At 38.0% G+C, this 57,671-nt stretch carries 49 protein-coding genes, 2 pseudogenes and 1 riboswitch (2 of these 52 cut by a window edge); of the genes and pseudogenes, 33 read left to right on the top strand and 18 right to left on the bottom strand.

The window, feature by feature from the left end:
* Together ArsFIN_RS15095 and ArsFIN_RS15090 are read right to left on the bottom strand one after the other, a co-directional pair.
* Positions 1–1,092 (bottom strand): annotated as a pseudogene (locus ArsFIN_RS15095) (IS91 family transposase); it reaches 110 nt to the left of the window's first position.
* 9 nt (positions 1,093–1,101) lie between these two features.
* Positions 1,102–1,560 carry a hypothetical protein gene (locus tag ArsFIN_RS15090; RefSeq protein ID WP_210409078.1) on the bottom strand — a complete coding sequence of 153 codons (459 nt, stop codon included), beginning with the start codon at positions 1,558–1,560 and terminating at the stop codon, positions 1,102–1,104.
* Positions 1,561–1,699: 139 nt separating this feature from the next.
* Here ArsFIN_RS15090 and ArsFIN_RS15085 point away from each other — a divergent pair, with 139 nt between their 5' ends.
* From ArsFIN_RS15085 to ArsFIN_RS15075, 3 genes are all read left to right on the top strand, one after another.
* The gene (locus tag ArsFIN_RS15085) at positions 1,700–2,278 is read left to right on the top strand and encodes a YceI family protein (RefSeq protein WP_034250096.1); all 579 of its coding nucleotides are present in this window, start codon (positions 1,700–1,702) and stop codon (positions 2,276–2,278) included.
* Between the two features lie 297 nt (positions 2,279–2,575).
* A complete protein-coding gene (locus tag ArsFIN_RS15080; protein ID WP_026823696.1) occupies positions 2,576–2,923 on the top strand; it encodes a DUF6694 family lipoprotein in 348 nt (115 codons plus the stop codon).
* A gap of 171 nt (positions 2,924–3,094) precedes the next feature.
* Positions 3,095–3,267, top strand: a riboswitch (M-box (ykoK) riboswitch).
* A 72-nt stretch (positions 3,268–3,339) separates the two neighbouring features.
* A complete protein-coding gene (locus ArsFIN_RS15075; RefSeq protein WP_026823697.1) occupies positions 3,340–4,404 on the top strand; it encodes a magnesium transporter in 1,065 nt (354 codons plus the stop codon).
* A 26-nt stretch (positions 4,405–4,430) separates the two neighbouring features.
* Here ArsFIN_RS15075 and ArsFIN_RS15070 read toward each other — a convergent pair whose 3' ends face one another.
* Both ArsFIN_RS15070 and metK read right to left on the bottom strand, forming a co-directional pair.
* Complete coding sequence (locus tag ArsFIN_RS15070) at positions 4,431–4,937, bottom strand: SprT family zinc-dependent metalloprotease (protein WP_026823698.1); 507 nt, start codon at positions 4,935–4,937, stop codon at positions 4,431–4,433.
* Positions 4,938–5,120: 183 nt separating this feature from the next.
* Positions 5,121–6,281 (bottom strand): methionine adenosyltransferase, encoded by a 1,161-nt coding sequence (metK, locus tag ArsFIN_RS15065; RefSeq protein ID WP_026823699.1) that lies wholly within the window; start codon positions 6,279–6,281, stop codon positions 5,121–5,123.
* 649 nt (positions 6,282–6,930) lie between these two features.
* Here metK and speA point away from each other — a divergent pair.
* The 3 genes from speA to ArsFIN_RS15050 all read left to right on the top strand — a co-directional run bounded on the left by speA (position 6,931) and on the right by ArsFIN_RS15050 (position 10,927).
* The gene (gene speA, locus ArsFIN_RS15060; RefSeq protein WP_026823700.1) at positions 6,931–8,838 is read left to right on the top strand and encodes a biosynthetic arginine decarboxylase; all 1,908 of its coding nucleotides are present in this window, start codon (positions 6,931–6,933) and stop codon (positions 8,836–8,838) included.
* Positions 8,839–8,986: 148 nt separating this feature from the next.
* Complete coding sequence (gene speB / locus ArsFIN_RS15055; RefSeq protein WP_026823701.1) at positions 8,987–9,910, top strand: agmatinase; 924 nt, start codon at positions 8,987–8,989, stop codon at positions 9,908–9,910.
* Positions 9,911–10,126: 216 nt separating this feature from the next.
* Positions 10,127–10,927, top strand: a complete 801-nt coding sequence (locus tag ArsFIN_RS15050) for an anthrax toxin-like adenylyl cyclase domain-containing protein (protein ID WP_051297131.1) — start codon at positions 10,127–10,129, stop codon at positions 10,925–10,927.
* A gap of 94 nt (positions 10,928–11,021) precedes the next feature.
* Here ArsFIN_RS15050 and ArsFIN_RS15045 read toward each other — a convergent pair whose 3' ends face one another.
* Both ArsFIN_RS15045 and ArsFIN_RS15040 read right to left on the bottom strand, forming a co-directional pair.
* Entirely contained in the window at positions 11,022–11,513 is a 492-nt protein-coding gene (locus ArsFIN_RS15045; protein ID WP_026821750.1) for an IS630 family transposase, read from the bottom strand.
* 5 nt (positions 11,514–11,518) lie between these two features.
* The gene (locus ArsFIN_RS15040) at positions 11,519–11,938 is read right to left on the bottom strand and encodes a helix-turn-helix domain-containing protein (protein ID WP_051296922.1); all 420 of its coding nucleotides are present in this window, start codon (positions 11,936–11,938) and stop codon (positions 11,519–11,521) included.
* A gap of 29 nt (positions 11,939–11,967) precedes the next feature.
* Between ArsFIN_RS15040 and ArsFIN_RS26490 the strand changes: the two genes are divergently transcribed.
* The gene (locus ArsFIN_RS26490) at positions 11,968–12,135 is read left to right on the top strand and encodes a hypothetical protein (protein WP_155846967.1); all 168 of its coding nucleotides are present in this window, start codon (positions 11,968–11,970) and stop codon (positions 12,133–12,135) included.
* Positions 12,136–12,167: 32 nt separating this feature from the next.
* On the opposite strand, the gene mutH is transcribed toward ArsFIN_RS26490, so the two are convergent.
* The 5 genes from mutH to leuA form a co-directional block, all read right to left on the bottom strand.
* Entirely contained in the window at positions 12,168–12,857 is a 690-nt protein-coding gene (gene mutH, locus ArsFIN_RS15035) for a DNA mismatch repair endonuclease MutH (RefSeq protein WP_026821752.1), read from the bottom strand.
* A gap of 719 nt (positions 12,858–13,576) precedes the next feature.
* Positions 13,577–14,179, bottom strand: coding sequence for a 3-isopropylmalate dehydratase small subunit (gene leuD, locus ArsFIN_RS15030; RefSeq protein WP_026821753.1), 603 nt, complete (start codon positions 14,177–14,179; stop codon positions 13,577–13,579).
* A gap of 10 nt (positions 14,180–14,189) precedes the next feature.
* Positions 14,190–15,605: a 3-isopropylmalate dehydratase large subunit gene (leuC, locus tag ArsFIN_RS15025; protein ID WP_026821754.1), complete on the bottom strand. Its 1,416-nt coding sequence runs from the start codon at positions 15,603–15,605 to the stop codon at positions 14,190–14,192.
* Between the two features lie 3 nt (positions 15,606–15,608).
* Positions 15,609–16,700 carry a 3-isopropylmalate dehydrogenase gene (gene leuB / locus ArsFIN_RS15020; protein WP_026821755.1) on the bottom strand — a complete coding sequence of 364 codons (1,092 nt, stop codon included), beginning with the start codon at positions 16,698–16,700 and terminating at the stop codon, positions 15,609–15,611.
* Between the two features lies 1 nt (position 16,701).
* Positions 16,702–18,258: a 2-isopropylmalate synthase gene (leuA, locus tag ArsFIN_RS15015; RefSeq protein ID WP_026821756.1), complete on the bottom strand. Its 1,557-nt coding sequence runs from the start codon at positions 18,256–18,258 to the stop codon at positions 16,702–16,704.
* A gap of 919 nt (positions 18,259–19,177) precedes the next feature.
* Here leuA and leuO point away from each other — a divergent pair.
* The 19 genes and pseudogenes from leuO (at position 19,178) to lpxC (ending at position 41,918) form a co-directional block, all read left to right on the top strand.
* Positions 19,178–20,131 (top strand): annotated as a pseudogene (gene leuO, locus ArsFIN_RS15005) (transcriptional regulator LeuO).
* 349 nt (positions 20,132–20,480) lie between these two features.
* Positions 20,481–22,292, top strand: coding sequence for an AMP-dependent synthetase/ligase (locus ArsFIN_RS15000; RefSeq protein WP_026821757.1), 1,812 nt, complete (start codon positions 20,481–20,483; stop codon positions 22,290–22,292).
* A gap of 132 nt (positions 22,293–22,424) precedes the next feature.
* A complete protein-coding gene (gene cra / locus ArsFIN_RS14995; RefSeq protein ID WP_026821758.1) occupies positions 22,425–23,432 on the top strand; it encodes a catabolite repressor/activator in 1,008 nt (335 codons plus the stop codon).
* Positions 23,433–24,080: 648 nt separating this feature from the next.
* On the top strand, positions 24,081–24,539 hold the full coding sequence (gene mraZ / locus ArsFIN_RS14990) for a division/cell wall cluster transcriptional repressor MraZ (RefSeq protein ID WP_026821759.1): 459 nt from the start codon (positions 24,081–24,083) through the stop codon (positions 24,537–24,539).
* A 1-nt stretch (position 24,540) separates the two neighbouring features.
* Entirely contained in the window at positions 24,541–25,494 is a 954-nt protein-coding gene (rsmH, locus tag ArsFIN_RS14985) for a 16S rRNA (cytosine(1402)-N(4))-methyltransferase RsmH (RefSeq protein ID WP_026821760.1), read from the top strand.
* 2 nt (positions 25,495–25,496) lie between these two features.
* Positions 25,497–25,814: a cell division protein FtsL gene (ftsL, locus tag ArsFIN_RS14980; RefSeq protein WP_081700608.1), complete on the top strand. Its 318-nt coding sequence runs from the start codon at positions 25,497–25,499 to the stop codon at positions 25,812–25,814.
* A 21-nt stretch (positions 25,815–25,835) separates the two neighbouring features.
* The gene (ftsI, locus tag ArsFIN_RS14975) at positions 25,836–27,605 is read left to right on the top strand and encodes a peptidoglycan glycosyltransferase FtsI (RefSeq protein WP_026821762.1); all 1,770 of its coding nucleotides are present in this window, start codon (positions 25,836–25,838) and stop codon (positions 27,603–27,605) included.
* The gene (gene murE / locus ArsFIN_RS14970; protein ID WP_026821763.1) at positions 27,592–29,079 is read left to right on the top strand and encodes a UDP-N-acetylmuramoyl-L-alanyl-D-glutamate--2,6-diaminopimelate ligase; all 1,488 of its coding nucleotides are present in this window, start codon (positions 27,592–27,594) and stop codon (positions 29,077–29,079) included. Before ftsI ends, murE begins: the two co-directional genes overlap by 14 nt.
* Entirely contained in the window at positions 29,076–30,458 is a 1,383-nt protein-coding gene (gene murF / locus ArsFIN_RS14965; protein ID WP_026821764.1) for a UDP-N-acetylmuramoyl-tripeptide--D-alanyl-D-alanine ligase, read from the top strand. The genes murE and murF overlap by 4 nt, the downstream gene beginning before the upstream one ends.
* Positions 30,452–31,534, top strand: a complete 1,083-nt coding sequence (gene mraY, locus ArsFIN_RS14960; protein ID WP_026821765.1) for a phospho-N-acetylmuramoyl-pentapeptide-transferase — start codon at positions 30,452–30,454, stop codon at positions 31,532–31,534. The genes murF and mraY overlap by 7 nt, the downstream gene beginning before the upstream one ends.
* A 2-nt stretch (positions 31,535–31,536) precedes the next feature.
* Positions 31,537–32,847 (top strand): UDP-N-acetylmuramoyl-L-alanine--D-glutamate ligase, encoded by a 1,311-nt coding sequence (gene murD, locus ArsFIN_RS14955; RefSeq protein WP_026821766.1) that lies wholly within the window; start codon positions 31,537–31,539, stop codon positions 32,845–32,847.
* Entirely contained in the window at positions 32,844–34,037 is a 1,194-nt protein-coding gene (gene ftsW, locus ArsFIN_RS14950) for a cell division protein FtsW (protein ID WP_026821767.1), read from the top strand. The genes murD and ftsW overlap by 4 nt, the downstream gene beginning before the upstream one ends.
* Positions 34,034–35,101: an undecaprenyldiphospho-muramoylpentapeptide beta-N-acetylglucosaminyltransferase gene (gene murG / locus ArsFIN_RS14945; RefSeq protein ID WP_026821768.1), complete on the top strand. Its 1,068-nt coding sequence runs from the start codon at positions 34,034–34,036 to the stop codon at positions 35,099–35,101. Before ftsW ends, murG begins: the two co-directional genes overlap by 4 nt.
* A gap of 28 nt (positions 35,102–35,129) precedes the next feature.
* Complete coding sequence (murC, locus tag ArsFIN_RS14940) at positions 35,130–36,638, top strand: UDP-N-acetylmuramate--L-alanine ligase (RefSeq protein ID WP_026821769.1); 1,509 nt, start codon at positions 35,130–35,132, stop codon at positions 36,636–36,638.
* Positions 36,631–37,551 carry a D-alanine--D-alanine ligase gene (locus ArsFIN_RS14935; RefSeq protein WP_026821770.1) on the top strand — a complete coding sequence of 307 codons (921 nt, stop codon included), beginning with the start codon at positions 36,631–36,633 and terminating at the stop codon, positions 37,549–37,551. The genes murC and ArsFIN_RS14935 overlap by 8 nt, the downstream gene beginning before the upstream one ends.
* A gap of 1 nt (position 37,552) precedes the next feature.
* Positions 37,553–38,350 (top strand): cell division protein FtsQ, encoded by a 798-nt coding sequence (gene ftsQ, locus ArsFIN_RS14930; RefSeq protein ID WP_026821771.1) that lies wholly within the window; start codon positions 37,553–37,555, stop codon positions 38,348–38,350.
* 49 nt (positions 38,351–38,399) lie between these two features.
* Entirely contained in the window at positions 38,400–39,656 is a 1,257-nt protein-coding gene (gene ftsA, locus ArsFIN_RS14925) for a cell division protein FtsA (RefSeq protein WP_026821772.1), read from the top strand.
* A gap of 54 nt (positions 39,657–39,710) precedes the next feature.
* Positions 39,711–40,877, top strand: coding sequence for a cell division protein FtsZ (gene ftsZ, locus ArsFIN_RS14920; RefSeq protein WP_026821773.1), 1,167 nt, complete (start codon positions 39,711–39,713; stop codon positions 40,875–40,877).
* Positions 40,878–41,000: 123 nt separating this feature from the next.
* On the top strand, positions 41,001–41,918 hold the full coding sequence (gene lpxC / locus ArsFIN_RS14915) for a UDP-3-O-acyl-N-acetylglucosamine deacetylase (protein ID WP_026821774.1): 918 nt from the start codon (positions 41,001–41,003) through the stop codon (positions 41,916–41,918).
* Between the two features lie 93 nt (positions 41,919–42,011).
* Here the strand turns inward: lpxC and ArsFIN_RS14910 are convergent, their stop codons facing one another.
* A complete protein-coding gene (locus ArsFIN_RS14910) occupies positions 42,012–42,530 on the bottom strand; it encodes a DUF721 domain-containing protein (protein WP_026821775.1) in 519 nt (172 codons plus the stop codon).
* Positions 42,531–42,565: 35 nt separating this feature from the next.
* On the opposite strand from ArsFIN_RS14910, the gene secM reads away from it, so the two are divergent.
* From secM to mutT, 3 genes are all read left to right on the top strand, one after another.
* A complete protein-coding gene (secM, locus tag ArsFIN_RS14905) occupies positions 42,566–43,069 on the top strand; it encodes a secA translation cis-regulator SecM (protein WP_026821776.1) in 504 nt (167 codons plus the stop codon).
* Between the two features lie 134 nt (positions 43,070–43,203).
* Entirely contained in the window at positions 43,204–45,915 is a 2,712-nt protein-coding gene (gene secA / locus ArsFIN_RS14900) for a preprotein translocase subunit SecA (RefSeq protein WP_026821777.1), read from the top strand.
* An 86-nt stretch (positions 45,916–46,001) separates the two neighbouring features.
* Positions 46,002–46,403: an 8-oxo-dGTP diphosphatase MutT gene (gene mutT, locus ArsFIN_RS14895; protein WP_026821778.1), complete on the top strand. Its 402-nt coding sequence runs from the start codon at positions 46,002–46,004 to the stop codon at positions 46,401–46,403.
* 104 nt (positions 46,404–46,507) lie between these two features.
* Here mutT and yacG read toward each other — a convergent pair whose 3' ends face one another.
* From yacG to ppdD, 6 genes are all read right to left on the bottom strand, one after another.
* The gene (yacG, locus tag ArsFIN_RS14890; protein WP_026821779.1) at positions 46,508–46,720 is read right to left on the bottom strand and encodes a DNA gyrase inhibitor YacG; all 213 of its coding nucleotides are present in this window, start codon (positions 46,718–46,720) and stop codon (positions 46,508–46,510) included.
* 8 nt (positions 46,721–46,728) lie between these two features.
* A complete protein-coding gene (gene zapD / locus ArsFIN_RS14885) occupies positions 46,729–47,481 on the bottom strand; it encodes a cell division protein ZapD (protein ID WP_026821780.1) in 753 nt (250 codons plus the stop codon).
* A complete protein-coding gene (coaE, locus tag ArsFIN_RS14880) occupies positions 47,474–48,097 on the bottom strand; it encodes a dephospho-CoA kinase (RefSeq protein ID WP_026821781.1) in 624 nt (207 codons plus the stop codon). Before coaE ends, zapD begins: the two co-directional genes overlap by 8 nt.
* A gap of 120 nt (positions 48,098–48,217) precedes the next feature.
* Positions 48,218–49,411 (bottom strand): type II secretion system F family protein, encoded by a 1,194-nt coding sequence (locus ArsFIN_RS14875; protein WP_026821782.1) that lies wholly within the window; start codon positions 49,409–49,411, stop codon positions 48,218–48,220.
* Positions 49,411–50,847, bottom strand: coding sequence for an ATPase, T2SS/T4P/T4SS family (locus ArsFIN_RS14870; protein ID WP_034249220.1), 1,437 nt, complete (start codon positions 50,845–50,847; stop codon positions 49,411–49,413). The genes ArsFIN_RS14875 and ArsFIN_RS14870 overlap by 1 nt, the downstream gene beginning before the upstream one ends.
* A 16-nt stretch (positions 50,848–50,863) precedes the next feature.
* Positions 50,864–51,289 carry a prepilin peptidase-dependent pilin gene (gene ppdD / locus ArsFIN_RS14865; RefSeq protein ID WP_026821784.1) on the bottom strand — a complete coding sequence of 142 codons (426 nt, stop codon included), beginning with the start codon at positions 51,287–51,289 and terminating at the stop codon, positions 50,864–50,866.
* 490 nt (positions 51,290–51,779) lie between these two features.
* Here ppdD and nadC point away from each other — a divergent pair, with 490 nt between their 5' ends.
* From nadC to aceF, 4 genes are all read left to right on the top strand, one after another.
* Positions 51,780–52,700, top strand: a complete 921-nt coding sequence (gene nadC, locus ArsFIN_RS14860) for a carboxylating nicotinate-nucleotide diphosphorylase (RefSeq protein WP_026821785.1) — start codon at positions 51,780–51,782, stop codon at positions 52,698–52,700.
* Between the two features lie 551 nt (positions 52,701–53,251).
* Complete coding sequence (gene pdhR / locus ArsFIN_RS14855) at positions 53,252–54,022, top strand: pyruvate dehydrogenase complex transcriptional repressor PdhR (RefSeq protein WP_026821786.1); 771 nt, start codon at positions 53,252–53,254, stop codon at positions 54,020–54,022.
* A gap of 165 nt (positions 54,023–54,187) precedes the next feature.
* Complete coding sequence (aceE, locus tag ArsFIN_RS14850; RefSeq protein ID WP_026821787.1) at positions 54,188–56,851, top strand: pyruvate dehydrogenase (acetyl-transferring), homodimeric type; 2,664 nt, start codon at positions 54,188–54,190, stop codon at positions 56,849–56,851.
* A 12-nt stretch (positions 56,852–56,863) separates the two neighbouring features.
* Positions 56,864–57,671, top strand: partial view of a pyruvate dehydrogenase complex dihydrolipoyllysine-residue acetyltransferase gene (aceF, locus tag ArsFIN_RS14845; RefSeq protein ID WP_026821788.1) — the 5' portion only. 812 nt of this gene lie beyond the right edge of the window; the window shows 808 of its 1,620 coding nt (coding positions 1–808); it begins with the start codon at positions 56,864–56,866; the stop codon falls past the right edge of the window.

Raw genomic sequence — 57,671 nt, 5'->3', positions numbered from 1 at the left:
GAATACATTTGTACGGATCGGTACGCAGAAATCCTTTCATCAGCACAGAAAAACCTGGGTTCTCCGGTTTTTTACGTGCCGTCATCTCAAGTGCCTTATACACTTTCGGCAATAGTTTTCCCCGTTTACGATTCGACAAAAAACCAGAGTAACGCACCATTTTAAAATGCCTGGCCGGAATATGGCTTATATAGCGTCTAATCATCTCTTCCTGCGGCAGAGTCTGCTGCCGATGCTGGCCAGTTCGGTGGTCATGGTAGTGATGAACAACGGCACCCCTCGGTAATGCCGCAGTTTTGACGCAGATACCGGTGGGCGTTTAAGGTAGCGACCGAGGTACTTAACACTATGCCATGCCCCTTTCGTTTTTTTAGCAAAGTGCACTTTCCAATAACGTCCGTACTGCGCCCTCAAGTAACGCCGCCAATGTTTTTTGTCACGGATATGGCCAAGACCGGGAAGAAGGCCAGGGTTAATTAAATCATAACTGTGACGCAGTAGTCGGATAACAGCCCCTCGCCAGATTTCTTCGACATCCTTTTTTTTGAAAAACAGCTTTCGCCATACACTATGTTTACTATCCAAACCCCCTCGAGTGACGGAAACATGAACATGCGGATGTTGATTGAGTTGCCGGCCATAAGTATGCAAGGCACAGAAAATACCAATTTCGATACCCTGTTTGCGAGCCAACTGCAGCATAGCTCGAGTGGCTGCCCGAAACAGAGCATTAAGTAGCGGCCAGTTATTGTTAAAAAAAGGCCAAAGGAGATGTGGCATGGTGAAAGTAATGTGTTGCCAGTCGCAGTCGGGTAAAATATGAACCTGCTGTGCTAACCACTGCTCGGTGGCTTTAAAGCCACATGAACTGCAGGCTTTTGACTTACAGCTTTGGCAGAAAAAACGGCTGTGAGAACAATCAGACGAAGCGCAACAATAGCGCCGGACACCCATGGCACAAGTGCCGCAGGCAAGCATGCGCTCCACAGATAAACTCGTCCACGAACTAACGCTATCGCCGTATTTTTCGAGGAATTTATTCCAACCGTCATCAATGGTGAAAAGTAGTTTAGCAGGACGAGGGATATACATCTGACTCAATTACCTTATGGGCATCTTGCCAAAGAAACAGAAATTGTCAGATTCGTCAGCCCAGTTATCGGTGTGTTTATCCCAGGGTTCAAAGGAAACAGGGATTATTCCTAGCTCCGTATAGGTGATGAATTCATCGGCAGGCAGACTTTCAGTTATTCCCCCCTCAGTGTAGTCGTATCCAGCGTCATCAGCTTGGTCTTGGCGTTGTTCAAAACCCCTGATAATCGTGACTAGCGGCGGGTAATACTGCGTGTCGAGAAAAAATTGGGGGCCGAGTCGGACGCAGTGGCGTATGGCTTCTTTTAGGGTGTCATAAAAAAATTCAGGCGGTCTGTCATCATCATTTTCGGGTGGGAGAGAGATCATAAAACGTTTCGGATAAACAGGCGCTGTGGCACGTGAAGTGACGGGCAGCCTGCCTGATTTAACCGGTTTACGCTTTCTGGGAGATTTATTGCGAGCCATCGAGATGAATCCCTGAAAAAAATTAACCTACTGCAGAGTATAAAACAGTACTCAACTCATTAACATCCCCGAAGCAGCACCGCTGCGCCGCTCACGCGTAGCGTGCTACGTTCAAGAAACTAACTTATTGGAGATAGTTATGTTGAAAAAAATTTTTTTAACGCTAGTCACCACAATTTTGCTATTGAGCATTAATTCAGCAATAGCCGCAAATTATAAAATTGATAATGAAGGTCAACATGCTTTTATTCAGTTTCGCATCCAACATTTAGGTTACAGTTGGGTTTATGGTAGTTTTAAGAATTTTACCGGTAGTTTCACCTTTGATGAAAAAAATCCACAAAATGATCAAGTCAAGGTGGTGATCAATACTGCAAGCATTGATACTAATCATGCAGAACGCGATAAACATTTGCGTAGTGCCGATTTTTTTAATGTAAAAAAATATCCTGAGGCAACTTTTATTTCCACTAAGGTCAGTCAAGTCAAGGGTGCTTATCATATAGAGGGGCAATTGACGTTAAATGGGGTAACAAAACCATTAGTACTTAATGCTATCTTAATCGGAAAAGGTGACGATCCATGGGGGGGCTATCGTGTAGGTTTTGAGGCAACTGGAAAAATTAAATTGAAAGATTTTAATTTTCAAAAAGATCTCGGGCCTAAATCGCAAGAAGCTGAACTTATTATTTCTCTTGAAGGTGTTAAATTACCATAAAATAAAAGTAATATCGAAAGAGCCTGTATTGGCTCTTTCAATTATTTTGAAAAAATAACAGTATATTAAATAAACTATTTTAATTTATGGCTATTTAATGAATAGTAACTTGATTGTATTTAAATTTTATTTTTACTCTGTAACAACTAATAAGCAATAAGGTATTGCTGTTAATTTTCACCAGCAATATGAAAATTTTTTTTACAATTATTCTCTTTAAATTTTCATTATACTCAAGTTTATTGGTTTTAATTTTGCTATGCTGATAATTAAAAACAGAGAGAAGGGCGTTATATAATGAGATTTAATCTATTAATTTTCTTCATCAGTTTTTTGTTGCTGGGTTGTGAACAACAATTAAAACTAAATGGCAAAAATAAGCAATTATTACGTTCTTCTATTGCTGAAGTACGAGATTCTCTCTCTTTTGAAAAACAGCAGCAATTTGATGAAGCTATTGATATTACTATGTTTAATAGTATTAATTTTGATGAATATCGTCAACTTGGTGAAAGAGCTGCTTCAAGAGCATTGGAAAAACGGATTTGCCGCACCTTAGATGGTAAAACAGCAGAACAAGTTATTAATGAAGCAAAAAAGATAAAAATAGATCGTCTGGCGTTTGATGAACATTTGCTTTTTTAATTAAATAACTTACGATTTTAAATATATTTTCGTTTATTAATTTAGCTGATCGATTCTATTATTTATCAACTTAAACAAAAACTAAACCATAAGTAACACTATAATTGGAAAAGTTATTTAGCTTCATTATAATCTGCCCGAGTTAATATTAATTTTAATATTAAGCACGGTGCAGTATCTCGTTAGGCGAGGCTCCTATACAAACATAGGTTGCTGATCTGACGACGTCGAGAGACGCCCAAGATCAGGACAGGATATATCGAGTCAAGGTGTATCCCCATGTAACTTCCTGCTGGTTGCAGGATACGTTGTATAGTGCTAAAACTGAGACGTTGAGATAGCTTAATATTCTCGCATCTGGTTTTGCCCCTATTTGAGAACTGTTTGCAGTTTATAACAGTGATAGGGTTTCGAAAATGAAGTTAACATCCCTACAAAAAACGGCACCCAGTGTGGTGTGTCCGGCAAATAGTCATGCAGAAAATTTCAATGAGCAGCAGCATAATAATTTTGATGAAGTAAAAGTTAGTGCTTATATGAGTCAATCCTATATCGCTGTTTCTATGAATGATTCTGTTGCTGCTATTAAAAATAATCTGGCTAATATACTTACCGGCGATCAGATCCCGACTTATCTTTATGTTATTGATAAAGATAAATATCTAAATGGTCTGTTATTGATGAAAACATTATTAACCTCATCGGATGAACTACTAGTCTCAGATATTATGCGACGTGATTTCTTTTCTGTTTCACCAGAACAATCACGTGAAGAGGTTTTTGCTCTACTTAATCATTGTGATGTTGATTCTATTCCGGTTGTGGAGTTTTCTAAACTAAAAGGGGTATTGCGCGCGCAAGATATCGCTGAATTAATTGAGGATGAGAACACCCAAGATGCCCACCTGCAAGGAGCAACTCTACCTTTAGAAGTGCCTTATATGTCAACCAGCCCAATAACATTATGGCGTAAACGCGTTGTTTGGTTATTGATGTTATTTGTGGCTGAAGCTTATACTGGTACAGTATTGAAAGCTTTTTCCGATCAGCTGGAATCGGCTATTTCATTAGCTTTTTTTATTCCCTTATTAATTGGCACTGGTGGCAATAGTGGTACTCAAATAACTTCTACTTTAGTTAGGGCAATGGCGCTAGGAGAAGTGAGTTTACGTAATCTAGGTGCAGTGCTTAAAAAAGAGATATCTACGTCCTTTTTAGTGGCATTAACGATAGGTTGTGTTGGCATATTTCGTGCTTGGATCCTGGATGTTGGCTATCAAGTTACCCTTGTTGTTGGTTTGACTATGATGGCAATTACTGTATGGAGTGCGATCGTTTCTTCTATTATTCCAATGGTACTAAAACGATTGAATATTGATCCTGCTATTGTTTCTGCGCCTTTTATTGCTACTTTTATAGATGGCACAGGATTAATTATTTACTTTGAAATTGCGAAGTTGATTATGACTGATTTAGCTTGATCAATCAGGGAGAGTGAATTGCTCTCCTATTGATTTTGCCAAACGAGATATTGACCACATTTTTTGCAAATATACTCCCCTTTACCGTGTTGGATTTTGTTGTGCCGGCGTAGGGTTAATTGATGTGATAGGTCGCACTGGCAATGGTAATGAAAGATCTGCTTACGAATAGAGGTTAAAGCAAACTGATGTGTTGTCTGCGGTAGAACTTCCAGGATCACGGCCATCATCCATTTCCATTCTTTACCATGCGGGGCTGTTTTACCAAAACAGTGATAAACCAATAAGTGGGCTAACTCATGGGGAATAACTTGATTGATAAAAATCTCACCATTTTCAATCAGTAAAATCGGGTTAAGCCGAATTTCCCATGCTTGTAGATGGGCACTACCGGCAATGGTTCCTCGCTGTCGGTAATTGATCAATGGTTCTGTAAAGGTTTTTTCCAATTTAGTACTCGCTGTAGCCAGTTTGTTGCGCAATACTCGCATGACAATCTGTTGTAAAGCGATCGGTACTCGCTGTGATTTCATATTATTAACATAGTTAAATGGACAAAGAGTCAGCTCAGAATAAAAGAAATTAATTTATTATGGTCTTTATTAAATAAGTATTGGAAAAATTCAATAACCAATTGTTATTTTTATCTAGATCTAAAACAGCAAAAGGGAGAGTTATCTAACTGTCCCTTTGCTGTTTTAACAAGATAAAATCGACTACTCGTTAGTTAAACCTGCGGCTGCACGAAGTTCAGCAACTTTATCTGTTTTTTCCCATGGAAATTGAGAACGGCCAAAATGTCCATATGCTGCGGTTTGACGGTAAATAGGTTGTAATAAATTGAGCATTTTCACTAGACCATAGGGACGTAGATCAAAAATTTCATGTACTAAATGAACAAGCGTGTCATTGGCTATTTTTTCTGTACCGAAAGTTTCGATCATGATGGATGTTGGTTCAGCGATACCAATTGCATAAGAAATTTGAATTTCACAGCGATCAGCCAGTCCTGCGGCAACAATATTCTTTGCTACATAGCGCGCTGCATAGGCAGCAGAACGATCGACTTTAGAGGGATCTTTACCAGAAAAAGCACCACCACCATGGCGAGCCATGCCACCATAAGTATCGACGATAATTTTACGGCCGGTTAAGCCACAATCGCCCATTGGGCCACCTATAACAAAACGACCTGTGGGATTAATAAAATATTTGGTATTTTTGTGGAGCCATTCTGTCGGTAATACTGGCTTAATAATTTCGTCCATTACGGCTTCTGATAAGGTGTTTTGTTTAATTTCCTCAGCATGCTGCGTAGATAAGACAATGGTATCAATGCCCACTATTTTATTATTTTCATATTGGAAAGTAATTTGACTTTTAGCATCTGGGCGTAACCAGGGCAAAGTACCATTTTTTCGCATTTCAGCTTGCCGTTCCACTAAGCGGTGGGCATAAGTAATTGGCGCCGGCATAAGAACATCGGTTTCGTTATTAGCATAGCCAAACATGATCCCTTGATCGCCAGCGCCTTGTTCCGAAGGATTTGCGCGATCTACGCCTTGATTAATATCAGGCGATTGTTTGCCAATTGCACTGATAACAGCACAGGAGTTGGCATCAAAGCCCATATCGGAGCTGGTATAGCCGATTTCGCGTATTGTACGCCGCGTAATTTCTTCTATATCTACCCAGGCGCTGGTCGTAATTTCACCGCCAACCATTACCATACCTGTTTTTACATAGGTTTCACAGGCAACGCGTGCATTTGGATCTTGTTCAAGAATTGCATCGAGAACTGCGTCTGAAATTTGGTCAGCAATTTTATCAGGATGACCTTCTGAGACTGATTCAGAAGTGAAAAGATGTGTGGTCATAGATGTTTTATTACCTTAAAAATTCGGAGAAACTGAATTAGATGTATTACCATCCAGACGTCCATTTTAATGTTAATTTGGCGCTATGGCTAGCGGTTTTTTATATTTGTTTATCGTTAAAAAACGGATTCGCAAAATAGAGATAAATTTGTTGATGTTTTATTCAATTTGATTTTGCATTTTTCTTTTAATAGAGGTATAAACAGCGCGATAACTGATGAACTTTTTTTCTCATCAGCGTTATGCGGTAGTATCGATATTGATGCTACTTCTCAATTTAAAATGGTTACGTTCTGAGATTGAATGTTCTTAAGCCATATTTTGAGGTGAATGGGTAATGTTCCATTATCAGCAAATAGCAAATTACCAATTATCACAGCTTAATGTCTGTGTACCCGCTTCTATTTCCTTTCTCTATATTACGGCTGCTAGACGAAATTATAGGTCGTACTCGAGACAGACTAAAATCATTTATTGATAAGTTATTTTGTAACTTTCAATAACAGAATGATTGTTGAATTGTCATTAATCCTTTTAAATAGAGTTATTGCTGTTTCCTGCAGTTTTAAAATTTGCACAGAATATTACCTTGTTAGATCTGCTAAGTTAGGAAAGAAGTGAAACTCATACTCCATTTCAGGAGATAACTATGAAGAATAATATCGCGCGTAAAATGCAACAAACCTACAATATTGCATATTGGGGAGGTGGCTATTACCAAGTTAATGAACAAGGTAATATTAGTGTGTGCCCAAATCTTGACCAACCTGAAGCAAAAATTGATTTAGCCGCATTAGTTGAACAAGTACAGGAAGAACAGCAACATCTACGTTTGCCGGCACTTTTTTGTTTTCCGCAAATTTTACAACATCGATTGCGATCAATTAATGCTGCATTTGAACGGGCGCGTCGTGATTACGGTTATCAAGGTGATTACTTTCTTGTCTACCCAATTAAAGTAAATCAGCAGCGGCGAGTGATTGAAACTTTAGTGCGATCAGGAGAACCTTTAGGTTTAGAAGCGGGCTCCAAAGCAGAATTAATGGCTGTATTAGCCCATGCTGGTATGACAAAATCAGTAATTGTTTGTAATGGTTATAAAGATCGGGAATATATTCGTTTAGCGTTGATTGGCGAAAAACTTGGGCATAAAGTCTACTTAGTGATTGAAAAAATGACTGAGATTGACCTAGTTCTGGATGAAGCGAAAAGATTAGATGTGATTCCTCGTTTGGGAGTAAGAGCGCGTTTGGCATCACAAGGTTCGGGGAAATGGCAAGCGAGTGGTGGTGAAAAATCAAAATTTGGTTTGGCAGCCGCTCAGGTTTTACAGTTGGTTGATACATTAAGAAGTGTCGGGCGTTTGGAAAGTTTGCAATTATTACATTTCCATTTAGGTTCTCAGATGTCTAATATCCGTGATATTGCGACAGGCGCTAGAGAGTCAGCTCGTTTTTATGTTGAGCTACATAAATTAGGTGTCAAGATTGAGTGTTTTGATGTTGGCGGTGGTCTTGGCGTTGATTATGAAGGTACGCGTTCGCAGTCGGATTGTTCTGTTAACTATGGTTTAAATGAATATGCCAATAATGTTATCTGGGCGATAGGTGAAGCTTGTGATGAACATGGGCTAGGGCATCCAACGGTCATCACCGAGTCAGGTCGAGCGCTAACCGCTCATCATACCGTATTAGTTTCCAATGTCATTGGTGTTGAACGTAATGAGTTTACTAAGATCACGCCACCACCAAAAGATACCGAGTTATCGCTTATTTCTTTGTGGGAAACTTGGAATGAAATGCAACAGGGAAATGGTCGTTCATTGCGTGAATGGCTGCATGATAGTCAACTTTCATTATATGACGTGCATACCCAATATGCCCATGGCATGTTGAATTTGACAGAGCGTGCTTGGGCTGAGGAGCTCTATCTTAATATTTGTCGTCGTATTCAGCAGGATTTAGATCCCAGTAATCGCGCTCATCGTCCTATTATCGATGAATTACAAGAGCGGATGGCTGATAAGCTATATGTGAACTTTTCGCTATTTCAATCTATGCCGGATGCATGGGGTATTGACCAACTTTTCCCCGTATTGCCAATTCAAGGATTAAATGCGCCATTAGAGCGTCGAGCGGTATTATTAGATATTACCTGTGATTCAGATGGTATTATTGACCATTATATTGATGGTGAGGGTATCGCTGCTACCATGCCAATGCCTAATTACGATCCGGAAGAGCCGCCAATGATAGGATTTTTTATGGTAGGAGCTTATCAAAAAATATTAGGTAATATGCATAATTTGTTTGGCGATACAGCGGCGATTGATGTCTATATTGATAATTCAGGTGAAGTCAGATATTTACAAAGTGAAGAGGGAGATTCAGTGGCGGATATGCTCCATTACGTCAAGTTAGATCCTAAAATGCTATTGACGCTTTTTCGTGATCAAGTTAATAGTAAGGATTTGACGAAAAGTTTAAAGGAACAGTTTCTGGCTGAATTTGAGACAGGATTATATGGTTATACCTATTTAGAAGGTGAGTCAATATAAGTTAGCCAAGGTGATTTAGCAAAGTGAAATAATTTTATCCGGTGCGCTGTAAAACCTGGTTCTTTAGCGCGGGGAGGATGCCAAGGAAAAGCGCAGTAGTCTTATATAGTAAAGGTTACTCACTAATAAACAGTTTGAGATAAATTATATGATTAATAATACATTAAATAATCAGGAAGATAACTCTTTAGTTTCTAATGCCTTTGGTTTCATGCGTTTTCCACTTCATTTTTCACCTTATGATAGTGATGCAGAATGGGTGATCACCGGTGTTCCTTTTGATATGGCGACATCAGGCCGTGCCGGCAGCCGGCATGGGCCGGCTGCTATTCGACAAGTATCAGCAAACCTGGCATGGGAAGGTAAACGTTGGCCATGGCAGTTTGATCTCAGAGAGCAGTTAAAAATAGTTGATTGTGGTGATCTGGTTTTTGCTTTTGGCGATGCACAAGATATGAGTGATAAGTTGCAAGCCCATATCGAAAAGTTATTGGCAGCCGGCAAAAGATGTTTAACCTTTGGTGGCGATCACTTCGTTACTTTACCTTTATTACGTGCCCATGCTAAGCATTTTGGTAAAATGGCGTTGGTTCATTTTGACGCACATACCGATACCTATAGCAATGGTAGTAAATTTGATCATGGTACTATGTTTTATCATGCGCCTAGTGAAGGGCTCATTGATGCGACTCACTCCATTCAGATTGGTATTCGGACTGAATATGATAAAGACAATGGTTTTACGGTGTTGGATGCGGCTTATGTGAATGACGCACGGCCGGAAGATATTATTGCCCAGATAAAGTCTACAGTGGGTGAATTACCTATATATTTAACCTTTGATATCGATTGTCTGGATCCGGCTTTTGCGCCGGGTACAGGAACACCCGTTGTCGGTGGATTAACCAGTGATCGTGCCTTAAAATTATTGCGGGGTTTGCAGCCATTAAATATTGTTGGTATGGATATTGTTGAAGTGGCTCCAGCTTATGATCAATCTCAAATCACTGCCTTAGCAGCGGCGACCATCGCATTGGATATGCTTTATATTCAGGCGACTAAAAAATCCTAACTCAACCACATAATTTTACAACAAAAATGTGCCATTTATGGCACATTTTTATTTGTACTTAAGTCAACTAGTTATCTATTAAATTGAAACAGTATTCGTTAAGTCATGCAATCAATCTAAATTTATTTTTTACTTATTAAAGGTAGCTATTTGGTTATATTTTTTGTAATAAATTAGGTAATCTATTACTCTTTTTGTGATAAAAATGAAGTATAAATGCTTAGTGTATCTAATAATTCAATCTTAAATGCCACCTATCATCGACAAATGGCAGTCGAATCTGCTGATTCTGCTGGTTATCAGGAAAGTCAGCCAATAACAGGCATTCCAGCAACACATTTAAAAACGCTTTCTAATTATGCCATTCAAAAAAATCTCATTTATGGTATTAGACCGATTAGTCCCTTAGCGACATCTTTAATAGAAGCCGGTTATCCGACTAAGCCACTTAGCATTAAAGGAAAGAGCGCCGATTGGGGGCCTCAAGCCGGATTTATTTGTGTTGATCAAAATTTTAGCAAGCTCGTCGGACAGCCAGAGCGAGTGGAAAAGTATAATGCCTTGATCCGAAAAAACATAGAAAATGGCGAGGCGGTATATGTACCTTTAACGATAACCCGTGACAGGATCAATGAATTGATTAAGTTAACTTGCCTCGACTTATCTCAACCGTATGGTGATAAAATGGTTTTGTTAGCGCGATCACCAACTGGACAGGAATATCAATTTGAAGCTATTTATCAATCTAATAGTAATAATTACTATCGAATAGAAATAGCTGGGAAACCCATTTATGTCTTAAGTGAACCGGAAATACACGAACCCTTTGTGCCTGACTATGATTTATTATTAGTCGCTCCTCATATTGGCGATTATGGCACGCTTGATACTGTGGTACCGAGTGAACGTAATGATGTCAAATTAGGAACCGCAAACCAGCGTTTGCTGAAATTAGCCGATGATATTCATCACGCATTGGATCGCGATGAACAGCATAAACTTATTCATCATGGATGAGATGTGAATAATGAGTCATCAGAATTGACAGACAATTTTCCAGTGACGCTATTTTTGCCTAAAGTGATTGGAAAATATAGTATAGCTATGACCACTAAAAAATAGACGTTTCTTTAAGAGTCTGCTCCATAGCATTTTCTAATAATAATTTAGAATTACGCATTAATTTTCTAATTGAATTTTTAATTTTATGCCAATAATGTTCTATAGGATTTAAATCGGGAGAATAGGGAGGCAAGTAAATAAGCTTTATTCCAGCTGCTTGCATTAAGTTTTTAATTTTTTCTGATTTATGGAAAGAGGCATTATCAATGATAACCGTTTTTCCTTTCGTTAATTTAGGGATCAAAATATTTTCAATATATAGTTCAAATACCTGTGTATTACAGTGACCTTGAAACATGAAGGGCGCCATAAAATCTTGATTGCATAACGCGCCTATCATGCTAATTCTTTTTTTATAATGGCCTGGCTGTGCTTCATAATATCTTTTACCAATAGCGCTGTAACCATAGGGATAAAAATCATTATCATTCATCCCTGATTCATCGACAAAGACCCTTTGCTCAAGGCAAACAGCTTTTATTTCAGCTAAATAGGCCGCGCGTTTTTCTTCGCTTCTTTCGGCATAAGTTTGGCTCTTTTTTTTCTAGAATAACCTATTTTTTTCATCGCTCTTCCTATCGTTGATGAGCCTACACGATAAATTTCGGCCATTTCTACTTGCGTATAATCTCCATGGTGGGCAACAAATTCACGAAATTCATTTAAATCTTTTATTCCATGGCTATGTCCTTTTTGAAAACCTGTTTGTGGGTTTAAATGACCTTGAATTTTTTCTAAATAAAGCCAGTTATACAGCGTTTGTCTTGCTATATTAAAAATTTTGCATACTTTTATTTTGTTCATTCCTTCATGAACCGCTTTCACTGCACGTTCTCTTAGATCTACGCTATATGACATTGTTTTATACTTATTAAAGTATTTTATTTTAACAATAATTTTGACCATTTGTTAATGGGTAGCGCTATAAAATAACGGTGCTGGATTCAGAAGAGGCATTTGCTGAGTTTGTTCAAGCCGCTAAAAATGAAGGTTATCAAGTACCGATCAATGAACGTTGGCAAGGAATGCAAAATATTCGCCGTGCTTCTTATGAAGAGACTCGTTATAAGATTGAGCAGTATTATCGTAAATTGTCATTATAAGACAACAGTTGGCAACTAGCAGTCTTAAGTTATTACTTATGAGTGGGTAAATCAAAATGACGAGCCAGTATTGGAGCGGTAAAATCTTTCTTAAGGTAAAATCCACGCGGCATGGTCATTATTGGTTGCCCGTGTTTACCTATCCCTTCTGTTAGTGCTTTATTGTTAGCGGCTTTAGGACGAATTTGTAAAACTTGGCCATGGCGGGCGGTAATGTTTTCCACCTGGCCTAACACGATCATATCCATCAATTCTTCCCAATCTCTTTTAAGCAATTGCTCTTCTATTGGATTTGGACTCCACAGTAGTGGTGAAGCGACTCTTCTCTTTGCTAATGGAATTTGGCGCTCACCTTCAATTGGTATCCATAAAACCCGTGATAGCTTATGACGTACATGGCTAGAAAGCCAGGTTACTCCAGTATTACCAGTTAAAGGCGCCACACAAACGAAGGTTGTTTCTAATGGTTCACCATAGCGGTTAATAGGAATGGTTTTAAGCTCAATACCAAGATGAGCAAAATCTTGTTCTGCTTTGCTGCCGGCATTAGCACCTAAACAATATTCTAATAACTGACCTACCCAACCCTTTGCGCGCCTAAGATCGTTTGGCATAGCGATACTTGCATGATAAGCCAGTTCAGCCATTGTATAGCCCGCCAGACTTTTGGCTTTATTGAGTAAACTTTGTTCATCACCTGGGATCTGGGGAGAAAATTGCATAAATTATACCTGTATAAAAAATAGACAATTAAATTTGTACACACAGTAAAAATCTTAACATAGATCGCATAAATAAGAACAATTCATTGATAATCAAATCATTTTATCTAAGGTGGGCGAATTTTTTTTCTGTTATCCGTTTAATCGCATAGGTAATAAACAGGATCTTAGCTATAGTTATCCACAATTTCACTGGATAACTCTAACAAAAGACCTTTACTGGTTTAATTTACAGTCTTGACAGGTCGGTTTTTACTAAAAAACTCGGTTAGCTTGCTTAACAAAACAACGTATCCTGTGGATAAAATAGATATTGCTGAATCTTTGTTCATCCTGTTTTGATTGATAGCTATTTGAACTAATTTAATCTCTATCTGATCAATTAAATTCATTTATCTCTATGAAAAAAAACTATTAATTTTATATTTGGCAATCTATCGATTGAATAATTCATGAAATTATACCCTGTTTACTCTTGCTTTCTTCACATGGATATCCACAGAAAAAGTGAATAAATTATTAAATATAGCTTTCTATGTGGATAATTTTTCATTATTTAATAGATGAATTAAATGGTTTTTTACTAAATAAGATGGAATATAAGATTTAGTCATGCAATGAAAGTGAATATCACGACATTTTCTAAGCTTATAATTAATTAAAAAGAAAAAATAGCAGACCCTACCATCATAGAGACGTAGAGCCTGTTGTTTGAACTGTTATCGTAAAAATAGTGGTTGCTGCTCTTCATAGCGGCTAATTTCTGCTTCATATTGTAAAGTCAGTCCAATATTATCTAAACCATTCATCAAACAATAACGATGAAAATTATCAATGGTAAAAAAATAAGTTTTATCCTTAGCTATGACAGTTTGGCTCATCAAATCAATAGTGAATTGACAACCCTCATGCTGTTCAACAAAGTTAACTAGTTGATTAATTTCTGTTTCCTTTAATTTAATCGGTAATAATTGGTTGTTAAAGGCATTGTTATAGAAAATGTCGGCAAAACTCGGCGCAATAATGGTGCAAAAACCATAATCTGTTAATGCCCACGGCGCATGTTCGCGCGATGATCCACAACCGAAATTTTCACGAGTTAATAAAATAGTAGCACCTTGATAACGTAGTTTATTAAGGACAAAATCCGGATCAGGTTGTAGACCAAGATCATCCAGGAAACGCCAATCGTGAAAAAGGTGTTGACCAAAACCGACTCGAGTGACTTTTTGTAAAAATTGTTTTGGAATGATCACATCAGTATCAATATTGGCCATATCTAAAGCAGCCACTAAGCCAGTATGTTGGATAAATTTTTTCATTTACCAATTCCTATTTTGTTTGATCATTGTTGATCTTACGTATATCGATAAAATGGCCGTAGATAGCTGCAGCGGCCGCCATAGCGGGACTGACTAAGTGAGTTCGACCACCTCGCCCTTGACGCCCTTCAAAGTTACGGTTACTGGTAGAGGCACAACGTTCACCAGCAGCGAGGCGATCACTATTCATTGCCAAACACATTGAACAACCGGGTAAACGCCATTCAAAACCGGCATCGATAAATATTTTGTCTAAACCTTCGTGCTCTGCTTGTGCTTTTACTGGCTCTGAACCGGGAACAACAATAGCTTGTACATTAATGGCCACTTTATTGCCTTTTGCAATAGCGGCAGCAGAACGCAAATCTTCAATACGGGAATTAGTGCAAGAACCGATAAATACTTTATCAATTTTTATGTCAGTCAATTTGCTGCCAGCTTGTAATCCCATATAATTTAATGCTTTCTCAGCGGATGCGCGCTCAATTGGATCAGGCAATGAGCTAGGTGACGGTATAGGATGATCAATGGCAATTACTTGCGCTGGATTGGTCCCCCAAGTAACCTGAGGCGCAATTTCCGCTGCATCAATCGTTTTAATGGCATCATAATTGGCATTCGGATCAGACTTTAACGTTTTCCAATAGTTAACAGCTTGTTGCCAATGTTCTCCGGTTGGTGCAAATCGACGGCCTTTAATATAATTAAATGTGGTTTCATCGGGTGCAATAATTCCCGCTTTAGCACCCATTTCAATCGCCATGTTACAGATAGTCATTCGGCCTTCCATGGTTAAGTTTTCAATTGCCTTACCACAAAATTCAATAACATAACCCGTCCCACCGGCACTACCTATTTTGCCAATCATCGCCAGCACCAGATCTTTTGCTGTGATGCCATTAGCCAGTTCACCGATAACTTCAATTTTCATCGTTTTAGCTCGAGCTTGTTTTAAGGTTTGGCTGGCCAAAACATGCTCAACTTCCGATGTGCCAATACCAAAAGCTAATGCGCCGAAGGCACCATGGGTTGCGGTATGAGAATCACCACAAACGATAGTCATGCCGGGTAAAGTGATGCCTTGTTCTGGTCCCATAACATGGACAATACCTTGGAAAGGATGTTTTAAATCGTAAAGTGTGATAGCAAATTGCTGACAATTTTTTATTAAGGTTTGCATTTGAATGCGGGCCATTTCACCACTAGCATTAATATCTTTAGTTTGAGTAGAGACATTGTGATCCATGGTGGCAAAGGTTTTATTAGGTTGTCTGACCAAACGGTTATGAGCTCGCAAACCATCAAATGCTTGGGGTGAAGTAACTTCATGCAATAGGTGGCGATCGACATAAATTAATGGTGTTTCATTTGCCGTTTCATGGACAATGTGTGCATCGTACAATTTTTGATATAAAGTTTTCGCCATAATCTAAGCCTCTTGCATAATATAACGGGCAATAATACTGCCCATTTGATCAGTACTGACAAATTGCTTATCTAATGCCAAATCCTGCGTTCGATAACCTTGTAATAAGGTTTTATTGACGGCATTTTCTATCGCATCGGCAATATGTGGTTGATGCAGGCTATAACGCATCATTAGCGCTACTGATAAAATTTGCGCAATTGGATTAGCAATATTTTTACCGGCGATATCCGGTGCTGAGCCGCCAGCTGGTTCGTATAAGCCAAAATTTTGCTGATTTAAACTGGCGGAAGGTAACATCCCCATTGAACCGGTAATCATTGCACATTCATCGGAAATAATATCACCAAAAATATTAGAGCAGAGCAAAACATCAAATTGCGCAGGATTTTTAATCAACTGCATAGTGGCATTATCAATATACATATGGTTGATTTCGACATCAGGGTAAATTTTGGCAGTATCATTAACAACCTCTCGCCATAAAATCGAACTCTGCAATACATTAGCTTTGTCTATTGATGTTACTTTATAGCTTCGTTTACGTGCTGCTTGAAAAGCGGTATGCGCAATGCGTTCAATTTCAAAGCGATGATAAATTTCAGTATCAAAGGCTTTTTCATCAATGCCTGCCCCGACACGTCCTTTAGGTTGACCAAAATAGATCCCACCTGTTAATTCACGCACACAAAGAATATCAAAACCTTTTGCTGCCGTATCTGCCCGTAATGGACAAAAGTTATTTAAACTAGGATAAAGACGGGCAGGTCGTAGGTTGCTAAATAATTGAAAATGCTTGCGTAAAGGTAACAATGCACCGCGCTCTGGTTGACTATCTGGTGGCAGGTGTTCCCATTGTGGGCCACCGACTGAACCAAAGAGTATCGCATCTGCTTGTTGGCAACCTGAAAGTGTTTCAACGGGCAATGGCTGACCATGGCGATCAATAGCAATTCCGCCGACATCATATTCATGCGTTATGATAGTCAAATTAAACTGTTGGCCAATAGCAGCTAACACCTTATAGGCTTGGGCCATAACTTCCGGGCCAATACCATCACCCGGTAAAACAGCGATATTATAATTATTAGCCATATTATTGAGCTACCTCTGTATTGCAGTGATTTTTTTGTTTTTTGACCAATTCGGCACGCCAAATATTATTTAACACATGGATCATTGCCATGGTAGATGAGCCGATAATATCGGTTTCCAATCCGATACCATGAAAACGACGGTCGAAACATTCAGCGACAATATCAACTTGACCTAAAGCTTCATTACCTTGACCATTAGCGGATAACTGGTAAGAGATCAGTTTAATAGGATAATTTGCTATTTTATTAATTGCCTGATAAATCGCATCAACTGGCCCATTGCCTGTTGCTACGTCAGATTTTTCCTGACCGCCACAGATTATTTTTATCGTGGCAGTGGCAACCACATTTGAGCCGGATTGGACACTGAAATAGGTTAAACGGAAAAATTCAGGCTCTTGTTGTTGTTGATTGATAAAAGCTAAAGCTTCTAAGTCATAGTCAAAGATCTGGCCTTTTTTATCTGCTAAGCGCAAAAATGCTGCATATAACTGTTCTAAATTGTAATCTGTAGCTTGATATCCCATCTCTGTCATTCGATGCATTACTGCAGCGCGACCAGAACGGGAAGTCAGATTTAATTGCGTCTCTTTTATACCAATTGATGCTGGTGCCATAATTTCATAAGTTTCTCGATTCTTAAGTACACCATCTTGATGGATACCTGAAGAATGTGAGAAAGCATTACTTCCAACGATCGCTTTATTGGCAGGTATAGGGGCATTACATAACTTGCTGACTAATTGGCTGGTACGATAAATTTCTTGATGATTAATATTTGTCGTGACGGCTAACATTTTTTGGCGCACTTTAATTGCCATAATAATTTCTTCTAAGGCACAGTTGCCAGCGCGTTCTCCTAACCCATTAATTGTTCCTTCTACTTGTCGAGCACCGGCTTGAATTGCAGCAATAGAATTGGCTACCGACATACCTAAATCATCATGACAGTGGACAGAAATAATGGCTTTATCGATGTTTGGTACCCGATTAAAAAGATCTTTAATAATATTGCCAAACTGGGAAGGGATAGTATAACCAACGGTATCAGGAATATTAATCGTTGTTGCACCGGCATTGATCGCCATTTCCACTATCCGACATAAATTATCAGGCTCAGTGCGGCCGGCATCTTCACAGGAAAACTCTATGTCGTCTGTATAGTTTCTGGCATGCTTAATTGAGTGGCTAGTGAGGGCTAAAATATCATTAAATGAACGCTTTAATTTATGTTCAATATGTAATGATGACGTTGCTAAAAAAAGATGTAACCGGAAACTATTGGCAACGTTAAGTGCTTCAGCGGCAATATTAATGTCGTTATCAACACAGCGTGCCAAACCACATATACGGCTATTTTTAATTTCTTTGGCGATGGCTTGAACCGATTTAAAATCTCCTGGTGAAGAGACAGGAAAGCCAGCTTCAATGACATCAACGCCTAGACGTTCCAAAGCATAAGCAATTTGTAGTTTTTCTTTGATGCTTAAACTGGCTTGTAAAGCTTGTTCGCCATCACGTAATGTTGTATCAAAGATAATGATATTATTGCTCATACTGTTGGTTCCTTTATCGACTTCTTGGTTGTTATCGGTTTTTGGGTTAGTAAGTTTATAGAAAGTGCTATTTAGTAAGATTGGGCGCATAAAAAAACCCGCGCTTGTGCGCGGGTTCTTTTATGTGGGTAGATATTAATAACTTCGTTCACCCATAAGCATACCGCGCACTGAAAATGCGAGAAGTAGTAGGCTTAGTAGGTGAATAAAACGTGACATAAAACATTGACCTTATTAATATCAAAAATATTATCATATTTTTTATAACTAACTTATCTTAACCATTATGTCAATATTAAATAAAAATTAATTTTGTTACATGGTAAATTTTTTACTAGGATATATGGCTAATTTTTATATTTTTAATACGGTTTTTATCTATTCTTTTGATTCAAAAAACTGATAAGATTTCGTAAAAGATTAATTTTGTTGTTTTAATTTATTTCAGTAATGTTTCTTAATTATGAAGTGTAAAATTAGTTTAATAAAAATATATTAGGAAGTGTTTGTTATAAAAATGAGTAAAGGAAATATTGAATAAGCAATAATTTATTCTGTGATGAATCTGATAATTTGTTGTGAATAATAAGAATTGAATAATTTTATTATGAATTCTACCACGCTTTGTTTTATCATCTAATTGAAGGATTAATAGATGGATATTTAATTTTATTATTTATTGATTATGTGAATGTTGAAGGATAATAATTTTATAATTAGGGCTTTGGTAGAAATGATTTTTAAACTGATCAGTTAATGTTAAGGCATGGAAGCTAAAATCATTTAAAAAGTTAAATGGTTCGCTTAATTTATTTTAATGAATTTAAGAATAAAACAAGATACCTAAGTTAATAATTAATTAGGTTAATTTTTTATTTTTATTCATTAAATATACATATATATCAAGAGGGGTAAAATAATGACTGACTACAACACAGTTTCAGCAACGAAAAAAGAGCCAAGCGATATTCATTTGCGAAATGTTGATTTAAATTTATTAACGGTTTTTGATGTAGTTATGCAGATGCAGATGCAGATGCAGAATGTGACCCGTGCAGCACAAATTTTAGGGATGTCACAGCCTGCTGTCAGTAATGCTGTATCGCGTCTGAAAGTGATGTTCAATGATGAGCTTTTTGTTCGTTATGGCCGAGGTATTCAGCCAACTTCACGTGCTAAGCAATTATTTGGTCCAGTTAGACAGGCATTACAATTAGTACATAATGAATTACCTGGCGCAGGATTCGAACCAGAGCAGAGTGAACGAGTATTTAAATTATCAATATGTAGCCCACTAGATATTCGTTTGGCAGCTAGTATTGTTGCTCGAGTTAAGCAGAATGCACCAAATATTGACGTAATTATCCAATCTTATCTTGATGATAATATTGCCCATCAATTAAAATACCAAGAAACAGAATTTGTTATTAGCTATAACGAATTTGATAAACCTGAATATCATCACCATCCATTATTTAATGATGAATTAGTTCTAGCTGTGTCTAATAATCACCCCAATATTAAAAATACAATTTCTAATGATATATTACAGCATGAAAAACATGCTGTTGTCTCCATGGATAATATGGGTTCTTTTAGTAAACCCTATTATCATAATAGCGATCTTTTTCATTCTATTATTTACCAAGGAACAGATTTAAATAGCGTATTAAATATTGTTTCTCAGACTCATTTTGTCGCTATTGCACCAAAATGGCTTGTTGAATATTATTAGAGTCAGTTAAATTTAAGATCGGTTGAATTACCCTGGGAAAGAACAACACGTCCTTGTTATTTGATCTGGCATGAATCAACAACGCGAGACAAAGGACATAAGTGGATGAAAACGCAATTAGGACAACTGAGTAACTAATAAATAGAATATTTTTTCGTATAATCAGTAAATAAGTCGACAGGAACAGATAATAACGTTTGAATTAAAGATAGCTTGTAAATTATCCTATTACAATTATCAAATTGATATATAAAATATTTTTCTTTTATAAAAGCACTTTTATGCCAAGTCATTGTTACGTTAGTATGGATTTGGTGTGAATGTGTTTTTTAATTTCATTAAAACCTCTTTTTTTATCTAACAATTATGTATAATGCCGCTATTAGCTAACAGCTGTACGCTGAAATTATTTTTTATAACTTTAGCTAATATGACCTGTTGTCATTAAATAATCATATTTGGTAAATAAAGTTCACTAAGGGAAGTTATTTTGACTATTGAGAATTTGCATTCTTATCATTTAGTTAACCAGTTTCAGCAAAAGATTAATTCGCCAATTTTGTCTAATAGAGTTGCTTTTAGGCAATGGTCAGCAACTCATCAAAGTCAATTAACTTGGCAAGAAATTGGCCAAAAAACAGAATCTATTTCTTTAGCATTACTTGAATTAGGGGTGAATGTACAAGAAAATGTTGCTATTTTCGCGGATAATAGTATGAATTGGTCTTTAACCGATCTGGCTATTTTACAAATCCGGGCAGTGACGGTGCCTCTCTATTCAACCAGTAATGTCACTCAAGCTTCCTATATCTTAAATAATGCTAATATTCGTATTCTATTTGTTGGCGATCAAGTTCAATATGATGTTGCTAAATTGTTATTTAAATTATGCCCTAAATTGACCGATATCATTGTTTTTAATGAATATATTGATATTTCTGACTGCCCAAAAGCTTACTCTCTATCGACATTAATGCAGAAATCTTCCCCCCAATTTTTAACCGAATTGAAACAACGGATTGCACAATATCAATTAAGTGATTTATTTACATTAATTTATACTTCGGGCACAACAGGTGAGCCAAAAGGAGTGATGCTTGATTATGCTAATATGGCGGCACAGCTTTATTTACATGATGAACGTTTGACCTTAACTGAGTCGGATATTTCACTCTGCTTTTTACCACTTTCTCATGTTTTTGAGCGAGCCTGGAGTTTTTATGTTATGCATATTGGCGCACAAAACATCTATTTAACAGATGCCCACAGTGTTCGAGAAGCGATGGTTGCGGTAAAACCTACGGTGATGTGCGCGGTGCCCCGTTTTTATGAAAAAGTTTATGCCGCTATAAATCAGAAAGTTTCCAAAGCATCTTGGCTAAGAAGAGCACTTTTCAATTGGGCGCTTCGTCAAGGTAAGCGTCAAGTAGCCTTAGTTCAACAAGGAAAAAAAGGCAACTTGTTACATCGTTTTTTTTATCGTAATGCAGATAAATGGGTATTAACTAAATTAAAAATGATTTTAGGTGGCAAATTGCGTTTTTTACCTGCCGCTGGTGCTCATCTTGATGATGAGGTTATTCGTTTCTTTTTAGCGGTCGGGATTAATATCAAATATGGTTATGGTATGACTGAAACTTGTGCAACGATTTCTTGCTGGGAAGAGAATAGTTATTGCTTAGGTTCGATTGGTACGCCATTATCTGATATTCAGGTGCGTATTGGTCAGGAAAATGAGATCCAGGTTAAAGGGCCTATTGTGATGAGAGGTTATTTTAATAAACCAATAGAAACAGCACAGGCATTCACCCAAGATGGTTGGTTCAAAACAGGAGATGCGGGTAGGCTTGATGCAGTCGGCAACTTGTTCATTACCGAACGGTTAAAGGATTTAATGAAAACCTCTAATGGTAAATATATTGCTCCTCAGCTGATTGAAGGTGCATTAGGTCAAGATCGTTTTATTGAACACATTGCAGTAATTGCTGATGCCCGTAAATTTGTTTCTGCACTTATTGTTCCTTGTTTTGATTCGCTGGAAGAGTATGCCCATTCAATTAATTTGAAATATCACTGTCGATTAGAACTATTACGTAATAGCCGTATTGTTGAACTTTTTGATTTACGCCTTAAAGAAATGCAAAAGAATTTCGCTAACTTTCATCAGGTAAAACGTTTTACTCTATTACCCATTGGTTTTTCTATGGAAAATGGTGAGTTAACCCCTACCTTAAAATTAAGGCGTAAAATCATCGCCCAACGATATCAGCGTGAAATTGAATCCATGTATCAAGACTAAATTCTGCTAATTTTTTCATGGTGGAAAAAACAAATTTTGCGGTGAAAATATCTCTTCAGCAAGTTAAAATAGAGCAACATTTATTGTCTCAAGCTTTTGGGACTTTTCCTGTTAGCAAAAGGGGTCATCAACGTGAAATTGGATGAAATTGCCCGTCTAGCTGGAGTTTCCCGTACAACCGCCAGTTACGTTATCAATGGTAAAGCTAAACAGTATCGAGTCAGCGATAAAACTGTTGAAAGAGTGATGTCTGTTGTTAAGGAACATAACTATTATCCAAATGCGGTCGCTGCTGGGTTGCGAGCTGGCCGTACCAATTCAATTGGCTTAGTGATCCCGGACTTAGAAAATAGCAGTTATACTCGGATTGCCAATTATCTTGAGCGCAATGCGCGTCAATGTGGTTATCAGTTACTTATTGCCTGCTCTGAAGATCAACCTGATAACGAAACACGGTGTATAGAGCACTTATTAAAGCGTCAGGTGGATGCAATCATTGTTTCTACCGCTTTAGCACCTGAACATCCTTTTTATCAGCGCTGGGCTAATCGTTCATTACCCATTATTGCTTTAGATCGCGCATTAGAACCGCAGCATTTTATTAGTGTTGTAGGCGATGATTTACAAGATGCCAAAATGTTAGCAACTGAATTACATAAATTTTCAGTTGAAAAAGTTCTCTATTTAGGCGCGTTACCTGAGCTTTCAGTTAGTCTATTACGTGAACAGGGATTTAGAGAATCTTGGCAAGAAAATTCAAATTCAGTCACTTATTTATATGCTAGTAGTTACGAACGCCATGCTGCTGAAGAAATATTTGCGCAGTGGCTACATTATAATGAAATGCCGAAAGCATTTTTTACCACATCATTTTCTCTGTTACAGGGCGTAATGGACGTGATGTTAAAGCGTGATGGACGATTAGCTAGTGATATTGTGATTGCAACTTTTGGTGATAATGAATTGTTAGATTTTTTAACCTGCCCAGTATTATCTGTTGTGCAACGTCACCAAGCTATTGCTGATAAAGTAATAGAATTGGTATTAGCGAGTTTAAGTGAAAATAACAAGCCAAGTATTGGTATAACACGTATTCAACGTGACTTATGTCGAAGAGGTAGCTTAAGTCGTAAAATTTAACTTAAGTTGAAAATATCTAATCAAATTTTAAAAATGCGCTATTAAAATGGCGTATTTTTAAAAAATTAATAAACTAATAACAATAAATGGCAATAATTCAGATAATTCTTAATAAAATTGTTTCGAATATTAAGATTTAGACATAAAATAGTCACGGACAGATATAGAATATTTTTCTATTCAACGTATGGAATTTATACGATTAGCAAAATAAAAAATTACTGTGTATTTATCAGTATGTGTAATATACTGATAAATAATACAAATTTTAAAATTGCGCTGAAAATAATTTTGGGGAAGTTTGATTAATTGTTATTTATATGGATAAAGTGTTATCTGAAAGTTGATTTAAAATGAAGCATTGGTTGTATATCTTAGTTTTTAATTCATTTTTTGCGAAATAAATAAGTTTCGGCAGTGAATATAAGTATAAAAATTAATTTATTCAATTTTATCATAATGTTAATTGTTTTTAATTTTTTACTCGTCAGAAAACCCACCTAATCATCTTCCAACATTATTCTGTAAATAAAACTAAAGCTCTGTTGCTCTTGCTTGACAAGATTTTCATACCCTTCGTAAACTCTATAGTAAGTGGGAAATTGTGGTGTAATGTGGTGATTTTTGTAATATAAGGGTTGAAGAGATATGTTTCGTGGCGCAACACTCGTCAATCTCGACAGCAAAGGGCGATTAACTGTGCCTACGCGTTATCGCGGTATGCTGAGCGAGGAGTCGGAAGGGCAGATGGTTTTTACTATCGACCTTCATCAGCCATGCCTATTACTTTATACATTACCTGAATGGGAAATTATTGAAAAAAAACTATCACAACTTTCTACTATGAATCCGGCTGAACGTCGTGTTCAGCGTTTATTACTTGGACATGCCAGTGAATGTCAGATGGATAGTGCAGGTCGTCTTTTGCTCGCTAATACCTTGCGACAACATGCAGGGCTCAAGAAGGCAGTCATGCTGGTTGGTCAAATTAATAAATTTGAGTTATGGGATGAGCAGACTTGGTATCAGCAAGTACAAGCAGATATTGAGGCTGAGCAGAGCGCAAATGAACCATTATCAACGCGGTTACAGGATCTATCTCTTTAATATGGCAGACAGTCGATTTAAACATATCAGTGTGCTTCTTGATGAAGCAGTCAATGGATTGAATATAAAAGCAAATGGTATTTATGTTGATGGTACATTTGGCCGGGGAGGGCACTCGCAATTAATTCTCTCTCGGTTAGGCAGTAAAGGGCGTTTGATAGCGATAGATCGTGATCCACATGCAGTGGCAGCCGCTGAAGAAATGATTACTGATAACAGATTTTCAATTAAACATGGTTCTTTTTCTCAGTTACAAACATTTATTGCACAAGAGGGATTAGTTGGCAAGATTGATGGCGTACTGCTTGATTTAGGTGTTTCATCACCGCAACTAGATGATCCAGAGCGAGGTTTTTCTTTTATGCGTGATGGACCATTAGATATGAGGATGGATCCGACAACAGGTCAATCTGCTGCACAATGGTTGATGAAGGCGGATGAAGCAGATATAGCCTGGGTATTGAAAACTTATGGTGAAGAACGATTTGCCAAAAGAATTGCAAAAGCGATTGTGGCTCGTAACCATCATTCAGCGGAGGAACCATTAACACGGACAAAGCAACTCGCAGAATTGATAGCACAAGTCAGCCCGTTTAAGGAAAAACATAAGCATCCAGCAACGCGATCGTTCCAGGCAATCCGCATATATATCAATAGTGAATTGGAGGAAATTGCAAAAGCGCTAGAGGGTTCATTAAATATATTGGCACCACAGGGACGGCTATCGATTATTAGTTTTCACTCATTGGAAGATAGATTGGTTAAGCGTTTTATCCGAGAGCATAGCCGGGGACCAAAAGTCCCAGTCGGATTACCATTAACCGATGTGCAATTAAAAGCAATTGGTAGCCCTATATTGAAAGTGTTAGGCAAAATGAAACCGACCGAAAGAGAAATTATTGAAAACCCACGAGCAAGAAGCTCCGTTGTGCGTTTTGCTGAAATGTTGGAATGATAATGACAGCGGAAAAATATAGCTTAATTAGGATCATTGCTTATGATATTTTTCGCCACGGAGCTGTCCCATTGATTCTGTTGATAGTGATTATTATATCAGCGATTTCAATTGTTACAGTCAGTCACCAAACACGGTTATTAACGGCGCAAAAGGATTTGATGACAGAAGAAAAAGAATCATTAGATATAGAATGGCGCAATTTGATTTTGGAAGAGAACTCCTTAGGAAATCATAGTCGAGTTGAGCGCCTTTCGGTAGAAAAGCTACAAATGATCCATGTAGATCCGACGCAAGAACATATTGTGATTGCAAAATAGTTTAGTAAATAGGTAAACAACATGAAGCCTGCGCGCTCAGTGAAGTATAGAAGACGGTACGAAGAAAAAGTTAGCTATGTTAGCTGGCGTTTCTTGCTATTGTGCGCGGGCATAGGATTGGCATTAATTGGTCTGATTGTTCGTGTTACTTACCTGCAAGTTATTAATCCGGAAGAGCTTGTTAGGGAAGGTGACATGCGCTCGCTTCGCGTTCAGAAAGTGACGGCTGCACGCGGCATGATAAGTGATCGTGAGGGGCGACAGTTGGCAGTAAGTGTTCCGGTTTATGCTATTTGGGCTGATCCGAAAATAATTTATGAAAATGGTGGATTAACCAATGATGAACGTTGGCAAGCTTTAGCGGATGAGTTAAGGATACCACTTGAACAAGTCAACCATAAAATTAGTCTTAATTCTAACAGTCGGTTTGTCTATTTAGCTCGTCAAGTCAATCCATCGGTTGGTGAATATGTTGGTAAATTAAAAATAGCGGGTATTTATTTACGTAAAGAGTCGCGTCGTTATTACCCATCTGGTCCAGTTGCCGCACATTTGATTGGAGTGACTGATATTGATGGGCAGGGAATTGAAGGAATTGAAAAAAGCTTTAACTATCTGTTAACTGGAGCGCCAGGTGAAAGGATAGTGCGTAAAGATCGTTATGGGAAAGTTATCGAAGATATTTCTTCCATTGATAGTCAGGTTGCCCACGACTTGGTATTAAGTATTGATGAACGCATACAGTCGTTGGTTTATCGTGAATTAACCCGCAGTGTAATGGAAAATAAAGCCGAATCGGGTACCGCTATTTTGGTAGATGTTCACACGGGTGAGGTATTGGCAATGGCCAATAGCCCATCCTATAACCCGAATAATCTTGCGGGTACCCCAACTGAAGTCATGCGTAACCGTGCGATCACCGATGTATTTGAGCCCGGCTCAACGGTTAAACCGATGGTGATTGTCAGTGCATTGAATAATGGAATTATTAAAGCCAATAGTGTGTTAAATACTCAGCCCTATATGATTAGTGGTCATGAAATTAAAGATGTAGCAAGGTATAGTGAGTTATCTGTTACCGGTATTTTACAAAAATCAAGTAATGTTGGTGTTTCAAAATTAGCATTAGCGATGCCTGCGGATGAGGTGGTGGATGTTTATGCTCGTTTTGGTTTAGGTAAACCAACAAATTTAGGATTAATTGGGGAAAGTAGTGGCATCTTTCCTAATAAAAAAACGCGGTGGTCTGAATTTGAAAGGGCCACCTTTTCTTTTGGTTATGGGTTAATGGTTACACCATTACAGTTAGCGCGAGTTTATGCAACAATTGGTAGTTTTGGTATTTATCGTCCGCTATCAATAACAAAAGTTGATCCGCCGGTATCAGGTGCGCGTATTTTCCCTGAGGGAATTATGCGGACAGTGGTTCGCATGATGGAAAGCGTCGCATTGCCTGGTGGTGGGGGCGTCCGAGCCGCAGTGAAGGGTTATCGAATAGCGATTAAGACAGGTACAGTAAAAAAAGTCGGCAATGATGGTCATTATATTAATCAATATATTGCTTATACGGCTGGAGTTGCACCGGCAAGTAACCCTCGCTATGCCCTGGTTGTGATTATCAATGAACCCACTGCGGGGAAATATTACGGTGGTGCTGTTTCTGCACCCGTATTTGGAACCATTATGGGTGGCGTTTTACGTTTAATGAATGTAGAGCCTGATGCATTGACCTCAGATGATAATGAATTAGTAATTAACAAGATAAAAGAGGATACAGGTGGCAGATCGTAATCTACGCGATTTACTTGCACCACTGGGTGTTAACGCGCCAGATAAGGTGTTACGAGAAATGACGCTTGATAGCCGTAAGGTAGCGGCAGGAGACCTATTTTTAGCAGTTAAGGGCCATCAAAAAGATGGACGGCAATATATTTCTCAAGCGATAGCGCAAGGTGTTGCCGCCATTATTGCTGAAGCAAAAGGAGAGACAGAAGCTGGGACGATTCGATATATGCATGGCGTTCCTGTCATTTATATTAATGATCTAAATAATCAATTATCACTGTTAGCAGGCGAATTTTATCAACATCCAGCGGCAAAGTTGCGATTGATTGGTGTAACAGGAACTAATGGTAAAACAACAACTACTCAGCTAATTGCTCAGTGGGCAAAGGGATTGGGCGAAGTTAGTGCCGTAATGGGCACAGTGGGTAACGGAATATTAGGACAGATTGTACTTAGTGAAAATACCACCAGCTCAGCGGTTGATGTTCAGGCTGAATTGCAGTTGTTGCTGGATAAACAGGCTACTTTAGTTGCGATGGAAGTTTCCTCCCATGGTTTAGTGCAAAGCCGTGTTGCGGCTATTCCTTTTACCGCGGCTGTATTTACTAATTTAAGTCGTGATCACCTTGATTATCATGGTGATATGCAAAATTATGCAGCGGCAAAATGGTTATTATTTTCAACCCATAAATCTGATAAACAGATTATTAATGTGGATGATGAGACGGGTTTGCAGTGGCTTGAAAAATTACCACAGGCATGTGCCGTTTCGATGGAAAATCGTATACCTACTGATTGGCAAGGTGCTTGGATGTTAGTAGAGCAAGTTGATTATCATGATCGTGGAGCGACTATTCATTTTAATTCAACTTGGGGAAAAGGCTCGCTTAAAAGTCCCTTGATGGGGGCTTTTAATGTCAATAATGTTATGTTGGCTATGGCAACACTGTTAATGATGGGTTACCCATTTGAAGCGGTAATAAAATCATCGCATGCCATACAACCAGTTTGTGGACGAATGGAAGTCTTCACTTCACCTGGACGGCCAACTGTTGTGGTCGATTATGCTCACACTCCTGATGCGCTCGAAAAAGCATTAAGTGCGCTACGTCTGCATTGTCGTGGCAGACTTTGGTGTGTATTTGGTTGTGGCGGTGATCGCGACAAGGGTAAACGTGCATTGATGGGGAGTGTGGCTGAACAGTATGCTGATATTGTGGTAGTAACCGATGATAATCCACGTAGTGAAGAGCCAAAAGCCATCATTAATGATATTTTAAGCGGTTTTCTTGACGCGGGTCGGGCAATGCCGATTGTCGGGCGCGTGGAAGCGGTTACCAGTGCGATTATGCAGGCAAATGCTGATGATGTCATATTAATTGCCGGTAAAGGGCATGAAGATTATCAAATTATTGGTGATCGGCGGCTTGATTATTCCGATCGCTTGACGGTAGCACGATTATTGGGGGTGATGGCATGATCCCTATTTCATTAAAGCAATTGGCTACTGTGACACAAGGCACTCTGCAGCAAATAGATGAACAGCAGGCTGGCAGCTTATGGCTTAATGCGGTAACAACGAATAGTCGCCAGCGGCCCATTAAGGGTTTGTTTATTGCTTTAAAGGGTAAACATTTTGATGGTCATCATTTTGCTGAACAGGCTACTATAGCGGGTGCTAGCGCATTGTTAGTTGAGCGACCGCTAACCATTCACTGCCCACAAGTTATAGTTGAAGATACGCGCTTAGCAATGGGAAAATTAGCCGCTTGGGTTCGATCGCAAAGCAAGGCTAAAGTTATTGGACTAACGGGTTCTTCTGGCAAAACCTCGGTTAAAGAGATGGTGGCCGCCATTCTAACTCAATCCGGCATGACACTTTTTACTGAAGGTAATTTCAATAATGATATTGGTGTACCATTAACGTTATTTCGTTTGACGGCAGAGCACGAGTATGCAGTGATTGAAATGGGAGCTAATCATATTGGTGAAATTGCCTATACAACTAATATGGTTAGACCGGATAGCGTATTAGTCAATAATTTATTTGCTGCCCATCTTGAAGGTTTTGGTTCATTAACGGGTGTTGCTAAAGCAAAAGGCGAGATTTTTCAAGGATTAGCGGAACAAGGAACGGCGGTTATTAATTTGGCTAGCCATGATTGGAAAAATTGGCAATCGTATTTTAAACAACAGCAAACCCTATGGCGTTTTTCGCTAACAAAACAGCAACAGGCTGATTTTTATGCGGAAAATATTGCAATTAAATCAACAGGTAGCGAATTTGAGTTGCATACACCGATCGGTGTGGCCTCAATATTTTTAGCCTTGCCAGGTAAACATAATATTGCCAATGCATTAGCGGCTAGCGCGTTAGCAATGTCAGTGGGGGCAACCCTTGAGCAAGTTAGTCTTGGATTGGCACATGTTCAGCCAGTATCAGGTCGTTTATACCCGATTTATTTAGCGCCCGGTAAGCTTATTTTAGATGACACTTACAATGCTAATACCGGCTCTATGATTGCCGCCGCCGATGTTTTGTCCCAAATGCCAGGCTACCGTATCTTGGTTGTTGGTGATATGGGGGAATTAGGCGATAAGACTGAAAAATGTCATCAGGAGGTCGGCGTGGCGACTCGCCAAATGAAGCTTGACCGAGTGTTAAGTGTCGGTCAACAAAGTGTCATTATTAGCCAACAGAGTGGTTGTGGTGAGCATTTTGCTTCTAAAAAAGAGTTAATTGCGAAACTGATCCCATTAATAAAAGAACACGAAACCGTATCAGTTTTAGTTAAAGGTTCGCGCAGTACAGCAATGGAAGAAGTTGTACACGCCTTACAGGAGTGCTTTTTATGTTAGTCTGGTTAGCCGAATATTTAGTTAAATATTTTTCTGGCTTTAATCTTTTCTCCTATTTGACATTTCGGGCTATTACCAGTTTGTTAACGGCTTTGGTGATTGCGCTATGGATGGGACCCCATTTGATTTTCTATTTGCAAAAATTACAAATAGGTCAGGTTGTGCGTGATGAAGGTCCCGAATCGCATTTTAGTAAGCGTGGTACGCCTACCATGGGAGGCGTATTGATTTTATCTTCTATTGTAATTTCAGTCATGCTATGGGCGCGGTTAAATAATCCCTATGTTTGGTGCGTACTAGTTGTTTTATTGGGATATGGCGTTATTGGTTTTATTGATGATTATCGTAAAGTGGTGCGTAAAAACGCTAAAGGGTTGATAGCTCGTTGGAAATATTTCTGGCAATCCTTATTAGCTCTGGGTGTCGCATTTGTTTTATATAGCACAGGTAAGGATACGGCAGTCACGCAATTGGTTGTACCCTTTTTTAAAGATGTCATGCCACAACTGGGTCTGTTTTATATTTTACTGACTTATTTTGTCATTGTCGGCACAAGTAATGCAGTTAATTTAACTGATGGATTAGACGGTTTAGCGATTATGCCAACGGTTTTTATTTCCGCCGGCTTTGCACTAGTGGCTTGGGCAACGGGTAATTTCAATTTTGCTAACTATTTAAAAATTCCTTATATCAATCATGCAGGTGAATTAGTCGTGGTTTGTACGGCAATTGTTGGTGCCGGTTTGGGATTTTTATGGTTTAACACCTATCCTGCGCAAGTTTTTATGGGTGATGTTGGCTCTTTAGCATTAGGCGGTGCATTAGGAACGATTGCAGTTTTACTACGGCAAGAATTTTTATTATTGATTATGGGTGGGGTGTTTGTCGTTGAAACCTTATCGGTCATTTTACAAGTGGGATCATTTAAACTGCGTGGCCAACGCATTTTTCGCATGGCACCGATCCATCATCATTACGAATTAAAAGGCTGGCCTGAACCTCGAGTTATTGTGCGTTTTTGGATCATTTCATTAATGTTGGTATTGATTGGATTAGTGACATTAAAGGTACGTTAATAATGGTTAATTATCAGGGCAAAAAAGTTGTCATAATCGGGTTAGGCCAGACAGGTCTATCTTGTGTCGACTTTTTTCTCTCTCGCCAGGTTGTACCACGCGTGATTGATACCCGAATAACACCACCAGGTAAAGACAAATTGCCTGCCGAAGTCGACTGTCACTGTGGCAGTTGGAATAATGAATGGCTGATGGCAGCTGATTTGATCGTCGTTAGCCCAGGTATTTCCCTTGCTACCCCAGAATTAAAAATAGCAGCAGATAAAGGGATTGAAATTATTGGTGATATTGAGCTTTTTTGTCGCGAAACGCACAAACCTATCGTGGCTATTACTGGCTCTAATGGTAAAAGTACGGTTACAGCACTAGTTGGCGAAATGGCAAAAGCAGCTAATTGGCGAGTGGCAATTGGTGGTAACATTGGGACGCCGGCTCTGACATTATTAGCCAAAGATTATGATTTATATGTATTAGAGCTTTCCAGTTTTCAACTTGAAACAACATCCAGTTTAAAGGCAGCGGTAGCAACCATATTGAATGTGACAGAAGATCATATGGATCGATATCCGTCTGGCATTCAACAATATCGTGTAGCTAAGTTACGAATTTATGCTGGCGCTAAAATTTGTATTATTAATCAACAAGATCCACAAACCTGGCCATTGCGCGGTCGTGATGCTCGTTGTATCAGTTTTGGCATTAATAGCGGCGATTATCAATTGAATACCCGTTGCCAAGAATTACAAATAAAAGGGCAGCCTATTATTAATACCGCTGAAATACGGTTAGTTGGGCAGCATAACTATCTTAATGGAGTGGCTGCCCTGGCTTTAGCTGATGCAGTGAATATTCCGCGTAAAGCCAGTTTAGCGGCATTAACTCAATATGCAGGCTTGCCCCATCGTTGCCAATTAGTTCATCAGCATCTAGGTATTCAATGGGTAAATGATTCTAAAGCAACCAATGTTGGCAGTACGGAAGCAGCTTTAAAAGGTTTACAAGTCGCTGGTACGCTTTATTTATTATTGGGTGGGGAGGGGAAATCGGCAGATTTTTCACCATTAAAACCTTATATCTCAGCAAAAAATATTAAATTATGCTGTTTTGGCCGTGATGGTTATCAATTGGCACAGTTAAAAGCAAATAGTTTGCTACTAGATACAATGGAGCAATGTCTACGGGTCATCGTACCTGAATTGAAAGCCGGTGATATGGTACTTCTTTCACCGGCTTGTGCCAGCTTCGACCAATTTCGTAATTTTGAGCAACGGGGTGAACGGTTTAGCCAATTAGCGAAGGAATTAGGTCAATGATGATATTCAACTTCAAACAGCTGAAAAATTGGGCCAACGGTGAGCCTGATAACGATGTGCTGGATACGATCCTTTATGATCGTACTTTAGTTTGGCTAACATTAGGTCTAGCTATAATCGGTTTTATTATGGTGACATCAGCTTCGATGCCGGTTGGGCAGCGTTTAACTCAAGATCCTTTTTTCTTTGCAAAACGAGATGTTATCTATCTTATTTTATCATTTGCTTTAGCTTTATTAGTCTTAAATATGCCAATGATATGGTGGGAAAAATATAACTTTTTATTATTAATCACCGCCTTAATACTGTTATTAGTGGTACTGGTTGCCGGAAGCTCAGTTAATGGTGCTTCTCGTTGGATTAATACCGGGATTGTTCGTATACAGCCGGCTGAGGTCGCAAAATTAGCCCTGTTTTGCTATGTCTCCAGTTATTTAGTTAGAAAAACTGATGAAGTACGAACACGATTTTTGGGCTTTATTAAGCCGATGTGCATTCTAATATTGATGGCTATTTTGCTGCTATTGCAACCTGATTTAGGTACAGTAATTGTATTGGTTGTGACCACTTTAGCATTGCTATTCCTTGCGGGCGCTAGATTAGCGCCGTTTATTATTGGTATTGTTATTTGTGCGGTAGGTGTTATTGGCTTGATTTATTTTGAACCTTATCGTTTACGTCGAATAACCTCTTTTCTCAATCCATGGGCAGATCCTTTTGGCAGCGGCTATCAATTAACACAATCTTTGATGGCTTTTGGGCGTGGTGAATTATGGGGCCAAGGTTTAGGTAATTCTATTCAAAAATTAGAATATTTGCCTGAAGCACATACTGATTTTATTTTCTCGGTTTTAGCCGAAGAACTCGGTTATATCGGTGTTGTGTTAGTACTTTTAATGTTATTTTTCGTTGCTTTTCGCAGCATGATGATTGGCAAACGGGCGTTAGATGCAACGCAACATTTTTCGGGTTATTTAGCTTGTTCAATTGGTATCTGGTTCACTTTCCAAGCATTGGTTAATGTTGGCGCAGCAGCAGGCATGTTACCAACTAAAGGATTGACATTACCGTTAATTAGCTATGGTGGCTCTAGCCTATTAATTATGTTTATTGCCATTGCTATCTTGTTACGTATCGATTTTGAAACACGCCTTAAGAGAGCGCAAGCATTTGTAAGGAGAACGAAATGAGCCAACCAAAACGCCTCATGGTGATGGCAGGTGGTACCGGAGGACATGTTTTTCCGGGACTGGCGGTGGCTGATTATCTAAAGCAACAAGGCTGGGATGTACGTTGGTTAGGAACTGCTGACCGGATGGAGGCAGATTTAGTTCCAAAGCACGGCATTGAAATTGAATTTATAAACATTTCAGGTTTACGTGGTAAGGGTATTAAAGCATTGCTGATCGCGCCGTTTAAAATTATTAAAGCAATAAAGCAGGCAAAAGTGATTATGCAGCGTTATCAACCTGATGTGGTATTAGGTATGGGGGGATATGTTTCTGGCCCAGGCGGCGTGGCTGCATGGTTATGTAATATTCCAATTGTACTGCATGAGCAAAATGGGGTAGCAGGCTTAACCAATCGTTGGTTAGCAAAAATTGCCAAGCGTGTTTTACAGGCATTTCCAAGTGCGTTTCCTAATGCTACGGTAGTCGGAAACCCAGTTCGTGAAGCAGTATTAGCATTACCTGAGCCTGAAGAACGTTTAATTGATCGTGATGGCGCTATTCGAATATTAGTGATAGGTGGTAGTCAAGGAGCAAGAGTTTTAAACCAAATATTACCCGAAGTCGCTGCTCAATTAGATGGAAAAGTGACCATTTGGCATCAAGCAGGTAAAGGTGCTCAACAAATGACGGAAACTTTATATAAAAAGTTATGCGGTAAATCAGATAATTATAAAGTAACTGAATTTATTGATGATATGGCGGAGGCTTATGCCTGGGCTGATATCATCATTTGCCGCGCTGGTGCTTTAACGGTTAGTGAGGTCGCTGTTGCCGGCTTACCGGCAATTTTTATTCCTTTCCAGCATAAAGATCGGCAGCAGTATTGGAATGCATTACCGTTAGAAAAGGCAGGCGCAGCGAAAATTGTTGAGCAGCGGCAATTTTCAACCGATGTGTTGGTAAAACTTTTAAATCAATGGTCGCGCCCGCAGTTATTAGACATGGCGAAAAAAGCTAGAGCGGCATCAGTTACTGATGCAACTAAACGTGTGGCGGCAGCCTTAATTGAAGTTGCTAAATGAAATCGATTTTGCATTGAATAATGTTGAAATCAGCGATAAAAATAGTGAAGAGAATATAGTGAATACACAACAATTAGCCAAATTAAGAGCAACAGTGCCCGAAATGCGTCGGGTTAAGCATATCCATTTTGTTGGCATTGGCGGTGCTGGCATGGGCGGTATTGCTGAAGTATTGGCTAACGAAGGTTATGAAATTAGTGGGTCTGATTTGTTACCTAATACGGTTACTGAGCAATTAATAGAGCTTGGGGCAAAAATTTATTTTAATCACCGACCAGAGAATGTCGCAAATGCTTGTGTCGTCGTCGTCTCTACGGCAATTGCGGCGGATAATCCAGAAATTATTGCAGCACGTGAAGCACGTATTCCAGTCATTCGACGCGCTGAAATGTTGGCAGAATTGATGCGTTTTCGTCATGGGATTGCTATCGCAGGAACTCATGGCAAAACGACTACCACTGCGATGATTGCCAGTATTTATGCACAGGCAGGGTTAGACCCGACGTTTATCAATGGTGGACTGGTGAAAGCGGCAGGTGTTCATGCACGTTTAGGTACTAGCCGCTATTTGATTGCCGAAGCTGATGAGAGTGATGCTTCTTTCTTACATTTACAACCGTTAGTTGCTGTTATAACAAATATCGAAGCAGATCACATGGAAACTTATGATGGTGATTTTGAGAAATTAAAACAGACCTTCATCAGTTTCTTACATAATCTACCATTTTACGGTCGGGTGGTATTATGTATTGATGATCCGGTGGTGCGTTCGTTGTTACCGCAAATAGGTCGTTATATTACCACTTATGGCTTTAGCGATGACGCAGATGTCCGGATTACATCTTACAAGCAACGAGGTAATCAAGGTTTCTTTACTGTAGCGCGCGAAAACAGAGCCGATTTAGCTTTCATCTTGAATGCACCAGGGCGTCATAATGCATTAAATGCGACTGCGGCCATTGCGGTAGCAACCGAAGAAGGTATTGATGATAGCGCTATCTTGACGGCGTTAAAAAAATTTCAAGGGACTGGGAGACGTTTTGATTTGTTAGGTAATTTCCCTTTAGCGGATGTTAATGGCAAAAAAGGTAGCGTTATGCTGGTGGATGATTATGGTCACCATCCAACAGAAGTTGATGCTACTATTAAAGCAGCAAAAGAAGGATGGCCAAATAAACGTATCGTGATGGTTTTTCAACCTCACAGATATACTCGCACGCGTGATTTGTATGATGATTTTGCCAATATTTTAGAGCAGGTCGATGTGTTGTTGATGCTAGATGTCTATCCGGCAGGAGAGGAACCTATCCCTGGTGCAGATAGTCGATCATTATGTCGGACAATTCGCAATCGAGGCAAATTAGATCCTATTTTTATCGCTGAGCATGACCAAATTGGCGAAACCTTAGCAAAAATTATAGAAGATAACGACCTGATACTTATACAGGGAGCTGGAAATATTGGCAAAATAGCACGTAATTTGGCTGACACAGATTTACGGCCAATGCTAACGAGTAAGGAAAAGTATCATGGCTGATAAAGTTGCCGTGCTTTTAGGCGGAAATTCAGCCGAAAGAGAAGTGTCGCTGCAATCTGGCGATGCGGTAGTAAATGGCTTACGTGACGCTGGCATAGCTGCATATCCAGTTGATATTAAAGATTTTGCTGTCATCAAATTAAAAGAGGCTGGTTATAATAAAGTTTTTATTGCCTTACATGGACGCGGTGGTGAAGATGGGACAGTACAAGGGGTTTTAGAATTTTTAGGCTTACCCTATACCGGGAGTGGGGTTTTAGCTTCATCACTTTCAATGGATAAGTTACGTACTAAACAGTTATGGGCGGGTATAGGTTTGCCGATTGCACCCTATATAGCACTGGACAAGCAACAGTTAGCCATGATGTCAGATGAAATGCTTTTTGAGTCTGTTTGTCATTTGGGTTTACCGCTTATTGTAAAACCAAGTCTTGAAGGTTCAAGCGTTGGTATGAGCAAAGTAACCACTTTGTCTGAATTAAGAATAGCGCTAGAGTTCGCTTTTCGTTATGACAAAGATGTGCTGATTGAGAAATGGCTAAATGGGCCGGAATATACCGTGGCAATTGTAGGGGAACAGGTATTGCCTTCGATTCGTATTCAACCGGTAGGCGTTTTTTATGATTATGATGCAAAATATCTCTCTAATGAGACACAATATTTCTGTCCTAGTGGGTTGAAAGCTGAAGAAGAAGAGCAATTGAATAAATTAGCGCTAGCGGCTTATAAGGCGGTTGGTTGTGCTGGTTGGGGGCGTGTTGATGTCATGAGAGATAACGATGGTGTTTTTTATTTATTAGAAATTAATACCTCACCGGGAATGACTGGCCATAGTTTGGTACCCATGGCTGCGAAACAAGCAGGAATGACTTTTTCACAGTTAGTTAAAAAGATTTTGGAATTGGCGGACTAATATGCCGCAGGCATCACTGAACGTTCGTAATAAAGAGCCTAAAGAGCGTCGGAACGATGGTGGCCGAAGTAATGGTTCTTATTTGGCAGGCATTATTTTCTTCTTAATAGTATTGGGTACTATTATAGGGAGTGGGTGGATGGTGTTAAATTGGATGAAAGATGCCAATAGATTGCCGATTTCCAAGCTGGTGATCACTGGCGAACGCCATTACACCCGTGACGATAATGTTAGAAAAGCAATATTGGCACTGGGTATGCCGGGTACATTTATGACAATTGATGTGAATGCGATCCAGAATCAAATAAAAACCATGCCGTGGATAAGACAAGTTACGGTCCGTAAGCAATGGCCTGATGAACTAAAAATTCATCTAGTAGAATATAAACCTTATGCCAAATGGAATGATACTTTTTTTATTAATGCTGAAGGAACAGTTTTTAGTTTACCAGTGTTACTAAATGTTAAAGGTAATTTCCTGATGTTATATGGTCCACAAGGCAGTCAGCAAGAAGTTTTAGAAATGTATCGTGTTATGCAACAGCAACTGGCGCCACATAATTTTAGCATTAAATCAGTATCGATGACTGCACGCCGCGCGTGGCAATTAGTTTTAGCCAATGATATTCGATTAAATATTGGTAAACAGGATATTAAAGAGCGATTGAACCGTTTTGTTGAGCTTTATCCACTATTAAAACAAGTTACAGATAAACGTATTGGATATATAGATTTGCGATATGGTAGCGGTGCAGCGGTAGGTTGGTTACCACTTTTAGCCGAATCTACTACACACTGAGTTGAAAGAGTTTGGAACTGCTGATTGATCAGATACAGGCAAATTAACGATGATTAAAACGACGGACAGAAAATTAGTAGTTGGTCTTGAAATTGGAACTTCCAAGGTTTCTGCGCTGGTTGGTGAAATTTTGCCTGATGGTATGGTAAATATTATTGGTGTCGGCAATTGTCCATCTCGAGGGATGGATAAAGGCGGCGTGAATGATTTGGAATCTGTCGTTAAATGTGTGCAGCGAGCTATTGATCAAGCTGAATTGATGGCGGATTGCCAAATATCATCGGTTTATCTGGCGCTTTCTGGCAAGCATGTTAGCTGCCAGAATGAAATAGGTATGGTACCTATTTCTGAAGATGAAGTTACTCAAGATGACGTAGATAGCGTTGTTCATACAGCTAAATCTGTCCGAGTTCGTGATGAACATAGAATTTTACACGTTATTCCACAAGAGTATGCTATTGATTATCAAGAAGGAATTAAAAATCCGGTCGGACTTTCAGGTGTACGTATGCAAACTAAGGTACATCTAATTACTTGCCATAATGATATGGCCAAAAATATTGTCAAAGCAGTTGAACGCTGTGGTTTAAAAGTAGATCAATTGATTTTTGCCGGTTTAGCGTCAAGTTATTCCGTTTTAACGGAAGATGAGCGTGAATTGGGGGTATGTGTTGTCGATATTGGCGGTGGAACCATGGATATAGCGGTTTATACTGGCGGTGCACTGCGTCATACCAAGGTTATACCCTATGCAGGGAATGTCGTGACCAGTGATATTGCCTATGCATTTGGTACCCCTCCCAGCGATGCGGAAACAATAAAAGTTCGCCATGGTTGCGCATTAGGTACTATTGTTAGTAAAGACGAAAATGTTGAGGTACCCAGTGTAGGTGGTCGGCCGCCAAGAAGTTTACAACGTCAAACATTAGCTGAAGTAATCGAGCCACGTTACACAGAGTTGCTAAACTTAGTAAATGAAGAGATTTTAAAATTGCAAGAACAATTACGCCAGCAAGGTGTTAAACATCATCTGGCGGCGGGTATTGTCTTAACAGGAGGCGGTGCTCAGATTGATGGTCTAGTCGAATGTGCCCAAAGAGTATTTCATACTCAGGTACGCATCGGTAAGCCATTAAATATAACTGGTTTAACGGACAATGCACAGGAGCCTTATTACTCCACAGCTGTTGGGCTCCTGCATTACGGCAAACAGACTCATTTTGGGAATGAAGCCGAAATGGATAAGCGTACATCAGTGAGTAGTTGGTTTCATAAAATCACTAGTTGGCTGAGAAAAGAATTTTAATTTTGTAAGAAGCAAATCTTCGCTTCTATATAAGGCACAAAACGGAGAGAGATTATGTTTGAACCAATGGAATTAACCAATGACGCGGTGATTAAAGTCATCGGCGTTGGCGGTGGCGGTGGCAATGCCGTTGAACACATGGTGCGTGAACGCATCGAAGGTGTTGAATTCTTTGCTGTTAATACGGATGCTCAGGCATTACGTAAAACAGCAGTAGGACAAACTATTCAGATCGGCAATGGTATTACAAAAGGCTTGGGAGCAGGAGCAAATCCTGAAGTTGGTCGTAATGCCGCTGAAGAAGATCGTGAAGCCTTGCGCAATGCGCTTGATGGGGCAGACATGGTCTTTATTGCTGCTGGTATGGGTGGTGGTACGGGCACCGGCGCAGCCCCAGTTGTGGCCGAAGTTGCTAAAGAGCTTGGTATCCTGACGGTAGCAGTTGTGACCAAACCTTTCAACTTTGAAGGTAAAAAACGCATGGCATTTGCTGAAACAGGGATCTCAGAGCTGTCTAAGCATGTCGATTCGTTGATTACTATTCCGAATGATAAATTATTAAAAGTGCTAGGGCGAGGTATTTCTTTGCTCGATGCATTCGGTGCTGCCAATGATGTGCTAAAAGGTGCGGTTCAAGGCATCGCTGAGCTTATCACTCGTCCAGGTTTAATGAATGTGGATTTTGCTGATGTTCGTACCGTCATGTCTGAAATGGGTTATGCCATGATGGGATCTGGCGTGGCACGAGGTGAAGATCGCGCTGAAGAAGCGGCAGAAATGGCAATTTCTAGCCCCTTATTGGAAGACATTGATTTATCGGGCGCTCGTGGTGTATTGGTTAATATTACCGCAGGTTTTGATTTACGACTGGATGAATTTGAAACAGTGGGTAATACCATTCGTGCATTTGCATCGGATAATGCAACGGTTGTTATCGGTACTTCACTAGATCCTGAAATGAATGATGAGTTACGTGTGACCGTGGTTGCCACAGGGATTGGTATGGATAAGCGGCCAGAAATCACGTTGGTTACTAACAAAACAGCCCAAAAATCATCGCTAGAGCAGCGTTATCAGCAGATGCAAGGCTCAATGCCTGGCATGACTCCGTTAACGGAAGAAAAAACGGCTGCTAAAGTGGTGAATGAACAAAATATGCCGTCAAATAAGGAGCCGGACTATCTTGATATTCCAGCTTTTTTAAGAAAACAGGCTGATTAGTTAACAATTGATTGGTTTCTCTGCTTTTTGTGCTAAAATATCTTGCTAATCCTGGAATGAGGGTTAGCAAGACAGTTAACGGAATGAGGGTTAGCAAGACAGTTAACGATGTGAGAAAAAACGATGATCAAACAAAGGACACTAAAACGTATTGTTCAAGCGACGGGCGTCGGTTTACATACCGGCAAGAAAGTCACTTTATCATTGCGTCCAGCACCGGCAAATACCGGGGTCATCTACCGCCGTACAGATTTAAATCCACCGGTTGATTTCCCGGCTGAGGCAAAATCGGTACGTGATACCATGCTATGCACCTGCTTGGTCAATGAAGATGATGTACGTATTTCAACGGTAGAACATCTGAATGCTGCATTAGCAGGGCTAGGAATTGACAATATTATCATTGAGGTAGATGCACCTGAAATCCCAATAATGGATGGAAGTGCTGCACCTTTTGTATTTTTATTGTTAGATGCAGGCATTGAAGAGTTAAACAGCGCCAAGAAATTTCTTCGTATTAAAGAAAATGTCCGAGTTACAGATGGTGATAAATGGGCTGAGTTAGCGCCTTATAACGGATTTAGCTTAGATTTCACTATCGATTTCAATCATCCTGCTATTAATAGTAGTACTCAACGTTATAAACTAGATTTTTCGGCCAAATCTTTTGTTAGAGATATTAGCCGTGCGCGTACCTTTGGCTTCATGCGTGATATTGAATACTTACAATCTAAAGGCTTATGTTTAGGCGGCAGCTTTGATTGTGCGATTGTTGTTGATGATTATCGCGTACTAAATGAAGATGGTTTGCGTTTTGAGGATGAATTTGTGCGTCATAAAACGCTAGATGCTATTGGTGATTTATTTATGTGTGGACATAATATTGTTGGTGCTTTCACCGCGTATAAATCAGGCCATGCATTGAATAATAAATTATTGCAAGCTGTTTTAGCAGCTGAATCTGCTTGGGATATGGTGACGTTCGAAGATGAATCTGAAATGCCTGTCGCATTTAAAACACCTTCGACAATAATAATCTGAGATATATTATTTTAAGCAGGATATTCTATCTATGGTACATCAGTGGATTATTCTCGCTCTTACATTACTTTCGTTGATGTTTTTTACTCAAAATTAATCTTTATTGCTAGTTGCTTTGGTACTCTCTCCGGCCAATGCAGCTAGTCGCTCTAATTTTTCCTTTAGCTTTTTTGGACTTCTTTTTGCCAGGTTACGTATTGTCTTTGCACTCTCTTTGCTTAGTTTGCTTATTATCTGTTTTGATGGTTTTATAGCTATTTGATGAATTGATAAGCAATTTTTTAAATTTTTAGATGATAATGATGGATTAATCATTATGTTGATTGAAGATAAAGATGGTAAAATAGTGTTACGTAATGTTGAAAGTAGCGTAGGAAGTTCATAGCTTAATCGTGCTTTTCGGCTAGCATTGGTAACTTCTAGAATAAGAATATGTTGACGATAATTAGCGACTCGACACCAAGCCTTTAATTCGATAGGAAGTAGGCTGATAACAGTATTATTGAGTTTAATTAATGCCTGCGCGCGCTGTTGAATGGTTTGTAAGGTATTTGAATCATGGTTGTTTTCTTTTAACAAAATATTTAAAGATTGGGGATAACTATCGCGCATTTTTTTACTCCAATTCTTATATTATATGATATTCAATGAATATATTAGATCTTTGGCGACATTTTGGTAAACGATATTTTTGGCCGCACTTGTTATTAGGTATTGTAACGGCCAGTATTGGTATACCTACAACTTTGGCAAAAGTGACTGAAAATATGTCACATACTAGCCAATTATTACCAAATTATCAGCAAAATTTAGCATTAGATCATCTACAAGCAGTCAGTAAATATCGTATTTTTTATAATTGTGGCGCAAATTATTGGCATCAGCATGCTTTACGAAATATGATCCGCCAACTGACTTTTGTTTTCTCAGCTTATGAGACACAAAAGCAATTGGCGGCCAATTTAAGCGTGCGTAAAAAATCAATTTCGCTTTATAATATGCTTGACACTCTTTACTCTATGGTTAATTTGAGTGTTTTTTATCCTAATGAGCAAAATTTTACCAATTCATTAACACAATCTTCTTATCACATTGCCTACCAAACTGCGCTATGGGTTGCTTGGGGTCAGGGTATTCGAGCCGGACCGTAACAAAAATTTCATAGACTTTTCGTTGATTCTTATAGCAACCATTGTTCAACTAAATATATTAATTATATTGGTTGAAACCAGATAATATAGGCGGATTTTAATAACAGCACCGCCTGAATTGAGAAAAAATATTTATGTTAACTAAGTTACTAACAAAAATTTTTGGTAGTCGTAATGATCGTACTTTACGTCGTTTAGATAAATTTGTTCATATTATTAATAAGTTAGAGCCTGAATTTGAAAAATTTTCCGACCAAGAGCTTAAAGCCAAAACTGATGAATTTCGGCAGCGCCTAAAATCAGGAGCAACATTAGATGATTTGATCCCTGAGGCATTTGCAACCGTTCGCGAAGCCAGTAAACGTGTATTTAATATGCGGCATTTTGATGTTCAGTTGCTAGGTGGTATGGTACTTAATGAGCGCTGTATTGCAGAGATGCGTACTGGTGAGGGCAAAACATTAACGTCAACATTACCTGCTTATTTAAATGCTTTAACGGGTAAGGGTGTCCATATTGTTACCGTAAATGACTATTTGGCTAAGCGTGACGCAGAAAATAATCGATTACTGTTCGAATTTCTTGGTATGACAGTCGGTATTAATTTACCCGGTATGCCTGCGACAATGAAGCGCGAAGCCTATGCTGCGGATATTACCTATGGGACTAACAATGAATATGGTTTTGATTATCTGCGTGACAATATGGCTTTTAGTCCAGAAGAGCGTGTGCAGCGTAAACTCCACTATGCATTAGTCGATGAGGTTGATTCTATTTTAATTGATGAAGCTCGTACTCCATTGATTATTTCAGGACCAGCGGAAGATAGTTCAGATCTATATAAAAAAGTGGATAAATTAATTCCTCATCTTAAGCAGCAAGAGAAAGAAGATTCAGATACTTTTCAAGGTGAAGGACATTTTTCTGTTGATGAAAAATCGCGTCAAGTTACCTTGACAGAACGTGGTTTGGAATTAATTGAACAATTATTAGCAAAAGCCAATTTAATGGAAGAGGGCGAATCACTTTATTCTCCGGCTAATATTATGCTTATGCACCACGTTATGGCTGCCCTACGCGCGCATGCACTTTTCAGTCGAGACGTGGATTATATTGTTAAAGACGGTCAGATTATTATTGTTGATGAACATACCGGACGTACAATGGAAGGACGTCGTTGGTCAGATGGATTGCATCAAGCCGTTGAGGCAAAAGAAGGGGTTGAAATTCAAAATGAGAATCAGACATTAGCATCAATTACCTTCCAGAATTATTTTCGGCTATACGAAAAACTCGCGGGTATGACCGGTACCGCTGATACAGAAGCTTTCGAATTTAGATCTATCTATAAATTGGATACCATTGTTATTCCAACTAATCGTCCGATGATCCGTAATGATTTACCTGATTTAGTTTATATGACTGAGGCGGACAAATTTGCTGCCATTATCGATGATATTCGTGAATGTACTAGCAGAGGCCAACCGGTATTAGTAGGTACTATTTCAATCGAAAAATCAGAGCTAATTTCTCGGGAACTTACTAAAGCTAAAATTGCGCATAATGTTTTAAATGCTAAGTTCCATGCGATGGAAGCCGATATTATTGCTGAAGCAGGGCAGGCAAGTTCAGTGACTATTGCCACTAATATGGCCGGGCGAGGTACAGATATTGTATTAGGAGGTAGTTGGCAGGCAGAAATCAATAAACTAGAGGACGCTAGTCAGGAGCAAATTGATAAAATCAAGACAGCGTGGCAAGAGCGTCATGAGGCGGTAATTGCTGCTGGTGGTTTGCATATCATTGGTACAGAACGCCATGAATCTCGTCGTATTGATAACCAATTACGCGGACGTTCTGGACGCCAGGGTGATCCCGGTTCATCCCGTTTTTATCTTTCAATGGAAGATTCTTTGATGCGTATTTTTGCCTCTGATCGAGTGGCAGGTATGATGCGTAAATTGGGTATGAAACCTGGTGAAGCAATTGAACATCCTTGGGTAACAAAAGCTATTGCGAATGCACAGCGTAAGGTTGAAAGCCGTAACTTTGATATTCGAAAACAACTTTTAGAATATGATGATGTCGCTAACGATCAACGCCGAGCTATCTATTCACAGCGCAATGATCTATTAGATGGTGGTGATGTTAGTGAAACAATTGACAGTATTCGTGAAGACGTTATAACCGCAACTATTGATGCTTATATCCCTCCCCAATCTTTGGAAGAAATGTGGGATATTGATGGTTTACAAAAGCGGTTAAGTAACGATTTTAGTTTAGAATTACCTATTCAGGAGTGGTTGGATAAAGAACCCGAATTACATGAAGAAACTTTGCGTGAACGTATTCTAGAAAAAACGATTGCAGCTTATAGAGAAAAAGAAGACATTGTTGGCAGCGAGATGATGCGTAATTTTGAGAAGGGCATCATGCTACAAACTCTTGATACATTATGGAAAGAGCATTTGGCTGCAATGGATTATTTGCGCCAGGGTATTCATTTACGAGGCTACGCCCAAAGAGATCCAAAACAGGAATATAAGCGCGAATCTTTTGGTATGTTTGCAAATATGTTAGAAACTTTGAAATATGAAGTAATTAGTACATTAAGCAAAGTGGAAGTTCGATTACCAGAGGAAGTCACTGTACTTGATCAGCAAAGACGAGAAGAGGCAGAACGTCTTATGAAAAAGCAGCGGCTTAGCCATGAAATTGAAAATGAATCATTGATGTCAAAAACGGAAGCTCAAATGGCGGCCCAAGGCCATAAAATTGGTCGAAATGAACCTTGTCCATGTGGCTCAGGTAAAAAATATAAGCATTGCCATGGTAGCTTAGGTTAAAGCGAATTGGCTAAAACAATTAAAAATAAGAGCGGAGAATATATCCGCTTTTTTACTGTACAACTAAAAAATAATTAAATTATTTTATGAAAAAAAAACAATTACACATTGCTGTTGGTATTATTAGAAATGCACAACAAGAAATTTTTATTACCCAACGGGCAGCTAATTCCCATATGGGGGGTTTTTGGGAATTTCCTGGTGGTAAATTAGAAGTTGGCGAAACACCGGTAGAAGCATTGTTTCGTGAGCTTAAAGAAGAAATTGGGATAGATGTTATTAACAGTCAATTGTTGCAGGTTGTTGAACATGAATTGCCAGATCGTAGAATAACGTTGCATTTTTTTCTTGTGGAACAATGGGATTGCCAGCCGTATGGAAAAGAAGGCCAATCTTCACGTTGGCTTTTACAAAAATCACTGGTAGCTGAAGAATTTCCACCTGCGAACCGAGTAATTGTTGATATGTTAATCAATAATGTGATTTGAGTTGCTATCCGACAAATAAGTTAAAATAAATAAGTTTGTTATATTATTGTATTTAAGAGTTATGTAATGATGTAGATAAGATCATAGTGTTTTTGATTTTAAATTTATTTTTTAATGTTAGGATCATCGGAGGTTTCATTCCAATCATCTATTTCAGAAATATTTTGTTGGCTTGAAATCCTTTTTTCTTCACCAGCCCATTCACCAAGATCGATTAATCGACAACGTTTACTGCAAAAGGGGCGATAAAGGCTACTCTCTTGCCAAATAACAATTTTATGGCAAGTTGGACATTTTACCGTGAACTTATCTGGCATAATGACTCCTAACAACAGGCTAATTTAAATGGTAATTCATCAGGTACAATACCATTTTCGCTGTCTTCATGTAAGAAGCGGATAGCAAAACGTGTTTTATGCCCAGAAATCTGAGGATATAAGGATAGATTTATCGGTAATTTTATTCGGATAAGATCCGCATTTTCTACGCTGCCTTGATAGAAACCATTATAGCTTTTTTGATTAGTAAATGTATTAGACTTGCGGATCAAATTTAATAGCATATTTAAAGCAGAACGTAATGGAAGGATGCCATCAATCCAAAAGTTAATTCTAGTCTCAATTTCTTTTTTATGAGTATTTAACCATAAATGTAAGGCCGGTAAATCAAAGCTACAACAACCTCCAGGTATACTTAAACGCTGGCGAGCAATACTAATAACTTTATCTTGCCGTAAGTGCTGACCAATGCGTGGTGCTTCTCTTAATAGTGTGAGATTTTCTTGGAGTTCTTTTAGAAGATTTTTAATCAATGTTTTATCTGCGTGGGGATCACTGCACCATTGATTAAGTTTATTTTTTTGTTTATCTAATTCTTTGATAATGTCTGCACGTATATCGCTGCGATCTAATACTTCGATTAATTCAGAAACTGCACGAAAAAAAGCTAACCCAGTAGCTAATGAGTTGATGTTCTTTAAGTCAATAAGTTGCTGAAGTAAACACTCCATGCGTAGCCAAGAGCGCATTTTCTCATTTAATGGATGTTCATAAATAATAGTAGAAATAGTATTACTCATTATGTGTTTCCTGACAAGCATTCATAGCTAATTGCAAATATTTCTGATGTAATTTCGCTATAGTTTCATCAAGTGTTAAGTTGTTATCGTAATTGATAATTATATCATCAGCTTTTTGTAAGCGCCTTGTTCGGCTAACTTGGTTAGATAAAATATTTTTTGCTTCTTGCTGACTAATACCGTCACGTTTAATTATTCGAGCAATTTGTTCTTCAGGTGTTACGTCAATGACTAGCACGCGATTGGCAAGGTGTGCTAGATTATTTTCAATTAATAACGGGACAACCCAAATTACATAAGGGGAGTCAAGTAAAGTTAGCTGGCGTTGTGTTTCTTGATGTATTAATGGATGAAGCAAATCATTTAACCAATTTTTTTCTACTGGATCACTAAATATTTTTTTTCTTAATTTAGCACGATTTAAAGAGCCATCGTTATTGAGAATAGTCGAACCGAAATGTTGTTTTATCATATTAAGGGCATAAGTATTAGGCATAACAATTTGTCTTGAAATAATATCTGCATCAATAATTGGTACTCCTAAGGATGCAAATTTATCTGAAACGGTGCTTTTTCCACTTCCGATCCCGCCTGTCAGAGCAACAATATAGCTCATGCATCCTCTCTTTCAATAAATATAAATTAAAGACTCCAAACAAAGGCCGTTAATTTTTTATGTTTATCATAACGGGTTTGAACATCATAATATTTTTTATTTTATTGTTACATTGATTACTTAAGAAATAATATTACCTAAATTAAAAATCGGCAAATACATAGTGAATAATAATCCAGTGATTACAACTGCGAGTATTAGTATTAGCATAGGTTCAATTAATTTTATCTTTTTATTTACATAGTTAAGCAGATTTTCTTGATACCAGTTAGCCAATTTTTCTAAAAATAATGTTAAATTGCCTGATAATTCTCCGGCAGTAATAAATTGCAAGCATAAATATGGGAATAGTTTTTCTCTTTTTATACTTTCGCTAAAAGAAATACCTCGCTGAATTTTTTGATATATAGAATGAATAGCATCATGATAAACGGGATGTTTTAGTGTTTTTAATACATACTCGAATCCTTCTAATAATGTTAATCCTGATTTTTGTGTAATATGGAGAGTTTGAAAAAAATAGTAAAGTTGTTGCCAACAAATGAGTTTATTAAGTAATGGTAAATGTAAGATGAATTTTTGTTCTCGTTTAATTAAATTTGGCGAATATTTCCTATGTATAAAATACCCCCAAAAAATACAAACTAAGGTAACAACAATATACAAAGCATTATCAGCAATTTTATCAGAAATGATGATAAGTAATCTAGTTGCTATTGGAAGTTGGGCATTAAACGTTTGATATATTGCTTTAAATTCAGGTAAAACGAAAAATAGCATTAGTGAAACCACGATTGAAGCAATAATTAAAATAATGCAAGGATACTGTAACGCTTTAGTTATTTTTTGTTTTAATATTTGTTGTTGTTGAAGTTGTTGGTAAATAAGTTGGCAATTTTTTTCGAGGCTATTGGTATGTTCACCTATTTCTATTAGGCGATAAATTATTTCTGGAAAAAGTTTAGGATAACATTTTAATGTCGCAGAGAATGCTTCCCCTTGATTAATACGTTTAATGATTTCTGCTAATATACATTTCCAGACCGACATATGACATTCTTTTTGAATAATATTTAGACTTTGAATTAAAGAAATATTGGATTTAAGTAATACACTAAGTTGATACATAAAATGCAATCGATAGCTAAGAATTTTTGTGGTATATAGCGCAATTTCTCTGATTTTAATTGAAATAGGTATTAAATTGTTTTTGAGAATATATTCAAAAACCTCCTGTTTAGAATGAGATATTTTATAATTTTCTATTAATATTCCCCGCGTGTTAATTGCTAGATATTTATAGATAAAATTCACTAAATTATCTCCTGTCCGGTTACTTCATATACTTCTTTTAGTGTTGTTATGCCGGCTTTGACTAGAAGTAATCCAGAAGCAAATAAACTAACAAAAGGTATTTTCTCTGTTTTTACTGGTAGCTGATAAAATTGTGTAGCTACAGTTTCTTCTTTAAGCTCTAAAAATTCATAAATTGCGGTTCGACCTAAATATCCACCAAAACAATGATCACATCCAATAGCCTGCCAGGACGTAATTTCAGTTTCAATGTTATCATTTTGAATTGTAATAGGCTTTTCTTCATGACGTTTACAGCTAGGGCATAATTTTCTAACAAGTCTCTGAGCAATAATCAACTTCACACAAGAATTTATTAAATGTGGAGATACATTTAAATTTTCTAGTCGTTCTAATGTGTTTTTCGTTGAATTTGTATGAAGTGTTGATAATACTAAATGGCCGGTTTGGGCGGCTTTTATAGCAATTTCAGCTGTTTTTTGATCGCGTATTTCACCTACCATAATAATATCAGGATCTTGGCGAAGTAATGCTCTTAAAATAGTTGAAAAATTTAAACCTATTTTTTCGTTTACAGGTATTTGATTAACTCCTTTTATCGGGATTTCGACAGGATCCTCAATTGTTGAAATATTTAATTCACTTTGATTAAGATATTCAAGACAGCTATAAAGCGTTACGGTTTTACCACTTCCTGTTGGCCCGGTAATAAGAATCATTCCTTGCGGCAAAGAAAGTTTTTGTTTCAAAATTGAGAGTAAATTATTTTTTATACCTAATTGTTCTAAAGAATAATGGTTTTTAGTATTTAATATTCTTAAAACTATTTTTTCACCATAGAGTGTTGGCAATGTTGAAATGCGAATAGCATAGTGGATATCATAGCTTATCCATTCAAGTTGCCCATCTTGAGGCAAGCGTTTTTCTGCAATATTCAATTTTGCTAATATTTTTAATCGAGCAAATATTTCTGCACAATTTTCAACTGGCGGAGAAGGAACATAAAATAATTTACCATCAACTCTAATACGGATTTTGGTAGCGCTCTTAAAGGGCTCTATATGAATATCTGATGCACGTTTTTCAATGGCAGATGCAATAAGATAATCAACATAGTTTACTGCTGGTGAATTAGGTTTGTCTTCATTATTGATTGATGGATCATAACGTATAGGTTCTTCTTGTATTTCAACTTCATGATTACAGCGATTAAAATAATGCTCAATTTTTTCTTTTGGCCAGATATCATAACAAACAGGCACACTAGAAATAAAACGCAGTGCTGTTAACAGTTTGTCATTAGGTTTTTTATAACTTGCAATGGAAAGTTTTTTTGAATTGAATTCTATCATTACAATATCGTGACGATAACAAAGTTTTTTTAATTCATCTTCGATAAGATTAAAATTCTTAGGAATAGCTGTTATAAAAGTCATAATTGAGCCCTATTTTTTAGAATCTAAAAGTGTCTGCACAATGTTTTTTTAATCCGGAATCTATACTTTCACAAGAAACTTTCCAGCTCACTTGATTTTCGGTTGTAGATAACGTTGGCTCTAACGTTATAGTTAAATCTTTTAGTGATTTTGTACCAACAACTTTAATTATTCCGTCTTTCATTTCAATATCACTGACATATTTTCCGGTCTTACTTGTTGGAATTGAAGATACGCCATTGTGACAACCTGTAAAATGCCCATTTTCAAATCCACACAGTTCGGTATGCATTTTATAAGGCACAATGAACTGCAACATGTCAGTTAGAGAAGCTTTTTGCATATAACTTTTGTAGCTCGGAATACTAATTGCGCTAAGAACTGCAATAATTGCAATTGCTACCATTATTTCCATTAGTGAAAATCCTTGTTGTTTCATCATATTTTCCATTATCGATTGAAGATAACGTGATGATGTACAAGGGTAAGAAAAAATAACAATGAGAAAATAAAATATTAGAATATTGTTCTAAATATTATTTTTATATGTTGAAAATAAAAAAAATAAATTCGAGCAATCTCACAAATAATTAGTTTGGCTATTTTTTATTGAAATAAATTTCCTAATATTAGCCATCATTTGTAAGTTTGCTTATGGCAGAAATAAATAAAAATTTATGATAGCTCATCTGGAATATATATTTGTCATATATTTTGTAAAATGTATTATTTATTTACTTTTAAGATAAAGCGTTTTTATTAGCAAAGTATTTATATTAATTGTGCAGAAAAAATCTCTATTTAGATTTTATATGTTGTAGTAACGTATTAGGTTGACGTAAATTAATAAAAAAATTTACTAGAAATATTTATACAATACTGTGGGGTAAATTTTAGTAATAAATTATTACTATAAATATTGAGGAGTTGTAATGGTACTTATCAATCATGATGTGAAGCGACGTAAGGAACAATTATTAGAACGTTTACACCAAGATATACCTGCTAATGTTACTTTCGCATTACAAGAGGATTTAGGTGGAAGTATAAATATAGAGAGTGATATTAGTGGGCAATTGTTAGCAAAAAATCAGTTGGCTTTTGCTAAAATAATTACCCGTGAAGATGGTATTTTTTGTGGAATGCGTTGGGTCGAGGAGATATTTAACCAACTTGATCAATCTGTTCAGCTTAGATGGCAGGTTAGGGATGGCGATAAAATAAAATCTGGTCAGATGCTTTGTACGATTGAGGGCGATGCCCATGTACTGTTAATCGCTGAAAGGACTACGCTTAATTTCCTCCAAACTTTATCTGGTGTTGCTACCAAAACAGCTTGTTATGTTGATATATTGCAAGGCACAGAAGTAAAGTTGTTAGATACGCGTAAGACTATACCTTGTTTAAGAACCGCGCTCAAATATGCAGTGCTTTGTGGTGGTGGTTTTAATCACAGGTTAGGCTTATTTGATGCTTATTTAATTAAAGAAAACCATATTATTGCAGCAGGTGATATTACTTCAGCAATTAAAAAAGCGCGTTTAGCGCATACAAATGTTCCTATCGAAGTTGAAGTTGAAAATATAAATGAATTAATTGAAGCAGTAGAAGCAAAAGCAGATATTGTTATGTTGGATAATTTTACTATTCCTATGATGAAAGAAGCGGTAGTGATTGCTAAGGGAAGGGTAGCTCTCGAAGTATCTGGTAATATCACGCTAAAAACATTAAAAGAGTATGCTAAGACGGGGGTAGATTATATTTCTGTTGGTGCATTAACTAAAAATATTACCGCAATAGATCTTTCTATGAGATTTAATCAGACGCTGGATGGTATTGCTAAAATATCTTAGCTATTTATTCAAGCATAATAATGAGATAGCAATTAATTTACCTTAATTCAACATTATGTAGTTAAGTATTTAGTAAGTTAACTTATATAAATATCAAGATGATATACTGACATTAATTAAACTTTCTTAATTACTGTATCTATTTTTTGAATTAAGTATTTTTTAACATCAATTCTATCAATCATTTTTACTGAAAAACATTAATATAATTTATAAAAACTTGTTGTGTTTTTAATTGCTACATTAAATATTCATTCATTAATATTGATTAATTTTTTTGATTAAATGCAAATATTAATGTTTCAGTTGATTAATTATATATATAAAAAATTAACATTGCTGCTTAAAAATAAACTGAAACTATCATTTTTTTGAATTTTTAAAAATCCTTATCAAAAAGTACAAGTTTTTTAAGGTTAAATTTAAGCTTTTATGGACAGCTGGTGAATACTTTGTTACTTTATGTACATCTAGGATAAATTGGTATTACCAATTGACTTTGGTAGTGTTAAATAAATATTTACGCAAAATATGAGTGGCCAATTGTAAATATGGTTTATAGCAAAATTCGCCAACCTAAATTATCTGATGTCATTGAACAGCGCCTTGAGCATTTAATTCTTGAAGGAATATTGCGCCCAGGAGAAAAATTGCTACCTGAACGCGAGTTGGCTAAGCAATTTGATGTTTCTCGTCCTTCTTTGCGTGAGGCGATTCAGAAGCTAGAAGCAAAAGGTTTTCTTCTTCGCCGACAGGGAGGAGGTACATTTGTCCAAACAAATTTATGGCAAAGCTTTAGTGATCCGCTTACCCAGTTATTATCTGGCCATATGGAATCACAATTTGATCTTTTGGAAACACGTCACGCACTTGAAGGTATTGCTGCTTATTATGCTGCTTTAAGAGGTACTGATGAGGATCTGGCTCGAATTAAGATAAGTCATCTACAAATTCAGGATATCCAAAAGCGTGGAGATGTTAATGCTGAAGTTGAGGCTGTTTTGCAATATCAGCTGGTTGTTACTGAAGCGGCGCATAATATCGTATTACTTCATATACTTCGTTGTATGGTTCCAATGTTAGAGCAGAATATTAGACAAAATTTTGAGTGTTTATATACACGTAAAGAAATGCATACCGCAGTAAGTAAACATAGAACTCAAATTTTTGAAGCGATTATCGCACGTGAACCTGAAAAAGCACAGGAAGCTTCACATCGTCATTTAGCATTTATTGAGGAGATTTTGCTGGACATCAGCCGTGAGCATACACGTCGTGAGCGTTCTTTACGTCGAATACAACAATACCAAAATTTAATTTAATAGTGCAGATTTTTGTTGCTGCGTCTGCATTATCACTCTGATTTATTAGAGACAAAGTTGCGGCAATAGGAACTATCTTTTGTTCTTTTTTCTGGTTTTAGTAAATATGTTCAAAAGATGGCTCAGTAACTATATTAGAAACAGATAATAGATAAGGAATAGACCATGTCAGATATGTCGAAGAATGACGTGGATCCGATCGAAACTCGCGACTGGTTACAGGCGATCGAATCGGTCATCCGTGAAGAAGGTGTTGATCGTGCTCAGTATCTTATTGATCAAGTATTACAACAAGCACGTAAGGGCGGCGTTAATATCGCAGCAGGTTCTGGAAACTGTGATTATATCAACACTATTTCCGTAGAGGATGAGCCTGATTATCCAGGCAACATGGATTTAGAGCGTCGTATTCGCTCTGCGATTCGTTGGAATGCTGTAATGGCAGTTTTACGAGCTTCTAAAAAAGATTTGGAGTTAGGTGGTCATATGGCTTCCTTCCAGTCTTCTGCGACTTTATATGAAGTCTGTTTTAATTACTTCTTCCGGGCAAAAAACAATAAAAATGGTGGAGATTTAGTTTATTTCCAAGGGCATATTTCACCTGGTATCTATGCACGTGCGTTTTTGGAAGGCCGTCTCACTGAAGAGCAAATGGACAATTTCCGGCAAGAAATTGGTGGCAAAGGTCTTTCCTCTTACCCTCATCCTAAATTGATGCCTGAGTTTTGGCAATTTCCTACCGTGTCGATGGGATTAGGTCCAATTGGTGCTATTTATCAAGCAAAATTCTTAAAATACTTGCAACACCGAGGTTTAAAGGATACCGCAGATCAGACAGTTTATGCTTTCCTTGGTGACGGTGAAATGGATGAGCCTGAATCGAAAGGTGCCATCACCATTGCGACTCGTGAAAAGTTAGATAACCTTGTTTTTGTGATCAACTGTAACTTACAACGCCTTGATGGGCCAGTTACTGGTAATGGTAAGATTGTTAATGAATTAGAAGGTATCTTTAGCGGTGCAGGATGGCAGGTTATTAAAGTTCTGTGGGGTGGCCGCTGGGATGAATTATTGCGCAAGGATACATCAGGTAAACTCATTCAGTTGATGAATGAAACTTTAGACGGTGACTATCAAACATTTAAATCTAAAGATGGCGCTTATGTTCGTGAACACTTCTTCAATCGTTATCCTGAGACAAGTTCACTCGTCAAGGATATGACCGATGATGAAATTTGGTCGTTAAACCGTGGTGGCCATGATCCGAAAAAAGTTTATGCCGCTTTTAAGCTAGCGCAAGACACCAAAGGTAAGCCAACAGTCATTTTAGCGCAAACTGTTAAAGGCTATGGCATGGGCGATACTGCTGAAGGTAAAAATATTGCCCATCAGGTGAAAAAAATGAATCTGGAAGGGGTTCGTTATTTCCGTGATCGCTTTAATGTGCCGGTAGCGGATGATCAAGTAGAAAAATTGCCTTTTGTTACTTTTAAAGAAGATTCAGATGAATATAAATATTTGCATGAACGTCGTCAGGCATTAGGCGGATATTTACCGGCACGAAATCCTACCTTTGATGAAAAATTAGATATTCCTAGCCTAGAAGATTTTAGTCAATTATTAGCTGAGCAAAATAAAGAGATCTCTACTACGATCGCATTTGTACGTGCTTTGAACGTAATGTTAAAAAATAACTCAATTAAAGATCGTCTAGTGCCAATTATTGCTGATGAAGCACGTACTTTTGGTATGGAAGGTTTATTCCGTCAGATTGGGATCTATAGTCCAAATGGACAGCAGTACACTCCTCAGGATCGGGAACAAGTTGCCTACTACAAAGAAGATGAAAAAGGTCAAATTCTTCAAGAAGGTATCAATGAATTGGGAGCGGGTGCCTCTTGGTTAGCTGCCGCTACATCATATAGTACGAATAACCTGCCAATGATCCCATTTTATATTTATTATTCCATGTTTGGCTTTCAGCGTATTGGTGATCTGCTATGGGCGGCGGGAGACCAGCAAGCGCGTGGCTTCCTGATTGGCGGGACTTCAGGGCGCACCACATTGAATGGTGAAGGTTTGCAGCATGAGGATGGGCATAGCCATATCCAGTCACTAACCATACCTAACTGTATCTCTTATGATCCAGCTTATGCTTATGAAGTTGCTGTTATTATGCACGATGGTTTAGTTCGTATGTATGGTGAGAAACAAGAAAATGTTTACTATTATATTACTACCTTGAACGAAAATTATCATATGCCAGCGATGCCTGCTGGTGTCGAGGAAGGTATTCGTAAAGGTATCTATAAACTTGAATCACTAAAAGGCAAAAAAGGCAAAGTTCAATTATTAGGATCAGGTTCAATGATGCGTCACGTCCGCGAAGCGGCAAAAATTTTGTCTAGTGAGTACGGTATTGGTTCTGATGTTTATAGTGTAACGTCATTTACCGAATTAGCTCGTGAAGGACAAGATTGTGAGCGTTGGAATATGTTACATCCATCTGATACACCTCGTGTACCTTATGTTGCTAAAATCATGAATGATGCGCCTGCGGTTGCATCAACAGATTATATGAAATTATTTGCAGAACAAATCCGCTCCTATATTCCTGCAAGTGATTATCGTGTTTTGGGTACTGATGGTTTTGGTCGTTCAGATAGCCGTGAAAACCTCCGTCATCATTTTGAGGTTGATACTTCCTATGTAGTAGTAGCGGCGTTGGGTGAATTAGTAAAACGTGGTGAAATGGATGTAAAATTGGTGGATGAAGCTATCAAAAAATACAACATCAACCCAGAAAAAATTAACCCGCGTCTGGCATAAGAGGTAAAATCAATGTCTATTGAAATTAACGTTCCTGATATTGGTGCAGATGAAGTTGAAGTTACCGAAATTATGGTAAAAGTGGGCGATAAAGTTGATGTTGAGCAATCGTTAATTACCGTAGAAGGTGAAAAGGCGTCAATGGAAGTTCCGTCACCACAGGCTGGGGTTGTGAAAGAAATTAAAGTCGCTGTTGGTGATAAAGTGGCAACCGGCAAGTTAATCATGGTTTTTGATACAGCGGAAAAAGCACCGGAAGCTAGTGCTAAAACAGCCTCCGATACAAACTCAGAGAAAGCAGATAGCAAAGATGCAGCTCGAACAAAAAGTGAATTAAAGGAAGTTATTGTACCGGATATTGGTAATGATGAAGTTGAAGTTACTGATGTAATGGTTAACGTTGGTGATAAAATTTCCTTTGAGCAATCACTAATTACTGTAGAAGGCGAAAAGGCATCGATGGAAGTGCCTGCACCGTTCGCTGGTGAAGTCAAAGAGATCAAAATTGCAAAAGGTGATAAAGTTAAAACTGGTTCTCTTATTATGATTTTTGCAGTTGATGCCACCGTAGCTTCGCCAACTGCCAGTGCAGAAGTTAGCAGTGCTGAAACAGCAACGAAATCTGCAACCCTATCTACTGAAGCGCCTCAAGTCTCATCTACTGCAAGGGTAAGTGGTATTTCTGAGACTAAGAATGAATTTATCGAAAATGATGCGTATGTGCATGCAACACCGCTTATTCGCCGTTTAGCGCGTGAATTTGGTATCAATTTGGCTAAGGTAAACGGAACTGGGCGTAAAGGTCGCATTCTGCGTGAAG

Source organism: Arsenophonus nasoniae (genome assembly GCF_004768525.1).
GTDB lineage: Bacteria > Pseudomonadota > Gammaproteobacteria > Enterobacterales > Enterobacteriaceae > Arsenophonus > Arsenophonus nasoniae.
The sequence above is the reverse complement of the archived record's forward strand: the minus strand, read 5'-3'. Positions and strand labels throughout refer to the sequence as shown.

Excerpts from the sequence above, each read along its gene's own strand:
- lpxC (WP_026821774.1), top strand. The coding sequence starts at position 41,001 with ATGATCAAACAAAGGACACTAAAACGTATTGTTCAAGCGACGGGCGTC.
- secM (WP_026821776.1), top strand. The coding sequence starts at position 42,566 with ATGAATATATTAGATCTTTGGCGACATTTTGGTAAACGATATTTTTGG.
- ArsFIN_RS14935 (WP_026821770.1), top strand. The coding sequence starts at position 36,631 with ATGGCTGATAAAGTTGCCGTGCTTTTAGGCGGAAATTCAGCCGAAAGA.
- mutT (WP_026821778.1), top strand. The coding sequence starts at position 46,002 with ATGAAAAAAAAACAATTACACATTGCTGTTGGTATTATTAGAAATGCA.
- secA (WP_026821777.1), top strand. The coding sequence starts at position 43,204 with ATGTTAACTAAGTTACTAACAAAAATTTTTGGTAGTCGTAATGATCGT.
- leuA (WP_026821756.1), bottom strand. The coding sequence starts at position 18,258 with ATGAGCAATAATATCATTATCTTTGATACAACATTACGTGATGGCGAA.
- leuB (WP_026821755.1), bottom strand. The coding sequence starts at position 16,700 with ATGGCTAATAATTATAATATCGCTGTTTTACCGGGTGATGGTATTGGC.
- ftsW (WP_026821767.1), top strand. The coding sequence starts at position 32,844 with ATGATGATATTCAACTTCAAACAGCTGAAAAATTGGGCCAACGGTGAG.
- ArsFIN_RS15090 (WP_210409078.1), bottom strand. The coding sequence starts at position 1,560 with ATGGCTCGCAATAAATCTCCCAGAAAGCGTAAACCGGTTAAATCAGGC.
- ArsFIN_RS14870 (WP_034249220.1), bottom strand. The coding sequence starts at position 50,847 with ATGACTTTTATAACAGCTATTCCTAAGAATTTTAATCTTATCGAAGAT.
- mutH (WP_026821752.1), bottom strand. The coding sequence starts at position 12,857 with ATGCAATTTTCTCCCCAGATCCCAGGTGATGAACAAAGTTTACTCAAT.
- murF (WP_026821764.1), top strand. The coding sequence starts at position 29,076 with ATGATCCCTATTTCATTAAAGCAATTGGCTACTGTGACACAAGGCACT.
- ArsFIN_RS15080 (WP_026823696.1), top strand. The coding sequence starts at position 2,576 with ATGAGATTTAATCTATTAATTTTCTTCATCAGTTTTTTGTTGCTGGGT.
- speA (WP_026823700.1), top strand. The coding sequence starts at position 6,931 with ATGAAGAATAATATCGCGCGTAAAATGCAACAAACCTACAATATTGCA.
- coaE (WP_026821781.1), bottom strand. The coding sequence starts at position 48,097 with ATGAGCTATATTGTTGCTCTGACAGGCGGGATCGGAAGTGGAAAAAGC.
- ppdD (WP_026821784.1), bottom strand. The coding sequence starts at position 51,289 with ATGATGAAACAACAAGGATTTTCACTAATGGAAATAATGGTAGCAATT.
- ftsL (WP_081700608.1), top strand. The coding sequence starts at position 25,497 with ATGACAGCGGAAAAATATAGCTTAATTAGGATCATTGCTTATGATATT.
- pdhR (WP_026821786.1), top strand. The coding sequence starts at position 53,252 with ATGGTTTATAGCAAAATTCGCCAACCTAAATTATCTGATGTCATTGAA.
- rsmH (WP_026821760.1), top strand. The coding sequence starts at position 24,541 with ATGGCAGACAGTCGATTTAAACATATCAGTGTGCTTCTTGATGAAGCA.
- ArsFIN_RS15075 (WP_026823697.1), top strand. The coding sequence starts at position 3,340 with ATGAAGTTAACATCCCTACAAAAAACGGCACCCAGTGTGGTGTGTCCG.
- ArsFIN_RS14910 (WP_026821775.1), bottom strand. The coding sequence starts at position 42,530 with ATGCGCGATAGTTATCCCCAATCTTTAAATATTTTGTTAAAAGAAAAC.
- ArsFIN_RS15070 (WP_026823698.1), bottom strand. The coding sequence starts at position 4,937 with ATGAAATCACAGCGAGTACCGATCGCTTTACAACAGATTGTCATGCGA.
- zapD (WP_026821780.1), bottom strand. The coding sequence starts at position 47,481 with ATGAGTAATACTATTTCTACTATTATTTATGAACATCCATTAAATGAG.
- murG (WP_026821768.1), top strand. The coding sequence starts at position 34,034 with ATGAGCCAACCAAAACGCCTCATGGTGATGGCAGGTGGTACCGGAGGA.
- mraZ (WP_026821759.1), top strand. The coding sequence starts at position 24,081 with ATGTTTCGTGGCGCAACACTCGTCAATCTCGACAGCAAAGGGCGATTA.
- aceE (WP_026821787.1), top strand. The coding sequence starts at position 54,188 with ATGTCAGATATGTCGAAGAATGACGTGGATCCGATCGAAACTCGCGAC.
- leuC (WP_026821754.1), bottom strand. The coding sequence starts at position 15,605 with ATGGCGAAAACTTTATATCAAAAATTGTACGATGCACACATTGTCCAT.
- ftsI (WP_026821762.1), top strand. The coding sequence starts at position 25,836 with ATGAAGCCTGCGCGCTCAGTGAAGTATAGAAGACGGTACGAAGAAAAA.
- speB (WP_026823701.1), top strand. The coding sequence starts at position 8,987 with ATGATTAATAATACATTAAATAATCAGGAAGATAACTCTTTAGTTTCT.
- leuD (WP_026821753.1), bottom strand. The coding sequence starts at position 14,179 with ATGAAAAAATTTATCCAACATACTGGCTTAGTGGCTGCTTTAGATATG.
- ArsFIN_RS15050 (WP_051297131.1), top strand. The coding sequence starts at position 10,127 with ATGCTTAGTGTATCTAATAATTCAATCTTAAATGCCACCTATCATCGA.
- mraY (WP_026821765.1), top strand. The coding sequence starts at position 30,452 with ATGTTAGTCTGGTTAGCCGAATATTTAGTTAAATATTTTTCTGGCTTT.
- ArsFIN_RS15085 (WP_034250096.1), top strand. The coding sequence starts at position 1,700 with ATGTTGAAAAAAATTTTTTTAACGCTAGTCACCACAATTTTGCTATTG.
- ArsFIN_RS15040 (WP_051296922.1), bottom strand. The coding sequence starts at position 11,938 with ATGGTCAAAATTATTGTTAAAATAAAATACTTTAATAAGTATAAAACA.
- metK (WP_026823699.1), bottom strand. The coding sequence starts at position 6,281 with ATGACCACACATCTTTTCACTTCTGAATCAGTCTCAGAAGGTCATCCT.
- ftsQ (WP_026821771.1), top strand. The coding sequence starts at position 37,553 with ATGCCGCAGGCATCACTGAACGTTCGTAATAAAGAGCCTAAAGAGCGT.
- murD (WP_026821766.1), top strand. The coding sequence starts at position 31,537 with ATGGTTAATTATCAGGGCAAAAAAGTTGTCATAATCGGGTTAGGCCAG.
- nadC (WP_026821785.1), top strand. The coding sequence starts at position 51,780 with ATGGTACTTATCAATCATGATGTGAAGCGACGTAAGGAACAATTATTA.
- yacG (WP_026821779.1), bottom strand. The coding sequence starts at position 46,720 with ATGCCAGATAAGTTCACGGTAAAATGTCCAACTTGCCATAAAATTGTT.
- ftsZ (WP_026821773.1), top strand. The coding sequence starts at position 39,711 with ATGTTTGAACCAATGGAATTAACCAATGACGCGGTGATTAAAGTCATC.
- ftsA (WP_026821772.1), top strand. The coding sequence starts at position 38,400 with ATGATTAAAACGACGGACAGAAAATTAGTAGTTGGTCTTGAAATTGGA.